A 57,487-nucleotide genomic window follows, 5' to 3' on the forward strand; every position below is an offset into this window, starting at 1 on the left:
CGCCCTCCAGCATCTTGTCCACGGGAATGCCCGTCCAGCGGGAGACCACATGGGCGATGTTATCGGCGGTCACGACCTCCTGCACCATCGGATCGACGTCGCCCGCATCGCGGCCTTCGGCCTCCTCCAGCTCCTTTTCGAGCTTCGGGATGATGCCGTAGGCAAGCTCGCCGGCGCGCTGGAACTCACCCTTGCGCTGGGCAATCGCCAGTTCGTTGCGCAGTTCGTCGAGCTGACGCTTCAGGTCCGCGGCACGGCCGAGCTTCGACTTCTCCGCCTGCCAGCGCGCGGTGAGCGCGGCGGCTTCCTCTTCCAGCGCGGCAAGGTCGAGCTCGAGCTTTTCAAGTCGATCCTGCGACGAGCGGTCGGTCTCCTTCTTCAAGGCCTCGCGCTCGATCTTCAGCTGGATGATGCGGCGGTCGAGTTCGTCCAGTTCCTCCGGCTTGGAATCCACCTGCATGCGCAGCCGCGAGGCGGCTTCGTCCATCAGGTCGATCGCCTTGTCCGGCAGGAAGCGATCCGTGATGTAGCGGTTGGAGAGCGTCGCGGCGGCAACAAGGGCCGAGTCTGAAATCCGGACCTTGTGGTGCTGCTCGTACTTCTCCTTGAGGCCGCGCAGGATCGAGATCGTGTCCTCGACGGTCGGCTCGTCCACCATGACGGGCTGGAACCGGCGGGCAAGCGCTGCGTCCTTCTCGACATGCTTGCGGTACTCGTCGAGCGTGGTCGCGCCGACGCAGTGCAACTCGCCGCGGGCGAGCGCGGGCTTCAGCAGGTTGGAGGCGTCCATCGCCCCGTCCGCCTTGCCGGCGCCGACTAGCGTGTGCATCTCGTCGATGAACAGGATGATCTCGCCGTCTTCCGCCTGCACTTCGGCAAGGACGGCCTTCAGGCGCTCCTCGAATTCACCGCGATATTTCGCACCGGCGATCAGCGCGCCCATGTCGAGCGCCATCAGCTTCTTGTCCTTCAGGCTCTCCGGCACGTCGCCGTTGACGATGCGGAGCGCAAGGCCCTCGGCGATCGCCGTCTTGCCGACGCCGGGCTCGCCGATGAGGACCGGATTGTTCTTCGTGCGGCGCGACAGGACCTGGATCGTGCGGCGGATTTCGTCGTCGCGGCCGATCACCGGGTCGAGCCGGCCTTCGCGCGCATCGGCCGTCAGGTCACGGGCGAACTTCTTCAGCGAATCGAAACCCTGCTCCGCGCTCGCCGTGTCGGCGGTGCGGCCCTTGCGGATGTCGTTGATGACCTGGTTGAGCTTGCCCGGCGTCACGCCGGCCTTCGCCAGGATCTCGGACGTCGCCGCGGATTTTTCGATCGCGAGCGCCAGAAGCAGGCGTTCGACGGTGACAAAGCTGTCGCCGGCCTTCTTTGCGGCCTCTTCGGCGGTGGAGAAAACCTTTGCAAGCGGCTGGGAGAGATAGACCTGCCCGTTGCCGCCGGAAACTTTCGGCTGCTTGGCAAGCGCGGCGTCGTTGGCGATCCGCACGTCGCGCGCATTGCCGCCGGCCCGCTCGATCAGCGACGTCGCCATGCCCTGCTCGTCGTCGAGCAGCACCTTCAGGACGTGTTCGGGCGTGAACTGCGGATTGCCGTCGGCCAGCGCCTTCGTCTGGGCGGACTGCAGGAAGCCGCGAACGCGTTCGGAGTATTTTTCAATGTTCATCATTCACCTCCAGGACTCGGCCGGCCCTTCGAGGCACCGGTCGACGTTTCAGGATAAGGCTCCCATCAGGCGAGCCTGTCATGCATGCGATCCCCCGGCCTCGCGACCGGTCAACCGCTTGAAACGAATATGGTGGAGGGTTTTCTGGAATTAAAGGGAGCGCCTGGCCGCCGCCGGAGATTTTTCGCGGGCGCCTTGCAAAACGCAAGAACCCGGCACGAGGCCGGGTTCTTCAGGGATGGTGGAGGCGATTATTCCGACGCTTCGAGGGCCGGAGCCTCATCGCCGGCGGGCTGCGCCTCGTCACCGGCGGCCTGGGCTTCGCCCCGACGCGGACGGCGCGGGCGAGGCGTGCTGCGGCGGCGCGACGGCGCGCGGCCGGCGGCCGGGGCCGCAGCCTCGTCTTCGAGCGAAACTTCAGCCGGCGTGCCTTCGATGATCGGCTGCGGGCCGGTGCCATCGATGACGGGCTGCTCGGCGACGGGGGCCGGGGCAACCGGGGCCGCAACGGCTGCGGGCTCGTCGACGGCCGTCGAATCGATCTCGTCGGCGTCCCGCTCGAAACCGTCGCGATCGTTGAAATCCGTCCGGTCGGCATTGTCCGAGCGCTCGTCCCGCGGGAAGCGGTCCTGCATCTGCGCCTGGGCGGCGGCAATGATGCGGTTGTAGTGCTCGGCATGCTGGAGATAGTTTTCCGCCATGACGCGGTCGCCGGCGCTCTGGGCGTCACGGGCAAGCGCTGCGTACTTCTCGGCGATATGCTGGGCCGTGCCCCTGATCTTCACGTCTGGACCCGAGCTGTCATAGGTCCGCGTCAGGGGATTGCCGCCCTTGCGGTGTTGGTTGTTGTTATTGTTGTTGTTATTGTTGTTGTTACGCCCGCGGCCGCGCTTGTTTTGCTGTCCTGGCCTCATATGTCACTCACCTAACGTATCGTGTCTTGATGATCATGTGTCTGCACGCCTGATCGGGACACGCCAGATCAAGCATCCTTACCCGCGGGCAAACCACGCCGGTCGGTGGTCCTGTCGCCGTAAGACGTCAAATTAACAGGTACCCGCACTAGGCAGTCTTCAACCCTAGCAACTCTTCGAGAGAGCAATCCTCGCGATCGGGTCATGCAGGAACGAATCTCTGTGCCATGACCGCTTGCCCAGTGCGTGGCCGCAACCTATCCCGCTTCTTTCCCGATTCCAAGCCTTTTCTTTGCGGTCGCAGAATTTACTGTGCTTGCGCAGCAAATCACCGGGCAACCGCTGCTATAAAGACAAGGGCGCGGTCATTGCCGCCGAGATCCTTGATCGCCTCGATCCGCGAAAAACCCTTCTCGCGCATGATGGCCGTGACCTCATCCTTCTGGTCGTAACCGATCTCATAGGCCACCAGGCCGTTTTCCCGAAGATAAGCGCCCGCGCCGGCAGCAATGGCGCGATAGGCGTCGAGCCCATCTTCCCCGCCATCCAGCGCCAGCATCGGATCGTGGAGCCGGACCTCGTCGTCCAGCGTTCCGACCACGGAGCGGACGATATAGGGCGGGTTTGACACAATGATGTCGAAGGCCCCGGTCACGGCTGCAAACCAGTCGCTCTCGACCGCTTCGAAGCGATCCGCGACACCGTTGATATCGGCATTGCGCCGCGCCGTTTCAAGGGCCCCGGCCGAAAGATCAGCCCCCACGCCCGTCGCCCCGGGCACGAGGTCCAGAAGGGCAAGACAGATCGCGCCCGTTCCGGTGCCAAGATCGAGGATGCGGCAGCCGCCCGTCGCGCCCACGATCTTCTCCGCATAGGGCGTCAGGGCGTCAACGAGGATTTCGGTATCCGGACGCGGCTCCAGCGTTTCCGGCGACAGCACCAGGTCGAGCCGCGAAAAGGCCCGGCGGCCGAGGATGCGGTGAACCGGCTCGTGCGCGATGCGGCGGTCGAGCGCCGCATCGACGGCGCGCCGCTCGGCCTCGTCCAGGCTGCGGCCGCTCTCGGTTACGAAGGATGTCGGCGTCAGGCCCAATAGGCCCATGAGCAAGGTCCGCGCGTCGCCTGCTGCATCGCGGATGCCCGCTCCGGCAAGCCGGCGCCGCGCCGCGGCCAGCACCTCGGCAAGCGTCGGGCCGTTCATCGCCCCTGTTCGCCGAGCTGCGCGAGAAGGCCGGCCTGGTAGTCGGCGACCAGCGCATCGACCACCTCGTCGATCTCGCCGACCATCATGCGGTCGAGCTTGTAGAGCGTCAGGTTGATGCGGTGGTCCGTGACGCGGCCCTGCGGGAAATTGTAGGTGCGGATGCGCTCGGAACGGTCGCCCGAGCCGACCTGGCTCTTGCGGTCGGCGGAGCGCTCGCTTTCGGCGCGCTGGCGCTCGATGTCGTAGAGCCGCGAGCGCAGCACCTGCATGGCCTTGGCGCGGTTCTGGTGCTGCGACTTTTCCGAGCTCGTCACGACGAGGCCTGTCGGCAGGTGGGTGATGCGCACGGCCGAATCCGTCGTGTTGACGTGCTGGCCGCCGGCGCCCGAGGAGCGCATCGTATCGACGCGGATATCCTCCGGCCGGATCTCGATGTCGATCTCTTCCGCTTCCGGCAGCACGGCGACGGTCGCCGCCGAGGTGTGGATACGCCCGCTCGCCTCCGTCTCCGGAACGCGCTGGACGCGGTGCACGCCCGATTCGAACTTCAACTTGGCAAAAACGCCGCGCCCGGTGATCGTCGCGATGATTTCCTTGAAGCCGCCCGCTTCCCCCTCGCTCGCGGACAGCACCTCGACCTTCCAGTTATGGGCGGAAGCGTAGCGCTCGTACATGCGGAAGAGGTCGCCGGCAAAGAGCGCGGCTTCCGAACCGCCCGTGCCGGCGCGAATTTCCAGGATCGCGCTCTTCTCGTCGGCGGCATCCTTGGGGAGAAGCAGGATCTGCATCTCCTTTTCCAGCCCCTCCAGCCGTTCCTTCAGCTCCGGCAACTCCATCTCCGCAAGGTCGCGCATCTCGCGGTCGGTCGCCTTGTCGGCAAGCAGCGCGTCGAGGTCGGCGATCTCACCGCTGACCTTCTCGTATTCGCGGATCTTCGTCACGACCGGCTGAAGCTCGGAATATTCCGAGGCGAGACGCACATAGGTCTCCGAATCCGGCCCCGCCGACATGCGTGCCTCGATCTCGCCGAAACGGCGTTCGAGTTCGCGCATCTTTTCAACGGGAAGCTTCGCCACCGTTCAAACTCCAGTCAGGTCTTTAAAGCGGAACGCCGTTCTCGGCCGCAAAGTCGGTGAGGATCTGTCGGATCGAGGCCGTCGGCCTTGTATCGTCGAGCGCCGGCGTCAGCACCGCTTCGAGCTTGCCCGCATCGAGCGACAGCAGCATCGACTTGACCGGGCCGATCGCCGCCGGCGACATCGAGACCGAGCGGAAGCCGATGCCGAGCAGCGCCATGGCCGAGATCGGCTTGCTCGCCATCTCGCCGCAAAGCGTTACCGGCGTGTCGTTGCGTATGCCGGCGCGCACGATATCGCGCAGGATGCGCAGGAACGGCCGGCCGAGCGTGTCGAACCGGTCGGAGACGCGGGCATTGCCGCGGTCGACCGCCATGGCGAACTGGAAGAGGTCGTTCGAGCCGACCGAGACGAAATCGACCTCGGCCATCAGCTCGTCGAGCTGCCAGAGCAGCGCTGGCACCTCCAGCATGGCGCCGAACTGCAGCTTCTTGGGCAGCTGCTCGCCGATCTTGGACTGCCGCTGGATTTCCTTCTGGAGAAGGTCGCGGACCTCCTTCAGCTCGGAAACCTCGGTCACCATCGGCAGCATCAGCCGGAGATCGGCGCCCGCCGCGGCGCGCAGCATGGCGCGAAGCTGGGTGCGCAGGAGGCCCGGCCGGTCGAGCGACAGGCGGATGGCCCGCCAGCCGAGCGCCGGGTTCTCCTCCTCCGCCGCGCGGAAATAGGGCACGACCTTGTCGCCGCCGATATCGAGCGTGCGGAACGTCACGGGGCGACCGCCGGCATGCTTCAGCACGTTGCGATAGAACGCCTCCTGTTCTTCCGCCTTCGGCATGGTCGAGGCGATCATGAACTGGAGCTCGGTGCGGAAGAGGCCGATGCCGGATGCGCCGGATTCGTTGAGATGCGGCAGGTCGACGAGCAGGCCCGCATTCATCTGGAGACTGATCGCCCGGCCGTCCTTCGTGACGGGCTCGACGGCGCGCAGCGCGCGGTACTGCTCCTGCCGGCGGGCGCGGAAACGCACCTTCTCCTCGTAGGAGCGCTGAAGGTCGGGCAACGGCCGCAGATGCACCCGCCCGTCGTCGCCATCGATGATGATGGAATCGCCGTTTTCGGCAAGCGCCACCGCACCCGCCGCCTGGCCGACCACCGGAATGCCCATGGCGCGCGCGACGATCACCACATGGCTGGTGACGGCACCCTCTTCGAGCACCAGGCCGCGCACGTTCTGGCGCGGATAATCGAGCAGTTCCGCCGCGCCCATGGCACGCGCGACGACGATCGCATCGTTCGGGAAGCTGCTGGCCGAAAGCTTGGCGCCATAGCCGGTCAGCTGGCGCAGGAGCCGGTTGGCGAGATCGTCGAAATCGTGCATGCGCTCGCGCAGATAGGGATCCGTCAGGCGGATCATGCGCGCCTTGGTCTCGCTCTGCACCCGCTCGACGGCCGCTTCCGCGGTCAGGCCGTTGCGGATCGCCTCTTCGAGCTTCCGCACCCAGCCGCGGTCATGCGCGAACATGCGATAGGTTTCCAGCACCTCGCGGTGCTCGCCCTCCATCGACACTTCGCGGCGAGAGAGCATGTCGTCGATCGAGATGCGCAGCGACCCGAGCGCCTCGGCGAGGCGGCCGAGCTCGTGTTCGGAATCCTCGTTCAAAAGGTTCGTCACGACGATGCGCGGCTCGTGCAGCACGACATAGCCGAGACCGATGCCTTCGCCGAAGCTCGCCCCCTCGATCGCGACGGGGCGGGACAGGTCCAGCTCGAGACCGGGCTTGGTGAGCTTCTTCAGCTCGCCGGTCGCCACCATTTCCGCAATCACCATCGCCGTCGTTTCGAGCGCCTCCACCTCGTCCTCGCGGTAGGTGCGGCTCGCCTTGTTCTGCACGACAAGCACGCCGAGCGCCCTGCCGGTGCGCAAGATAGGAACGCCGAGGAAGGAGTGGTAGATCTCCTCGCCCGTTTCCGGCAGGTAGGTGAAGGCGGGATGCGACTGGGCGTCGGAAAGGTTCAGCGGCCGCGCGGAGGCGGCGATCGTGCCGACGAGGCCCTGGCCCATCTTGAGCTGGGCGAGGTGGACGGCCCCGGGATTGAGGCCTTCGGTCGCATAGAGTTCGAGGATGCCATCGGAGCGCAGCACGTAGACGGAACACACTTCCGCGACCATGTTCTGCGCGATCTGGCGCACGATCTGGTCAAGGCGCTCCTGCGGCTCGAGCGGCTCCGCCATCAGTTCGCGCAGCCGCTTGAGAAGAACGCGCGGACCCGCGGAGAGGTCTCTCATCGCGTGGCGTCTCCCGAATATGACGTTACTCCACCGGCGCGGGCCACGCCGGCGATCCTTGAGATCGGCACCGAGTCGGCCGGTCCTTACTTCTTATCGAGACCGTAGACGGAATGCAAAGTCCGAACGGCGAGTTCGGCATAGGCGCCGTCGATCAGGATGGAAATCTTGATCTCGGAGGTGGTGATCGCCCGGATGTTGATGCCCTTCTCGGCAAGCGCGCGGAAGGCCGAGGCGGCAACGCCCGCATGGCTGCGCATGCCGATGCCGATGACGGAGACCTTGACGAGGCCCGTCTCGTGCTGGATCACGTCGAAGCCGACCTTCTCCTTGGCGCCTTCGAGCACCTTGAGCGCCTTCTCCATGTCGCCGGACGGCACGGTGAAGGTCATGTCGGTCTTCGAGCCGTCCTCGGAAATGTTCTGGACGATCATGTCGACATTGATGTGGGCTTCGGCGAGCGGGCCGAAGATCGCGGCCGAAACGCCCGGCCGGTCGGCGACGCGGCGGAGCGAAATCTGCGCTTCATCCTTGGCATAGGCGATGCCGGTTACGACTTCCTGTTCCACGATCTCATCCTCATCACAAATCAGCGTACCGGGCGGGTTCAGAAGATCGCCCATGCCCGGCGCATCGGGATCCACGAAAGACGAGCGGACGAAGGTGCGCACCTTGTGCACCATGGCAAGCTCGACCGAGCGCACCTGCAGCACCTTGGCGCCGAGCGAGGCCATTTCGAGCATTTCCTCGAAGGCGATCTTCTTCAGGCGCCGGGCCTTCGGCTCGATGCGCGGGTCGGTCGTGTAGACGCCGTCGACGTCGGTATAGATGTCGCAGCGGTCCGCCTTGACGGCAGCGGCGATGGCGACGGCCGACGTGTCGGAGCCGCCGCGGCCGAGCGTGGCGACGCGATTGTCGGGGCCGAGGCCCTGGAAGCCGGCGACGACCGCCACCTGGCCCTCGCCCATGCGGCGGACGATTTCACCGCCGTCGATCTCGAGGATGCGGGCGGCGCCGTGGGCGTTGTCGGTGCGGATCGGGATCTGCCAGCCCTGCCAGGAGCGGGCATTGATGCCCATCGACTGGAGCGCGATGGCGAGAAGGCCGGCGGTCACCAGTTCGCCGGAGGCGACGATCGCGTCATATTCGCGCGCGTCGTAGAAGGGCGAGTTGGCGCCCGTCACCTTCGGCATGCCCTGCACCCAGGCGACCAGTTCGTTGGTCTTGCCGGACATGGCGGAAACGACGACGGCGACCTCGTGGCCGGCATCGACCTCGCGTTTCACATGGCGGGCCACATTGTGGATACGGTCGAGGTCAGCGACGGACGTTCCGCCGAATTTCATCACGATGCGTGCCATTTGTGTGTACCGCTATTCCAGATGTTCGCGCGAGCGCGCGGGAGAAACCGCGGGGTCTCTTAGCGGAAGACCCCGCGCTGCGCAATGCATGGAATCCGGCAAACGGTCTTTGGACGGTTCAGCCCTTGCGGCTGATCCGGTAGACGAAGGCCGGCGGCACGTTGCGCAGCGTGCCGCCGACCCTGACGGCGGAGAGACCGAGCCGGTCGAGCACGGCGCGCGGCACCGGGCAACGCAGGCCATAGGTGAACTGGTAGAGCGCTGCCCCCTCGCCAAGCCGCGCGAAGGTGCCGGCAAGAATGGCGAAAACCTTCTCCGGCCGCATGGAAAGCAGCGGCAGGCCGCTGATCGCCGCGCCCGCAGGCACGGCGCAGAACCGGGCGATGCGCGCCGCATCGGTGCAGGCGATCTGCGCCTTGGGAAAGCGCTGCTGCAGCAGCGCTGCGAATTCCGCTCCCATTTCCACGAGGACGATGTTCTCCTCCGCGACGCCGCGCCGCAGCAGGGCCCGCGTGAAGACGCCCGTTCCGGGGCCGAGCTCGATGACCCGGCCGGTCTCCGGCCCGATCTCCCGCACGATGATGTCCGCCAGCGCCTTGCCGGAGGGCGTGACCGAAGCGACGCGCAGCGGATCGCGCATCCAGGCGCGGAAGAAATGATAGGCGTCCATCGTCAGGGCGGTCATCGCAGGTGCTCCGCAACGGAAGGGAAGGTAAGGCCGGCAAAGTCTTCCGACAGCCGCCACAGCCGCGCGGCAAGGACGGGATCGGTCGCGGCGGCCAGCGGCTGCACGATCGCGGGGGCGCCGCGCATCTCGCGAAACCCGTCGGGGCCGATGAACTCGCCCCCGACAAGGCCTTCGGCGGTTGCCGCATGGAGCTGGTTCAGCACGCCCTGCTCGGCATTCTGCGCGAGGAAGCGGTTGCCGATGCGCATGAAGAGGCGCAGCGCGCCCGATGTCGCACTGGTCTGGAGGTTGGTGGCGGAATAGCCGGGATGGGCAAGCACGCTGAGCACCGGCAGGCGGACCGCCTTGAGACGGCGGTCGAGTTCCAGCGCGAAGAGCACGTTGGCGAGCTTCGACTGGGCGTAGAAGGCAAGGCGGCCATAGGCCTTCTCGCCCCTGATGTCCTCGAAATGGATGCGGCCGCGCCGGTGCAGCTCGGAGCTGACCGTGACGACACGGGCACCGGGCGCTGCGGACAGCAGCGACAGCAGGCGCAGCGTCAGTGCGAAATGGGCGAGGTGGTTGACGCCGAACTGGGTCTCATGGCCCTGCCGCGTCAGCCCGTGCGGCGGCATCATGACACCGGCATTGTTGATGAGGAGATCGACCGGCCGGCCTTCGGCGATAAGCCTGGCGGCAAAGGCCGCGACATCGTCGAGATCGGCAAGATCGAGCCGGCGCAGCATGACCTCGGCCCCGGGAAGCTCGGCGCGAATGCGGGCCAACGCCCGCTCCCCCCGGCCCTCGTCGCGCGCGGTCATCAGGACCGCGGCACCCTTCCTCGCAAGCTCGCGCGCCGTCAGGAAGCCGAGGCCGCTATTGGCGCCGGTGACGACGGCAAGGCGGCCGGCCTGGTCCGGCATCTGCGAAAGGGTCCATGGTTCCCGCCTCGTCTCGGCGGTTGCCACACGGGCTGCACGCATTATGATACCTCGCAGAAATCTGAACAGTGTTTACATTGTGCTAGCGCACAATCTTTACACTGTAAAGATGACATGTCTGCGAGACCTGCGATGAACGAGAAAAAAACTGCCGAACGCGGCTATCACCACGGCGACCTGCGCGACGCGCTGATCCGCGCCGCCGACGAACTGCTCGCCGAGCGGGGCCTCGAAGGGTTCACGCTGCGCGAGACCGCCCGGCGCGCCGGGGTCTCGCCCGCCGCCCCCTCGCACCATTTCGGCGGCACAGCCGGCCTTCTCACGGAGGTCGCCGCCCTCGGCTGGGCGGAGCTTGCCCGCCGGCTGGCGATTGCCGGCGACACCGGCAGCACGGCCGAACGTCTCAAGGCGCAGGGCGTCGCCTATGTGCGCTTCGCCGTGGAATTTCCCGGCCGCTTCCACCTGATGTTCCGCCACGACATGCTGCTGCGCGACCAACCGTCGCTGGACCGGGCGACGGGCGCGGCCTGGAATGCGCTCGAACGAACCGTGCGCGCCCTGCGCGGCCAGAAGGAAGGCGAGGAACTCGACGCCGAGGGCGAGGCCATGCTGATCGGCATCTGGTCGACGGCGCACGGTTTCGCCCACCTGACGCTCGACAAGAAGCTTTCCCGCATGGCCGAATGCGGCAGCGACACGGACATGCTCGACACGCTCTTCCCCTCCATCATCGATACGCTCTGGGTGAAGCGGCTCGGCTGAGACGAAAAGGCCCGCGCACCTTTCGGCGCGCGGGCAAAGGGGATCGGATGATACGGCATTTCCCGCAAGACCGCGTCGCGGCCTTACCGGAAATGCCGGAAAGATGGCCGCGGGCGAAACGCCGCCCGCGGCCGGTTCGCCTTACTTCTGCCAGCTCTTGACGAGTTCGTCATAGTTGACGGTGAGCGGCTTTTCCTTTTCGTTCTCGATCTTCAGCTGCGGCGCGAGATTGCCCTTCGCAACGGCATCCTTGTTCCAGTATTCGAGATCGTGCTCTTCGGCGAGCTTCGGACCCATGTCGCCCATGACACCGGCACGCTCGAGGCGCTCCAGCACCTTCTCCTGCTCGGCGCACAGAGAATCCATGGCTTCCTGCGCGGACTTGGCGCCCGAGGAGGCATCGCCGATCGCCTGCCACCACAGCTGTGCCAGCTTCGGATAGTCCGGGATGTTCGTACCGGTCGGCGACCACTGCACGCGGGCCGGCGAACGGTAGAACTCGATCAGACCGCCCAGCTTCGGCGCCCGCTCCGTGAACGACGGATGGGCGATCGAGGATTCGCGGATGAGCGTCAGGCCGACATGGCTCTTCTTGACGTCGACCGTCTTGGAGACGACGAACTGCGCATAGAGCCAGGCGGCCTTGGCGCGGTCGTCAGGCGTCGACTTCAACAGCGTCCAGGAACCCACGTCCTGGTAGCCGAGCTTCATGCCGTCCTTCCAGTAGACGCCGTGCGGCGACGGGGCGAAGCGCCACTTCGGCGTGCCGTCCTCGTTGACGACCGGCAGGCCTTCCTTCACGAAGTCGGCGGTGAACGCCGTATAGGTGAACATCTGCTGGGCGACTTCGCCCTGCGAGGGAACCGGGCCGGATTCGGAGAAGGTCATGCCGCCGGCAGCCGCCGGTGCATAGGCCTTCAGCCAGTCGAGGTACTTCTGGATGGCATAGACCGAAGCCGGGCCGTTGGTGTCGCCGCCGCGGGCGACGCACGAGCCGACCGGACGGGAATTCTCGTCGACCTTGATGCCCCATTCGTCGACCGGCAGGCCGTTCGGGATGCCCTTGTCGCCGTTGCCGGCCATCGAGAGCCAGGCATCGGTGAAGCGCCAGCCGAGCGACGGGTCCTTCTTGCCGTAGTCCATGTGGCCATAGACCTTCTTGCCGTCGATCTCGCGGCCGGTGAAGAACTCGGCGATGTCCTCATAGGCCGACCAGTTGACCGGAACGCCGAGGTCGTAGCCGTACTTCTCCTTGAAGTCCGCCTTGTTCTTCTCGTCGTTGAACCAGTCGTAGCGGAACCAGTAGAGGTTCGCGAACTGCTGGTCGGGCAGCTGGTAGAGCTTGCCGTCCGGTGCCGTCGTGAAGGACTTGCCGATGAAGTCGTCGAGGTCCAGACCGGGATTGGTGACGTCCTTGCCTTCGTTCGCCATGAAATCGGTCAGCGAACGGGCCTGCTGGTAGCGCCAATGGGTGCCGATCAGGTCCGAGTCGTTGACATAGGCGTCGTAGATGTTCTCGCCCGACTGCATCTGCGTCTGGAGCTTCTCGATGACGTCGCCTTCGCCGATCAGGTCGTGGGTGATCTTGATGCCGGTGATGGCGGTGAAGGCCGGCGCAAGGACCTTCGATTCGTATTCATGCGTGGTGATCGTTTCCGAAACGACCTTGATCTCCATGCCGGCGAAGGGCTTGGCAGCATCGATGAACCACTGCATCTCCGCTTCCTGGCCGGCGCGGTCGAGCGCGGACAGGTCGCCGATTTCCGCATCGAGGAATTTCTTGGCGGCATCCATGTCCGCGAATGCGGAGCCGGTGAACGCCAGCAGCATGGCTGCCGTCGTCGTCAGAAGTTGCTTTCGCATATTGATCCTCCCTTGGGGTTTTGCGATTGCATGCGCGAAGGCCCCTATTCTCCCCGGGGCCTCCCTTTCCTTTGCCTAGACGAAGCGGAACACGCCGATGGCGTAGACCACGGACAAGGCAAGAGCCCACCACAGGTTGGGGCCGACGAGCCCCAGCCATGCGAGATGAATGAACGCCGAGCCGAGCAGCGACACGAAGAGCCGGTCGCCGCGGGTCGTCTCGAAGCGCAGGATGCCGACGCGCGGGGACCCGCCCGGACGGGCATATTCCCACACCGCCATCAGCGCGATCAGCGTGAAGATCGTCAGGAAGAACATGGCCGTCGGGAACGACCAGGCCATCCAGCCGCCCGGAATGAGCGAGGCGAACCAGTCGCGCGCGCCGTCCTTGACGGGGATCGCCATGACGAGGAGGCCCGTGATGACGGCATAGGCGGCGAGCACGGCGGCAAGCGCCACGGGCCAGCGGTTGTTGCGGTTTGCGACGGCGGCCATCAGACCCTCCCCAGGGCAAAGCCCTTGGCGATGTAGTTGCGGACGAAATAGATGACGAGCGCGCCGGGAATGATGGTGAGCACACCGGCGGCGGCCAGCACGCCCCAGTCCATGCCCGAGGCCGAGACCGTGCGCGTCATCGTGGCGGCGATCGGCTTGGCGTCCGTCGTCGTCAGCGTGCGGGCGATCAGGAGCTCGACCCAGGAGAACATGAAGCAGAAGAAGGCGGCGACACCGATGCCCGAGGCGATCAGCGGCACGAAGATCTTGGCGAAGAACTTCGGGAACGAATAGCCGTCGATATAGGCGGTCTCGTCGATCTCCTTCGGCACGCCGGACATGAAGCCCTCGAGGATCCAGACGGCGAGCGGCACGTTGAACAGGCAGTGCGCGATGGCGACGGCGATATGCGTGTCGATCAGGCCGAAGGCCGAATAGAGCTGGAAGAACGGCAGCGCGAAGACGGCCGGCGGCGCCATGCGGTTGGTCAAGAGCCAGAAGAACAGGTGCTTGTCGCCGAGGAAGCGGTAGCGCGAGAAGGCGTAGGCCGCCGGCAGCGCCACGGCGACCGAGATGACCGTGTTCAGGACCACATAGAGGATCGAGTTGATATAGCCCGAATACCAGGCCGAATCGGTGAAGATCACGGCGTAGTTCCGGAGCGTCGGCGACTGCGGCCAGAGCGAGAAGACGCCGGTGATCTCCTGGTTCGTCTTGAAGCTCATGTTGACGAGCCAGTAGATCGGCAGCATCAGGAAGACGATGTAGAGCGTCGGAATGAGCCAGGAGAGGCTGCGCTTCGAGCCGGCCCCGGCCTTCGCGCCGGCATTGCTCGCAACGCTCGTCTGGATGGTGTTTGCGGTGGTTGCCTGTGAGGTCATGGTTTTCCTCCCTCACGCCTGCTCGTCGCTGCTGGTCATGACCGTGTAGAAGATCCACGAGAGCAGCAGGATGATCAGGAAGTAGATGATGGACATGGCCGCGGCCGGGCCGAGGTCGAACTGGCCGATCGCCATCTTGACGAGGTCGATCGACAGGAAGGTGGTCGAATTGCCGGGGCCGCCGCCGGTGACGACGAATGGCTCGGTATAGATCATGAAACTGTCCATGAAGCGCAGCAGGAAGGCGATGAGCAGCACGCGCTTCATCTTGGGAAGCTGGATGTAGCGGAACACGGCCCAGCGCGAGGCGCCGTCGATCTTGGCGGCCTGGTAATAGGCCTCCGGGATCGAGACGAGGCCGGCATAGCAGAGCAGCACGACAAGGCTCGTCCAGTGCCAGACGTCCATGATGATCAGCGTCAGCCAGGCATCGAAGACGTTGTTGACATAGTTGTAGTTGATGCCGAGCGAATGGAGCGTGCGGCCGAGCAGGCCGATGTCGACGCGGCCGAACACCTGCCAGATCGTGCCGACGACATTCCACGGGATGAGCAGCGGCAGCGCCATCAGGACGAGGCAGACCGGCACGCCGAGGCCCTTCTTGGGCATGTTGAGCGCGATCAGGATGCCGAGCGGGATCTCGATGGTCAGGATGATGCCGGAAAAGAGCAGGTTGCGGCCGAGCGCCTGCCAGAAGCGGTCGGATTCCAGAACGTCGGAGAACCAGCCGACGCCGTTCCAGAAGAACTGGTTGTTGCCGAACGTGTCCTGCACCGAATAGTTCACCACCGTCATCAGCGGGATCACCGCCGAGAAGGCGACGAGCAGCAGGACGGGCAGGACCATGAACCAGGCCTTGTTGTTCCAGGTCTTGTTCATTGTCAGCCCTCCCTGCCGACACGCCAGGAATCGGCGTAGATGTTGATGGCCGCGGGATCGAAGGTGACGCGCGGCTCGGCGGGGATTTCGCCGTCCTCGGGAACGACGATGGCGATCGGCTTGCCGGCGAATTCGGCGCGCACGATCTTCTGCCGGCCGATATCCTCGACCTTGCTGATCGAGACTGGCATGCCCTCGCGCGACAGCGCGATGAATTCCGGGCGGATGCCGAGTTCCGTCTTCGCGCCGGCGGCGACCTGCGGCCGGTAGTCGAGCGTAAGCGTCTCTTCACCGACCCTGATGCTGTTGCCGTCGATGAATACCGGCAGCACGTTCATGCCCGGCGAGCCGATGAAGTAGCCGACGAAGGTGTGGCTCGGCTTTTCGAAAAGCTCGGCCGGCGTACCGATCTGCACGATCTGGCCGTCATACATGACCACGACCTTGTCGGCGAAGGTCAGCGCCTCGGTCTGGTCATGCGTGACATAGACCATGGTGAAGCCGAACTGCCGGTGCAGCTTCTTCAGCTGCGAGCGCAGCACCCATTTCATATGCGGGTCGATGACGGTCAGCGGCTCGTCGAACAGGATAGCGTTGACGTCGTTGCGCACCAGGCCGCGGCCGAGCGAGATCTTCTGCTTCTGGTCGGCGGTGAGCCCGCGCGCCGTCTTCTTCGCCCAGCCCGCGAGATCGATCATTTCCAGGATCTCGCGCACGCGGCGATCGACTTCAGGCTCCGCGACGCCACGGTTGCGCAAGGGGAAGGCGAGATTGTCGTAGACCGTCATCGTGTCGTAGATGACCGGAAACTGGAAGACCTGCGCGATGTTGCGCTGCTGCGTCGAAAGGTAGGTGACATCCTTGCCGTCGAACAGGATGCGCCCCTCGGACGGCTGCAGCAGGCCGGAGATGATGTTGAGCAGCGTGGTCTTGCCGCAGCCCGAGGGGCCGAGCAGCGCATAGGCGCCGCCGTCGTTCCACTCGTGGTGCACTTCCTTCAGCGCATAGTCCGCTTCCGATTTCGGTTTTTCGCCGTAGGCGTGGCGGATGTGGTCGAGATTGATGCGTGCCATGGTCTCCTCCTCAGGCCGCCGCGGCCGCGGGTTCCGCGATCGCCCTGCCGTCCGTGCCGAAGGCCATCAGATGGCGCGTATCGACATGGACGGTGATGACCGCGTCCGGCTCGATGTCGTGGATGCCCGGCGAGAGCATGACCCAGCGGCTGCCCTCGAACTCGATGTGAATGAAGCTTTCCGAGCCGGCGATCTCGGAAATCGCCGTGCGCGCCTGAAGGCTCGCGGAAGCCGGATGCTGGCTGGCGAGCGAAAGGTGATGCGGATGGAAGGCGATGGTGCTGGGGCCGTCCGGCAGCGCGACAAGATGCACCGGCACCGGCAGGACCGGCTTGCCGCCGATCTCGAAATGGCCGCCGGTCTTCAGCACCTGCATGGTGTTGAGCGGCGGGTCGGCGAAGGTACGCGCGGTCAGAAGATCGTTCGGGCGGCGATAGACGTCGATCGTGCGGCCGAACTGGGTGATGCGGCCCTCGGAGAGCGTCGCCGTGTTGCCGCCGAGCAGCAACGCCTCGGAGGGTTCCGTCGTCGCGTAGACGAAGATCGCGCCGGAGGCGGCGAAGATCTTCGGCAGTTCGAGGCGCAGCTCCTCGCGCAGCTTGTAGTCGAGGTTGGCGAGCGGCTCGTCGAGCAGCACGAGGCTGGCATTCTTGACGATGGCGCGGGCGAGCGCCGTGCGCTGCTGCTGGCCGCCCGAAAGATTGAGCGGCGTGCGGTCGAGATAGGGCGTCAGCTTCAGGAGATCGGCCGCCTTGCGCACTTCCCGGTCGATGGTCGCGTTGTCGGCGCCCTTGATGCGCATCGGCGAGGCGATGTTCTCGTAGACGGTCAGCGCCGGATAGTTGATGAACTGCTGGTAGACCATGGCGACGCCACGATCCTGCACGCGCACGCCCGTCACGTCCTTGCCGTCGAACCAGACGGAACCGGATGTCGGCGTGTCGAGGCCGGCCATCAGCCGCATCAGCGAGGTCTTGCCCGACAGCGTCGGGCCGAGCAGCACGTTGAGCGAGCCGCGCTCGAGCACGAGGTTGGTCGGATGGATGTGCGTCTCCGCCCCCGCCACCTTCGTGATGTTCTTGAGTTCCAGCATTCCTGTCTCCGTCGTTCCTCCCAGCCACCGGAAAAGGTCGCTAGTGGGGGGCCGCCTGTGCAGCCGCCATGTAGTCTTCCAGAACAGCCGCCTCCGCGGCTGTCAGATGCAATCCGCGTTTGGTCCGCCGCCACAGCACGTCCTCGGCATGCCGGGCCCATTCTTCCTTCATCAGCCAGCGCACTTCGCGCTCATAAAGGTCGCTGCCGAAATGCCGGCCGAGATCGTCGATGCCCTTCGCGCCGTCCAGCATCGCCGCCGCCCGCGTGCCGTAGAGCCGCACGAGCCGGCGGGCATGGGCCGGGGCGAGGAAGGCGAACCGCGCGGAAAGCCCCTTCACCTCGGCATCGAACCCGTCGACCTTGAAATCGCCGCCGGGCAGGCGCGAACCGGCCGTCCAGCGGTCCCCCTTCGCGCCGATCGCATCCCCGATCTTCTCCAGCGCCGATTCGGCGAGGCGCCGGTAGGTGGTGAGCTTGCCGCCGAAAATGTTGAGCAACGGCGCCTGGCCATCGCCGCCCTCGACCTTCAGCACGTAGTCGCGCGTCGCTTCCTGCGCCTTGCTGGCGCCGTCGTCGAAGAGCGGGCGCACGCCGGAATAGGTCCAGACGATGTCGTCCCGCTTCACCGGCTCGGCGAAATATTCGCTCGCCGAGGCGCAAAGATAGTCGATTTCCGCGTCGCTGATGCGAACATCCCGGGGATCGCCCTGGTAGTCCCGGTCGGTCGTGCCGATCAGCGTGAACTCTTCCTGGTAGGGAATGGCGAACATGATACGCCCGTCCGGGTTCTGGAAGAAGTAGGCGCGCGGATCAGAGAACTTCGTCTTCACGACGATGTGACTGCCCTGCACGAGGCGGACATTGTGCACGTCGTTGCGGCCGAAGGCGGTGGAGAGGACCTTGTCGACCCAGGGACCTGCCGCATTGACCAGCATGCGCGCCCGGAAATTTTCACGCGCGCCCGTCTCGACATTCTCGGTCTCGACGGCCCAGTGGCCATTTTCGCGGCGCGCGGTGACGACCCGGGTAGCCGTGCGGATATCCGCGCCGCGATCGGCGGCGTCGCGGGCATTGAGAACGACGAGGCGGGCATCGTCCACCCAGCCGTCGGAATATTCGAAGGCCTTGCGGAAGAGCTTCTTCAGCGGCCCGCCCGCCGGATCCTTTGCAAGGTCGAGCGTGCGGGTGGCCGGCAGCAGCTTGCGCCCGCCGATATAGTCGTAAAGGAAGAGGCCGAGACGGATGAGCCAGGCCGGGCGCAGGCCGCCCTTCTGGAAGGGCAGCACGAAGCGCATCGGCCAGATGACGTGCGGCGCCATGGCCCAGAGCACTTCGCGCTCCATCAGCGCCTCGCGCACCAGGCGGAATTCGTAATGTTCGAGATAGCGCAGGCCGCCGTGGATGAGCTTGGTGGAGGCCGAGGACGTGCCCGACGCAAAGTCCTTCATCTCGGCAAGCACGACCGAATAACCACGGCCCGCCGCATCGCGCGCGATGCCGCAGCCATTGATGCCGCCACCGATAACGAAAATATCGCGGATCACGTCGCCGTTCAAATTCCCCTCCCATTTCGCATCGCACAAATCTGCGCAGTTGCGAAAGCCAGTGGAGTTAAAACGAAAACATTTCGAATGTCAAACGAATGTGAGTGAAAACGTCATTTCCGCCCTCAGGGTGGAGAGGACGTTTCCACGAGACGCACGTCATGCTCCTGGCAAATGCTGCGAATGCCCTCGAAAGGACAGCTGTCGGTGATGAAAGTGTGGACCTGCGAGAGGTGGCCGATGCGAACCGGCGCGGTCCTTTCGAATTTCGTCGAATCCGAAACCAGGATGACGTGACGCGCATTCGCGATGATCGCCTGCGCCACCTTCACCTCGCGATAGTCGAAATCGAGCAGCGCGCCGTCCTCATCGATCGCGGAAACGCCGATGACGGCATAGTCCACCTTGAACTGGCGGATGAAATCGACCGCCGCCTCGCCGACGATGCCGCCGTCCGCGCCGCGCACGACGCCGCCGGCAATCACCACCTCGATCGAGGGGTAGACGCGCAAACGGTTGGCGACGTTGATATTATTGGTGATGACCATCAATTCCTTGTGATCGAGCAGCGCCTCGCCCACCGCCTCCGTCGTCGTTCCGATATTGATGAAAAGCGAGGAATTGTCCGGGATCATGGCCGCGGCGGCGCGTCCGATCGCCTGCTTTTCCGGCGCGGCGATGGAGCGGCGCGCCTCGTATTTGACATTCTCGTTGCCGCTCGGGAACAGCGCCCCGCCATGGATGCGCGTCAAGACCTTGTTATCGCAGAGATCGTTGAGATCCTTGCGGATGGTCTGCGGCGTCACGGAGAAGCGCGCCGCAAGGTCCTCCACGAGCACGCGGCCCTCGGCCTTGGCGAGATCGAGGATCTCCGCCTGGCGACCTGTCAGAAACATTGGCTCCTCCCATTGCTTTCGTTTGTTTTCATAATATGCAAAAACGAAAGCACATCAATTGATCCGCCCCGCCTTCTTGGAGTGCGCCCCACTTTTTGTGATACTGGGCCGGCAGCGGGTTGCGGCGAGCATCGGGAGGAAAGCACATGTTTCATCCGGCCTTGTTCAAGGGCGCCAACGTCGTCGTGACGGGCGCGGGGCGCGGCATCGGCCTGGAGATCGCCCGGCAGTTCCTCGATTGCGGCGCCCATGTGCTGCTGCATGGCGGGCGGGCGCCTTCCGGCCCATTGCCCGATTTCCTGGAAAACGCCGTCGCGGAGGCCCGCGCCCATATCGTCTATTCCGACTTCCTCGTCGAAGGCGGCATCGGCGCGATCCTGCAGCGGGTGGACAGCCTCTTCCCGCATGTCGACGTGCTCATCAACAATGCCGGCACGATGGTCGGCCGCTTCCCGGCCGCCGAGCTGACGGACGAGCAGTACGAGACCGTCGTGCGCCTCAACCAGACCTCCGTCGTCGAGGTGACGCGCGCGCTGCTGCCTTCATTGCTCCGGGCGCCAAGCGCCGCCATCGTCAACACGGTCTCGATCTCGGCGCTCACCGGCGGCAGCCCGGGTTCGGCGATCTATTCGGCGACCAAGGCCTTCGTTTCGACCTATTCCAAGGGGCTGGCGCGCGAGCTCGCGCCGGACGGCATCCGCGTCAACTGCGTCTCGCCGGGCACGATCACCACCGACTTCCATTCGCGCTATTCGTCGGCCGAAAAGCTGGAGGCGACGCGCAAGACCATTCCGCTACAGCGGCTCGGCACGGCGGAGGACTGCGCCCCCGCCTATCTCTTCCTCGCCTCCAAGGCCCTTTCCGGTTATATCACCGGCCAGGTGCTGGAGGTGAACGGCGGCCAGCTGATCTGCTGAGACCGGTGGCCCGGTCAAGCGTTGACGTCTATGACGACGCGGCCTTTCACCTTGCCCTCGAGGATCCTGCCGGCCAGCTCCGGCAGGTCGGACAGCCGGTGCTCCACCACCATGGCCTCCAGCTTGTCCATCGGCAGGTCGGCGGCGATGCGGTTCCAGGCATCGACGCGCTGGTCGTAGGGCCGCATGACCGAATCGATGCCGAGCAGGCTGACACCACGCAGGAGGAACGGGATGACGGTGAAGGAGGGAACCGCGGCACCGGCGGCAAGGCCGACCGCGGCGACGGCACCGTCATATTTCATCTGCTTGAGCACCCGCGCCAGCATGTCGCCGCCGACAGCATCGACGGCACCGGCCCAGCGCTCCGATTCCAGCGGCTTGCTGCTCGCCTCCGACAGTTCGCCGCGGTCGACGATCGTTTCGGCACCCAGTTCCTTCAGGTAGCCCGCCGCTTCCGGCCGCCCCGTGACGGCGGCGACCGAATAGCCGAGCCGTGCCAGCAGCGCGACCGCCACCGAGCCGACGCCGCCCGCCGCGCCCGTCACCAGCACCTCGCCTTTCAGCGGCGAAAGGCCGGCCTCTTCCAGCGCGATGACGGACATCATGGAGGTGAGCCCCGCCGTGCCGATCGCCATGGCCTGCCGGGTCGACAGCTCCTCCGGCAGCGGCACCAGCCAGTCGGCCTTGACCTTCGCCCGCGTCGCGTACCCGCCCCACCAGACTTCGCCGACCCGCCATCCGGTCAGCACCACCCGGTCGCCCGGCCGGTAGCGCGGATCGTCCGACGCTTCGACCGTGCCGGCGAAATCGACGCCCGGCACATGCGGGAAGGCACGCACCAGCCCGCCCTTGCCGTTGATGCAGAGCCCGTCCTTGTAGTTGAGCGTCGAATACTCGACGGCGACGGTGACGTCGCCGTCCGGAAGCCGCGAATCGTCCAGTTCCTGGACCGACGCGGAAACCGCGCCATCCGCCCCCTTCTCCACCAGCAATGCCTGGAACGTCATGGCTTTCTCCTCGTGCTCATCCATTCGTCCCAGATATAGGGCGCGGGGCATTGGTGCCGCCACTGTTCTTTTGTATCAAGGACGCGGAGGCACGGGATGATAGACAAGCTCGAATACTTCATTGCGCTTGCCCGCGAGAGACATTTCGCCCGGGCGGCGGAAGAGCTCGGCATCTCGCAGCCGACGCTTTCGGCGGCGATCCGCCAGCTGGAGGACCATCTGGGCGTGATGCTCGTCGTGCGCGGCTCGCGCTACCAGGGCCTGACGCCGGAAGGCCAGCGCGTGCTCGAATGGGCCCGCCGCATCGTCGGCGACACGCGCACCATGCGCGAGGAGATGCGCGCGGCGCGCAAGGGCCTGTCCGGCCATATCCGCCTTGCCGCCATCCCGACGACGCTCGCCATGGTGCCGCGCATCACCGCTCCCTTCCAGGAAAAGCACCCGGACGTCACCTTCTCCATCGTTTCCACCACGTCGATCAAGATCCTCGGCCTCCTGGAGAACCTGGAGATCGACGCCGGCCTCACCTACCTCGAAAACGAGCCGCTCGGCCGCGTCACCAGCGTGCCGCTGCTGCACGAGCACTATTGCCTCGTCACCGCCCGCGGCACGCCCTTTGCCGATCGCCAGACCGTGACCTGGCAGGAGGCCGGCGGCGTTCGACTTTGCCTATTGACCGCCGACATGCAGAACCGGCGCATCATCAACCGGCACTTTGCCGAAGCGGGCGTTTCGGTGGAGCCTTCGCTGGAAGCCAATTCGATGATCGTGCTGTTCTCCCATGTGCGCACAGGACGCTGGGCGAGCATCATGCCGCGAAACGTCGCAAAATCGTTTGGATTTCCTGACGAAATAAGTATAGTTTCCCTCGTCGATCCCGAGCCGCACCACACCGTCGGCCTCGTCGCCACCCATCGCGAGCCCTTCACCCCGCTCGTGTCCGCCCTGCTGCACGAAGCACGCGTGCTGGCGGAGAAGGGGATCGATTGATAGGTTTTTTCTATCGATCAACGGCTTTGCTTTATTGACCGGTCGCCTCCCGGCTGAGAAGCTGTTAGAATAGCGCGTGGATCGACAGGGTTCCGGTCTTCGCCGAGCAGTTTCAATGGTATCGACGCGGCAGAACCCGGAGGCCTTGCGGTTCATTCGTGTCGGTTGGGAGGCCTGACGATGAATGTGCACGTACCCGGCAGCAATGTCGGCGCAAGAACGCTGGCGATCGTCAGCGAACTGAAGGGGCTCGAAGGGCCGCTTCTTCCCATCCTGCACGAGATCCAGGCGGAGTTCGGCTTCGTGCCGCAGGAAAGCCTGCCGGTGATTGCCCGCGCGCTCAACCTGTCGCGCGCCGAGGTGCATGGCGTCGTCACCTTCTATCACGACTATCGCGACCACCCGACCGGACGGCATGTGCTCAAGCTCTGTCGCGCCGAGGCCTGTCAGTCGATGGGCGGGGACGAGCTGGCGGAGCGCGTGAAGGCGCTGCTCGGCATCGATTTCCACCAGACGACGCTGGACGGCGCCGTCACGCTCGAACCGATCTACTGTCTCGGGCTCTGTTCCTGCGCACCCGCCGCGATGCTCGACGGCGAGGTGCATGGACGGGTCGATGCGGATCTGGCGAAGGAACTCGTCGCGGAGGCACGCCGATGACCGTTCGTCTCTACGTTCCCCGCGATGCCGCAGCCCTTGCGCTCGGCGCAGACCGCGTCGCCAAGGCCTTCTCCCGCGAGGCGGAGACCCGCGGGCTCGACATCACGATCGTGCGAAACGGCTCGCGCGGCATGCACTGGCTGGAACCGCTGGTCGAGGTCGAGACGGCCGAAGGCCGCATCGCCTACGGACCCGTCAGGCCCGCCGACGTGCCCGCCCTGCTCGATGCCGGCCTGCTGGACGGCAAGGCTCATCCGCTCTGTCTTGGCGGAACGGAAGAGATTCCGTTCCTGAAGAACCAGACCCGCCTCACCTTCGCCCGCTGCGGCGTCATCGATCCCCTTTCGCTCGAGGACTACAAGGCCCATGGCGGCCTCCGAGGCCTCGAAAAGGCCATCGCGATGGCGCCCGCCGACATCGTCAAGAAAGTCACCGACAGCGGCCTGCGCGGCCGCGGCGGCGCAGGCTTTCCGACGGGCATCAAATGGAAGACGGTTCTCGATGCGCCGGGTGACCAAAAATACATCGTCTGCAACGCCGACGAGGGCGACAGCGGCACCTTCGCCGACCGCATGATCATGGAAGGCGATCCCTTCGTGCTGATCGAGGGCATGGCGATCGCGGGCCTTTCCACCGGCGCCACCAAGGGCTACGTCTACACCCGCTCCGAATATCCGCACGCCATCGCTGTGATGAACGACGCCGTCGCCATCGCGCGTGCCGCCGGCATGCTCGGCCCGTCCGTGCTCGGCTCCGGCAGGGCGTTCGACATGGAGATCCGCGTCGGCGCAGGCGCCTATGTCTGCGGCGAGGAGACGGCGCTGCTCAACAGCTTGGAAGGCAAGCGCGGCATCGTGCGCGCCAAGCCGCCGCTGCCGGCCCTGCAGGGCTTCATGGGCCGCCCCACGGTGGTCAACAACGTCATCTCGCTCGCCTCCGTGCCGGTTGTGATGGGCAAGGGCGCCGCCTATTACCGCGATTTCGGCATGGGTCGCTCGCGCGGCACGATCCCGATCCAGATCGCCGGCAACGTCAAGCATGGCGGGCTCTACGAAACCGCCTTCGGCCTGACGCTCGGCGAGATCGTCGACACGATCGGCGGGGGCACCGCCTCCGGCCGGCCGGTCCGCGCCGTGCAGGTCGGCGGCCCGCTCGGCGCCTATTTCCCGCGCGCCCTGTTCGACACGCCCTTCGACTACGAGGCCTTCGCCGCGAAGGACGGCCTCATCGGCCATGCCGGCATCACCGTCTTCGATGACACGGTCGACATGCTGAAGCAGGCGCGCTTCGCCATGGAATTCTGCGCCGTCGAAAGCTGCGGCAAGTGCACGCCCTGTCGCATCGGTTCGACGCGCGGCGTCGAGACCGCGGACAAGATCGCCCAGGGCATCGAGCCCGAAAAGAACCGCGAACTGCTCGCCGACCTCTGCAACACCATGAAGTTCGGTTCGCTCTGCGCGCTCGGCGGCTTCACGCCCTATCCTGTCATGAGCGCCATGACGCATTTCCCGGAGGATTTTTCCCCGGCCCCGATGGTGGAGGCGGCGGAATGAGCGCGGCGGAAAAGGTCAAGGGCCCGGCATCCTACTTCCCCTCGATCGAGAAGACCTACGGTCAGCCGATCGAGCACTGGAAAGAGATCATCCGCGCGCAGGACGGCAAGGCGCATATGCAGATCGTCGCGTTCCTCAAGGAAACGCACGGTCTCGGCCATGGCCATGCCAATGCGCTCGTCGCGGCGACGCTCGCCGAGACGAAGTCGTAGAAACAAGTGAAGTCGCCGCCCACCCGCGGCGCAACGGATTGACCCGGAGGTTCCCATGTCCCTCGTTCCAGAAATCGACTTCGGCACTCCCGCCTCCCGCTCGGAAAGGATGGTGACGCTCACCATCGACGGGAACGAGATCACTGTTCCCGAGGGCACCTCCATCATGCGCGCCTCGATGGAGGCCGGCATAAAGGTGCCGAAACTCTGCGCCACCGACATGGTGGATGCCTTCGGCTCCTGCCGGCTCTGCCTCGTCGAGATCGAGGGCCGCAACGGCACGCCCGCCTCCTGCACGACCCCGGTGGCGCCCGGCCTCTTCGTCCACACCCAGACGAGCCGGCTCAAAAACATCCGCAAGGGCGTGATGGAGCTCTACATCTCCGACCACCCGCTCGACTGTCTCACCTGCGCGGCGAACGGCGACTGCGAATTGCAGGACATGGCCGGGGCGGTCGGCCTGCGCGACGTGCGCTACGGCTACGAGGGCGACAACCACGTCAAGGCGCGCAGCAACGGCGAGATCAACGCCCGCTGGATGCCGAAGGACGAATCGAACCCCTATTTCACCTACGATCCGTCGAAATGCATCGTCTGCTCGCGCTGCGTGCGGGCGTGCGAGGAGGTGCAGGGCACCTTCGCGCTGACCATCGAGGGCCGCGGCTTCGACAGCCGCGTCTCGCCCGGCATGCACGAGCACTTCCTCGAATCCGAATGCGTCTCCTGCGGCGCCTGCGTGCAGGCCTGCCCGACGGCGACGCTGACCGAGAAATCCGTCATCGAGATCGGCCAGCCGGAGCATTCCGTCGTCACGACCTGCGCCTATTGCGGCGTCGGCTGCTCCTTCAAGGCGGAAATGCGCGGCGAGGAGCTGGTGCGCATGGTGCCCTGGAAGGACGGCCAGGCGAACCGTGGCCATTCCTGCGTCAAGGGCCGCTTCGCCTATGGCTACTCGACCCATAAGGAGCGCATCCTCAACCCGATGATCCGCGAGAAGATCTCGGACCCGTGGCGCGAGGTGACCTGGGAGGAAGCCAATGCCCACGTCGCCGCCGAGTTCCGCCGCATCCAGTACCAGTACGGCCGGGATTCGATCGGCGGCATCACCTCCTCGCGCTGCACCAACGAGGAGACCTTCCTCGTCCAGAAGCTGATCCGCGCCGGCTTCGGCAACAACAATGTCGATACCTGCGCCCGCGTCTGCCATTCGCCGACGGGCTACGGCCTCGGCCAGGCCTTCGGCACCTCCGCCGGTACGCAGAATTTCGACAGCGTCGAGCACACGGACGTCGTCATCGTCATCGGCGCCAACCCGACGGACGGCCATCCGGTCTTCGCCTCGCGCCTGAAGAAGCGCCTGCGCCGGGGCGCCAAGCTGATCGTCATCGATCCGCGCCGCATCGAGCTCGTCTCCTCGCCGCACATCAAGGCGTCCTACCACCTGCCGCTGAAGCCCGGCACGAATGTCGCCGTCGTCACGGCGCTCGCCCATGTCATCGTGACGGAAGGCCTCTTCGACGAAAAATTCATCCGCGAGCGCTGCGACTGGTCGGAGTTCGAGGACTGGGCCGCTTTCGTCGCCGAGCCGCGCCACAGCCCCGAGGAAACCGAGGCCTTCACCGGCGTGCCGGCGGAGACGCTGCGCGGTGCCGCCCGCCTGTTCGCCACCGGCGGCAACGGCTCGATCTATTACGGCCTCGGCGTCACCGAGCACAGCCAGGGCTCGACGACCGTCATGGCGATCGCCAACCTTGCCATGGCGACCGGCAATATCGGCCGCGAGGGCGTCGGCGTGAACCCGCTGCGCGGCCAGAACAATGTGCAGGGCTCGTGCGACATGGGCTCCTTCCCGCACGAACTGCCGGGCTACCGCCACATCTCCGACGACGCGACGCGCGAGATCTTCGAGAAGCTGTGGGGCGTGACGCTCAACAACGAGCCGGGCCTGCGCATCCCCAACATGCTGGACGCCGCAGTCGAAGGCTCGTTCAAGGGCCTCTACATCCAGGGCGAGGACATCCTCCAGTCCGACCCGGACACCAGGCACGTCTCCGCAGGCCTCGCCGCCATGGAATGCGTCGTGGTGCAGGACCTCTTCCTCAACGAGACGGCGAACTATGCCCATGTCTTCCTGCCGGGCTCGACCTTCCTCGAAAAGGACGGCACCTTCACCAATGCCGAGCGCCGCATCAACCGCGTGCGCCGCGTGATGACGCCGAAGAACGGCTATGCGGACTGGGAGGTCACCCAGAACCTCGCCAGGGCCATGGGCCTTGCCTGGAACTACAGCCATCCTTCCGAGATCATGGACGAGATCGCCGCGACGACGCCGAGCTTCGCCCTCGTTTCCTACGACTATCTGGAAAAGAACGGCTCGGTGCAGTGGCCCTGCAACGAGAAGAACCCGCAGGGCTCGCCGATCATGCACGTCAACGGCTTCGTGCGCGGCAAGGGCAAGTTCATCCGCACGGAATATGTCGCGACGGACGAGAAGACCGGCCCGCGCTTCCCGCTGCTGCTCACCACCGGCCGTATCCTCAGCCAGTACAATGTCGGCGCCCAGACGCGGCGCACGGAAAACGTCGTCTGGCACGAGGAGGACCGGCTGGAGATCCACCCGCACGACGCGGAAAACCGCGGCATCCGCGACGGCGACTGGGTGCGCCTCGCCAGCCGCGCGGGCGAGACGACGCTGCGCGCCCTCGTCACCGATCGCGTCGCGCCGGGCGTCGTCTACACGACCTTCCACCACCCGACGACGCAGGCGAACGTCATCACCACCGATTTCTCCGACTGGGCGACGAACTGTCCGGAGTATAAGGTGACCGCCGTGCAGATCTCGCCGTCGAACGGCCCGTCCGACTGGCAGATCGAATATGACGACCTGGCCCGCCGCTCACGCCGGATCAGGGGCAAGCTGGAGGCAGCGGAGTAGGATAGCGGCGTGCCGGATTTTTCCACCACGACCAAGGTCGCCGAGATCGCCCGCCGCAACGGGCGGCTTGCGGAGGGCGAACGCTTCGTGCCGGAGGAGACCCCGGTCGCCTTCTCCTATGCCGGCTCGACCCATGCCGTGATGATGGCGACGCCCGCCGACCTCGAGGATTTCGCCGTCGGCTTCAGCCTGACGGAAGGCATCATCACCGACCCCGGCGAGATCGAGACCATCGAGGTGCTGGCCGAGGACAAGGGCATCGACGTGCAGATCCGGCTGGCGGACGCGCAGAACGACGCGCTGACCGCCCGCCGCCGCCACATGGCCGGCCCCGTCGGCTGCGGTCTGTGCGGCATCGAATCGATCGAGCAGGCGGTGCGCGTGACGCCCTCGGTGCGTGCCTCCTCCCTTACGCTCAGCGAAGATGCGGTCGTCGAGGCGGTACGCCTCCTGAACGGCCAGCAGCCGCTGCACATGGTGACGCGCGCCGTGCATGGCGCCGGGTTCTATGTCCCGGGCGACGGCCTCATCGCCGTGCGGGAGGATGTCGGCCGGCACAATGCGCTCGACAAGCTCGTCGGCGCCGCGCGGCGGGCGGGGCATGCGGGCAGCGCCGGCGCCGTCGTGGTGACGAGCCGCGTTTCCGTCGAGATGGTGCAGAAGACCGCGATCATCGGCAGCCCCTTCATCATCGCCATTTCCGCGCCGACGGCGCTTGCCATCCGCACCGCCGAAGAGGCCGGCATGACGCTGATCGCGCTGGTGCGCGGCGAGGAGTTCGAGATTTTCACCGGCGCGGAGCGCATCGTCTCCGGCACGCAACGCCGGATCGGCAACGGTTAGGAGACAGGGATGTCGGAAGGCAACAAGCTCGTCAGGATGGCAAACCAGATCGCCACCTTCTTCCATTCGCAGCCGGCGAGCGAGGCGGCGAGCGGCGTGGCGACCCATATCAACAAGTTCTGGGAGCCGCGCATGCGCCGGCAGTTCTTCGACATCGTCGACAACCATGGCGGCGAAGGGCTCGACAGTCTCGTCCTTCAGGCCGCGCCGCTAATCCACCGCCCGCCGCCGGCCGAAGTGCCGCCGGCAGCACGCGCCGGCAACGCCGCCGCCCCCTGATCCCATCCCGAGAACGCGAACGGCCGGCATTGCTGCCGGCCGTTTTCATGCCGCGGCGCGCTCAGAACTCTTCCCAGTTCTCCGCTGCCGGCGCCGTGGAGCCGCGCGGCGCACGCAGGGCGCGCGCCATGGCATGAAGCTGCGATACGGGGGTGGGTGACGGCGTGCGCTGCACCGGCTGGGCGGGGGTGCCCGCAAGCCGGAACCGGCGGATGAGCGCGTGCAGCGCCTCCGCCTCGCGCGCCATGGCGTGGCTCGCCGCGGTGCTCTCCTCGACCATCGCCGCGTTCTGCTGCGTCGCCTGGTCCATCGCATTGACCGACTGGTTGATCTCGCGAAGCCCGGTCGATTGCTCCCGCGAAGCCTCGACGATCGCCACCACATTGGCGTGCACGTCCTGCACCTGCACCAGGATTTCCTGAAGCGCCCGCCCCGTCTCGTCGACCAGCGCCACGCCGCTCCTGACCTGCTCGCCGGAGGTGGTGATCAGCGCCTTGATGTCCTTGGCGGCGCTGGCGGACCGCTGGGCGAGCTCGCGCACCTCCTGCGCCACGACGGCAAAACCCTTGCCCGCCTCGCCCGCCCGTGCCGCCTCGACACCGGCATTGAGCGCCAGGAGGTTGGTCTGGAAGGCGATGTCGTCGATGACGCCGATGATGTTGGAGATCTCCCGCGAGGACTGCTCGATCTGGCCCATCGCGTCGATCGCCTTCTTGACGACCGCGCCGGATTGTTCCGCGCCCGCCCGGGTCTTGCCGACCAGCATGCCGGCCTCGTCCGCCCGCCGGCTCGAATCGCCGACCGTGGTGGTGATCTCGTCGAGGGCGGCGGCGGTTTCCTCGACGGAAGCCGCCTGCTGCTCGGTGCGCCGCGCCAGGTCGTCGGCGGCCGAGCGGATCTGCTGCGCACCGGAGGCGATCGCATTGGCGTTGCTCTCGACCGTGCGCATCGCCTCGTGCAGGCCGGCCACCGCATCGTTGAAGTCGCTGCGCACCGTCTCCATCGACGGCACGAAGGCCGTGGCGAGGGTTTGCGTCAGATCCCCCTCGGCCAGCGCCTTCAGCCCGGCGCCGAGCGCATTGATCGCCGACATGCGCTCGGTCACATCCGTCGCGAACTTGACCACCTTGTAGACCCGGCCGGAAAGGTCGCGGATCGGGTTGTAGGCCGCCTGGATCCAGATCTCGCGCCCGCCCTTGCCGTAGCGCACGAATTCGTTGGAGATGAAGCGGCCCTCGGCCAAGCTTCTCCAGAAATCCGCATAGGCCGCGGTCTGCACATAGGCGGGGTCGCAGAACATGCGATGATGCTTGCCGCGGATTTCGGATAGGTCATAGCCGAGGGCCGCACAGAAATTCTCGTTGGCGGTCAGGATCTCGCCGGTCGGCGTGAACTCGATCACCGCCTGCGAACGGGTGATCGCGTCGAGCTTGCTGGCATCCTCCGCCGCCCGCTTCCTCGCCTCGGTGATGTCGGAAGCGAACTTGACGACCTTGTAGGGTTTTCCGCCGCGGAAGACCGGATTGTAGGTCGCCTGGATCCAGATCTCGCCGCCGTCCTTGCGCAGGCGCTTGTAGCTGTTCGAATCGTATTCGCCCCGCGCCAGCCGCGCCCAGAACTGGCGGTACTCGTCGCTCGCCGTATAGGCCGCCTCGCAGAACATGCGATGGTGCTTGCCGACGATCTCCTTCAGCTCGTAGCCGAGCGTCCGGCAGAAGTTCTCGTTGGCGGTCAGGATCGTACCGGTGAGATCGAACTGGATCACGGCCTGCGAGCGCGACAGCGCGTCGAAGATATGGCCCGCATCCATGGATTTTGCGAATGAAAGCATGCCCTGTCCCCCTGTGCGATGACCACGGTCGGGATTGCGCGCGTGGCGATCGTCCTGGTGTTGACTCTCAGGCACGGACGCCTCGGCGGCCGCGCACTGGCAGCGGTGAAAACAATCTTCGCGGGAGGCTTCATGCCGGAGCGATGAAATGCGCATCTACAATCAAAGATGGCATTGCAGGCTTAAGAATCCATGAAAATCGAGTGACAGGATTCGGGAAATCCTATATAACAATGCCTTACGCCTGATCCTGGAGCGAAGGACTCAGGTTACGCTAGGTGAGCGTCATCCTGAGCGCAGGCAAACTATCGGTAAAGTTGCATAAACAGGCCGGCAACAAAAAACCGCCGTACAATCGTACGACGGTCCGGATAGCGGTGATATGTCGGAAAGGTCAGGCTGCCATTTCTTCCACGTCGCGCTCCTTGAACATGCGCGCCAGGTTGAGGAAGCAGATCATGCCGTTCTCATGGGCGATGATGCCTTCCGCATAGACCTTGTCGAACGAGGTCGTCACTTCCGGCACCGGCTGGATCTGCTCGCTGCGGATGGTGAGGATGTCGGAGACGCGATCGACGACGAGGCCGACGACCATGCTGTGCACTTCGGCAACCACGATGGCGCTGCGCTCGTTCGCTTCGGTGCTCTTCATGCCGAGCTTGTGGGCAAGGTCGATGATCGGGATCACCGTGCCGCGCAGGTTCATCACGCCGATGACGTCCGGCGGGGAATGCGGGATCGGCGTGGACGGTGCCCAGCCGCGGATTTCGCGGATCGTCGTCGTCTTCACGCAGAATTCCTGATCGTGCAGGCGGAATGCGATGATTTCGAGCGTGTCGCCGGCAAAGCCGGCCGTCTTGATGGAGGTCATCGGGGTCTTTCCAGTTTCATCTGCTTCGTGATCCGATCCTATGCACGCCCTGGTTAAAATCTTTCAAACGCACCGCGGTTTGTCGTGCCGGAAATGCAAAAGGCCCCGCACCATAGCGGGGCCGCGTATTTTCAGCCTTACCGGCAGAATATTCACAGCGGAACAACCGGCCGCATCGCCGGCACCCGTCAATATTCCTTCTCGTAAAAGATGCCCGCGCCGGCGCTGCCGGCGCTGCCGGCCTCGCCGCGCAGCTTCAGGCCGCGGCCGACATCGAGGTTGATGACCGCCTTGGCGCCGTTCGTCTCCGGGTCCTGCTTCAGTTCGATATAGGTCCGCTCGTTGAGATATTTGCCGGCGGAGACCGCCGCCCGGCCTTCCGCATCCGTCGTGATGTCGAGATCGTCGACGCCGAGCTTGCTGCGCAGGCTGTCGAGCAGGCCGGTCGAGCTGCCGCCGGCAAGCTGGCTGGCAGCGGAGGCGAGCTGGGCGATCTGCACCGCGGAAAGGTTCGACATCGAGCGGTTGAAGATCAGCTGCGCCAGGATCTCATCCTGCGGCAGCGAGGGCGAGGAGGCGAAGGTGACCGTCGGGTTGTTGGCAAGGCCGGCCACCGTCACCGTGATTTCCGTCGAGCCGGCCGTGCTGGCGGCCACCAGATTGACCGTCGGCACGAGGCCGCCGGCAAAGCCGATATGGGCGCTGGTGAAGTCGAGACGACGCGTCAGGATCTCCATGCGCCCGCGCTCCAGCTCGAAGCCGCCGGACACGACCGGCGAGGCGGACGTGCCGGTGATCTTCAGGCTGCCGCCGAGTTCCGCATTGATGCCGCGGCCGCGCACGAAGAGCTGGCCCGGCGCCTCGATGGTGAGGTCGAGGGCTATGCCGCGCGAGGCGCCGCTACTGCCCTGGTCACGCTGCACGTCCGCCGTCATGCGCTTGACGTCGGCCGGCGCGTTGCGGTGCTTGATGTCGATCTCGGAGAGCGAGGCCGGCAGTTTCTGCGGAATGGTGATGTTCGCCTTGTTGATGCGCAGCTTGCCGCCGAGAGAAAGCCCTGCCACCGGCCCCTTCAGCGTCAGGTCGCCCGCGACATTCGCCGTCACCAGCGTGCCGTCGACATAGGTGATGTCGCCGAGCTTGATGGCGACGTCCACCGGAAAACCGCTGGCCGGATCGATGCCGACGCGCCCGCTGGCCGAAAGCTGGCCGCCGCTGGCGAGCCTGCCGGAGACCGTCTCGATCACCGCCTGCCGCCCGTCCATGGTGACGCGGATCGTCAGGTTCTCCACCGCGAGGTTGCGGCGCACATCGACGAGCCGCGCGCCACCGGCGGTGATGCTGCCGGTGATCGAGGGTGCGGCCGCCGTGCCGCCGATGGAGACATCGACATCGGCATTGCCGGTCAGGACGAAGCCCTGGGCGGAAAGCTGGCCCTGCAAGAGGCCGAACGGCACCGTGCCGTTGAACTTGAGCCCGAGCGGCGTCGCCCCGCCGATGCCGACCGTGCCGCCGCCGCGGAAGGAGAGGCCGCCACCGCCCGAAAGCACCGTATCGAGCCGCACCTGGTTGTTGGCGAATTCCCCCTTGGCATTGATGGTGAGCGCGCCGATGCCCGCGCCGCGGGTCTGGCTCGTCACGGCCCCGTCCCAATCCAGCGCATAAGTGACGACCGGCGCCGCCGCGCGGCCCTTCACGGTGACCGTGCCGCCGATCGTGCCCTCCGCACCGAGGCCGGCGGCGAAATTGTTGACGAGCGCCGCCGGCAGCGCCGTAAGGCGGACGGACAGATCCAGCGTCTCGCCCGCCCGGCCGGAGACCGTGGCGGAGCCGCGGCCGGCCTGGATCGTCAGCCCGTCGAGCGCGGCGACGCCATTGGTGACGCCGATCGTCGTCGGCTTGGCCAGTTTCAAGGCAATGCGCCGCGGAGCGGCCTCGAAGGCCTCGAGGGCGACGTCCAGCCCGCCGTCACGCTGGATGACCTTGCCCTTTGTCAGAAGCGGCGCGTCGTCGAGGCGGCCGGTCAGGTCGAAATTGGTCGCCTGCCCTTCGCGCGAAAAGTCGAGCTTGAGCGCTTCGAGCCGGTTCTCGCCCGAGGCGACCCGCTCGGCGCGCACCGTGCCGGTGATCGCCGCGGTGGAAAGATCGGCAATGGTGAGGTCGACCGCCGGCCTGGTGATGCTGAGCGTATCACGCCGGATGGCGGAACCCGACGCCTGGACGGTCGCGGACGTCCTGCCATTGCCGGTTGCGATTTCCACCTGGCCGGAGAGATCGCCGGCCGCCTGCTGGCCCGCCATTGCGGCGAGCAGGCCGAGATCGGGGAAATCAAAGCGGATCGTGCCGTCCGGCATGAAGTTCTGCGCCAGCGCGAGCGAGCCCTTCAGCGTGTTCGGACCGATTTCCGCCTCCAGCACCGGCACGGAGATGCGCCCGCCCTGAGAGGTGATGCTGGAGCGCACATTGATCGGCTGGCCGTCGAGCGCACCGGTCACCGTCAGCTCGCCGGACGGGCTGTCGGCGACGGCCTTGCCGGTCAGCGTCACCACGAGATCGCTGAGCGTGCGGCCGGAGAGGGTCGCCCCGCTCGACGTGACCTTGGCGGACACGTCGAGCCCCGCGACAGGGCCGGTGGCGGAAAGTTCGAAGGCCGCCTCGCCCGCCGCATCGGCGAGCAGCTTGCCGAGGTCCAGCACCTTGCCGGTCAGCGCGGCGTCGAGCGTGCCGTTGCCGAGCGACACCGTGCCCGCCGTCTCCAGCGTGCCGGACTTGACCTGGAGCCCGGAGACCTGAACGGCGCCGTCACCCGCCAGCTGGACCCGCCCCTCCATCGCGATCGTCGTGTCGAACTTGCCGGCCAGCGCCGGCGGCAGCACGGCCGGCAGCGCGAAGAGGCGGAAATTGACGTCGGCCTCGCGGCTCGTGAGCCCGTAACGGCCCGACAGCGTACCGCCGATGCTGGCGCTTTCGAGCGTCGCGGGATCGAAGACGATCTCGTCGGGCGAGACGGCAAGTGTCGCCACCAGCTTTGCCGGTCCCTTCACCATGCGGTCGACATCGGCGCTGGCAAAGGCCGTCACGCCGGTTTCGAGCACCGCGTCGATGCGGCCGGACTGACTGGCGACGTTGAAGGCGTCACTTTTTGCCGTGAGGCGGATATTTTCCACCCGGCCGGCCGGCAGCGCGGCCGAAACGACGGTGGCATTGGCCTCAAGCGCCGCCGCGGTCGCCTCGCCGGTGAGCGACAGGTCGGCGCCCTCGATGAGCACGCGCGCATCGCCCTCGGCGAGCGGCCAGCGGAAATCGATCGGTCCATCCTTGCCGGAAAGCTTGACGTCGAGGTCGTTGACGCCCTTGGCGCTGACGGTGCCCGAGGCGGCCAGCGTCATGGCGCCCGTCGAGATCGAGCCCTTCTCGATGCGCAGCATGTCCGAGCCGTCGAAGGCAGCGACGACATCGATGCCCGTCTCGCCGGCAAAGAGCGGGCGAAGCTGCGGCGGCATCAGCGCATCGAACGTGCCGCCGCCATTGAGGGCGATCGTGTGCAGGCCGTTCGCCGAAAGGTCGTGGCGCCCGTCGACCCGCAGCATTTCCGTGCCGTCCAGCGCGGCGGAAAGCCGACCCGTCCATTCGGAGAGCGGACCGTCGCCCGTCAGGCGGATCGCGACGGCAGGGTCGTTCGGCAGCTTGAGCAGCGCCGCGAGCAGCCCGCCCTTCGGCTCGGCGACGTCGGCCTCGAGGCGAAGCTCGTTGTCGGCGGGATTGAAGACGATATCGGCGGCGACGCGCGCATCCGGCCGCGCCTTTTCCGAGGCGGAGAGCTTGATCGCGACGCTCTCTGCGGTCGCATCGCCGCTGCCGGAGACGACGATGCGCTGGTCGCGGCCGGCGACCGTGCCGGAGACGAAAAGCTCCGGGATCGCCAGCGCGCCGACATGCACCTCCACCGGCAGGGTGAACGGTTCGTCCGATGGTTCCGACTCGGCCTTCGGCTCCGGCAGGCGCAGCAGGGAAACGGAAGAGGCGGAGACGCGCTCGGCCTCGAAGCTGAAGAACAGAAGCTCCCAGGGCGACCAGTCGACGGCAAGGTCGCGGATTTCTGCATAGGTGCCCTTCGCATCCCCGACCGTGATCGTGCCGGCCCGGAGCTTGCCCGTGAGCAGGCCCGAGGGCTCGCTGATCGAGATCACCTGCCCGCTCGCCGCGGCGATCTTTTCCACCTGCGAAACGGCAAAACGCGCGCCCGCATCCGTAAAGCCGACAAAACCGATCAGCCCGGCAAGAAGGACCACGAGAACGGCAAGGCCATAGCCGATAAAACGGAGCGTGGCGCGGAGAATTCGGGACAGCCTGTTCATGCCTTATCCATTTCGCGTGCGAAGAGCGCAAGGAATCGCTCCGGTCCGTCTTGAATCTGAATCGCGCGGCCGATCAAGAGCCTAGACGAAAATTGAGGCGACAGTCAGAAGGATTGGCCGATGCCGGCATAGACGCCGAAGGAGGTGCCGCCGGGATATTTCTTCAGCGGCACCGCGACATCGAGGCGCAGCGGCCCGAACGGCGTTGCATAGCGCAGGCCGATGCCCGCGCCGGCCCGGATATCCTTGAAATCGGGCACTTCGTCGGTCGAGACCGTGCCGACGTCGATGAAAGGCACGACGCCGATCGTCTCGGTGACGCCGATGCGCGCCTCGGCCGTGGCCGCGACATAGGAACGGCCGCCGAGCAGCTTGTTGCGGCCGTCGCGCGGCGAGATCTCCTGGTAACCGTAGCCGCGCACCGTGCCGCCGCCGCCGAGGAAGAAGCGCCGCGTCGCCGGAATGTCCGAGAGGTCGTCGCCGCCGATGATTGTGCCGGCGGCAAGCTTTCCGGCCAGCACGAAACGTTTCTCCTCGCCGAACGCCTGGTAGCCCGTGATCGCGCCTTCGAAGCTGGAGAAGAAGGTGCCGCGCTCGATCTCGTAGCTCGGCTTCGCATTGATCATCGCGCGATAGCCCTCGGTCGGGTTCAGCTTGTCATCGCGGGTGTCGCGCACATATTCGATCGGGATGGCGAGCGTGAGGTACTTGTTCTTGCCGAACGCGTCCTCGACATCGCTCCACATGACCTCGCCGCCCGCGCTGACCGTGTCCGTGTCGGAAAGCTCGATGCTGACGCCGGCGGCAGCCGTGGTGGTGAAGGCCTTGTAGGCATCGGGATCGACGATCGAGGCCTTGAGGCTGGCATTGAAGGTCGAGGCCGGCCCGAACGCGCCGGGCTTGGAGAAGAGGATGCCCGCCGAATAGTCGAGATTGCCGATATCCGACTCGCCGATCCGGCTGACCGAGCCTTCCAGGCGCAGGGACTCCGCCTGGCCGAAAAGGTTGCGATGCCCCCAGTAGCCCTGCAGGCCCAGGCCATCCGTGTTCGAATATTGCGCGCCGACGCCGAAATAGCGGTGCTTGCCTTCGGAGACCTCGATGGTCATCGGCAGCGAGCCGTCCGGCGCCAGCTTGTCGGCCTCACGGATCGTCACGCTGGAGAAGACGCCGAGCGTGCGCAGCCGCTCGGCCGCCTTGGTGAGCGCTTCCGGCGAATAGGGTTGGCCGGCATTGATGCGCGAATAGCGCTGCACGAAGGCCGGATCGACCGTCTTGGTGCCGGAAACGCCGACCTCGCCGACGGGCGCGACCGGCCCGCCCTCGGCCGCGATCACCACGTCGACGGTCTGCGTCTTGTGGTCGGCCGTCGCATTGCGCTCGGTGAGCCTCGCCAGCGGCCGGCCCTCGGCCTTCAGGTCGACGACGACCTTTTCGCCGGCTTTCAGGATGAGGGTGGAATCGGCCCGGGCGCCGGGCACCAGCCCGTAATCGGCGGGATTGCGCCCCTCCGCATCGCCGGAAAAGGCGATCTCGCCGAAGGTGAAGGCCGGGCCGGGCTCGACGCTGATCGTCACCGGAACGGCGCCACGCTGGTTGAATTCGGGGTTGGGCGGCAGCGAATCGAGGTCCTGCCCGCCGACCGTCACGGTCACCACGCCGCCGTAGCGGGCCTTTTCATAAAGCGCCGCCAGAATGCGGTCCCGGTCGTCGCGCGCCTTGATGACGAGGCCGAGATCGCCGGACACCGGCTTGCCCTCGTCCTGCTTGAGACGGGCGGTGTTCTCGATCGCTTCCTTGAGATCGGCGTCGTCCGTGCCGGGATCGAGCGTCAGCGTGTAGTTGACGGGATCGATGACGGCGGCGGCCGCTTCCTCGTCGTCGTTCTCGAAGAACTTCATGCCGAAGATCTCGAAGGCCGACGCGGGCGCGGCGGACAAGGGGCCGCATACGAGGGCGGCCGCGACCGCGAGCGCGGTTCCAGCTCTCAAAAACGCAAAACTCTTTTCCGGCCGGTTCACTTTATCCCGCATCCGCAGCTATCCGTCGCCTTTCTCCTTCAGGTGCGGTGCACGCGGCAAACCGACAGCTTCCGTCACGAACTTCAGGCGCCCCCGCCTCATACGGGGCTTTCAGGCAGGAAAAGACCCTAACGCGTTAGGTTTTCCGTAATGTTAACGGCGGTTTTACACGGATGGAGACAAGATTTGAAGCACCGGAGCGGTGATTTTCCGTCACCCGCGGAAAAGCAAAAGCCCCGGAGACACTCCGGGGCTTCGCATAGGTTGCATGAACCGACGGTCAGTAACCTGACGGGCACCGGTCGATGTAACGGCGGCCGTAGCGGTCACGGTAGTAGCACTGGCCCGGCTGTTCGGAGACGCTGCCGATGACAGCACCCGAGACGCCGCCGATGGCCGCGCCGACGGCGGCACCGCGCACGTTACCCGTGACAGCGCCACCGATGATCGCGCCGGAGACGGCGCCGATACCCGCACCCTTTTCCGTCTGCGTGCAGCTGGCCACGGCCAGGCCGACCAGAACGAGCGCAATGACTTTCTTCATGAAGATATTCTCCAAAGTTGAGCGGCGGCCGCGTTTGCCGGGTCCGCCCTATCCCCTTCTACTCAGGAAACATACCGCGGCCGTCTTCAACGGTGAGGTTTGTCCAAGACCGAAAATATACCCGGAAATCGGGAAGTCCATGGCATTCAACTATTTTTTTGACATGCGAATAAATATCGTTTCCATTTCGTTTGATTGCTCCCGGCCTGTCGACCGGTCACGAGAAATTTCGCGATTGCCTGAAAGTACCGGTTGATCGCCGCCGCAAAAAGTCAAATGATATGACTGTTGATGCCGCGCCGGCGGTCGGAGGAACGGCCGGCGGCATCCCGCTACGAATGCAATGCACGCGAACAGACAATGCTGGTGTCGTTTGATCCCAGGCCCGCGTCGTGAGGACGCCCGCTGCATGTGACGTCGGATCGATCGCCCCAGCGGACAGTGAACCGCCAGGGAGGAACGCATGGCGAAAGTGGCAATGACCGTCAATGGCCGGAAGGTAAGCCGCGAGTGCGAGGACCGCACGCTGCTTGTCCATTTCATCCGCGACCAGCTCAGTCTCACCGGAACCCATGTCGGCTGCGATACGTCCCAGTGCGGGGCCTGCGTCGTGCATATGGACGGCAAGGCGGTGAAGAGCTGTTCGATCCTGGCGGCCCAGGCCGCCGGCGCCGAGATCCTCACCATCGAAGGCCTTGCGGCCAATGGCGAGCTGCATCCCGTCCAGGCCGCCTTCAAGGCCAATCACGGCCTGCAATGCGGCTTCTGCACGCCCGGCATGGTGATGAGCGCGGTCGACATGATCAACCGCTACGGCGCAAGGCTCGACGAGAAGACGGTGCGGGAAAACCTCGAAGGCAACATCTGTCGATGCACCGGCTACCACAACATCGTGAAAGCCATCCTGGCCGCCGCCGAGGAAATGGGCGCGGCAGGCCGGCAGGCAGCGGAATAACGGGGAGGCGAATAGGGAATAGCGAGTAGCGAATAGGGCGAAAGACGCCCCCGCACCCGCCCCCCTATTCGCTACTCCCTACTCGCTATTCGCTCATTCTCTGGAGGAGATGAAGATGGGTGTCGAAGGCATCGGCGCGCGCGTCGCGCGAAAGGAAGACAAGCGGTTTCTCATGGGCCAGGGCCGCTACACGGACGACATGTCCGTGCCGGGCATGCGCTATGCGGCCTTCGTGCGCTCGCCGCATGCGCATGCGAGGATCAGGAGCATCGATACGTCGGCGGCAGAGGACATGCCCGGCGTCATCGCCGTGCTCACCGGCAAAGAGATGCTCGACGACGGCATCGGCAACCTGATCTGCGGCTGGATGATCCATTCCAAGGACGGTTCGCCGATGAAAATGGGCGCCTGGCGGCCGATCGCGCACGAGACGGTGCGCTATGTCGGCGACGCCGTCGCCGTGGTTGTCGCCGACAGCATGGGCGAGGCGCGCGATGCGGCCGAGGCTGTCCTCGTCGACTACGAGGTGCTGCCGGCCGTCACCGACGCCGTCAGGGCACTCGAAGCCGGCCAGCCGCAGCTCCACCCCGAGGCGCCCGGCAACCTCATCTTCGACTGGCAGCTCGGCGATTCCGACGCCACCGATGCGGCCATCGCCGCGGCCGCCCATGTCACGGAGATGCGGATCGTCAACAATCGGCTCGCGCCGAACCCGATGGAACCGCGCGCCGCGCTCGGCATCTATGATTCCGCCGAGGACCACTACACCTGCTACACGACCAGCCAGAACCCGCATGTCGCCCGCCTCGTCATGAGCGCCTTCTACAATGTCGCGCCGGAAAACAAGCTGCGGGTCATCGCTCCGGATGTCGGCGGCGGCTTCGGCTCGAAGATCTTCATCTATCCGGAGGAGATCGTCTGTCTGTGGGCCTCCAAGCGCGCGGGCGTGCCGGTGAAATGGACGAGCGACCGCACCGAGGCCTTCCTCACCGATGCGCACGGCCGCGACCATGTCTCGACCGTCAAGATGGCCTTTGATGCCGACAACCGCATCACGGCCCTGAAGGTCGACACGATCGCCAATTTCGGCGCCTACATGTCGCTCTTCTCCTCCTCGGTGCCGACTTACCTCTATGCCACCCTGCTCTCCGGCCAGTACGCCATCCCGGCCATCCATGCCAATGTGCGCGCGGTCTACACCAACACCGCCGCCGTCGATGCCTATCGCGGCGCCGGCCGGCCTGAGGCAACCTACCTGCTCGAACGCACCATGGAGACGGCAGCGCGCGAACTCGGCGTTTCGCCGGCAGAGCTTCGCCGCATCAACTTCATCCGCACCTTCCCCCACCAGACGCCCGTCATCATGAACTATGACGCCGGCGACTACGAGGCCTCGCTGGAAGCCGCCATGGCGGCCGCCGACTGGAACGGCTTTCCCGCCCGCAAGGCGGAAGCCGCAAGCCGCGGCATGAAGCGGGGCATCGGCATGAGCTGCTATATCGAGGCCTGCGGCATCGCGCCGTCGGCGGCGGTCGGCTCGCTCGGTGCCGGCGTCGGCCTCTGGGAATCGGCCGAGGTGCGCGTCAACGCCGTCGGCACGATCGAGGTTCTGACCGGCTCGCACAGCCACGGCCAGGGCCATGAGACGACCTTCGCCCAGCTCGTCGCCGAACGCTTCGGCGTGCCGATCGACAGTGTCTCCATCGTGCACGGCGACACCGACAAGGTGCAGATGGGCATGGGCACCTACGGCTCGCGCTCCGGCGCCGTCGGCATGTCTGCCATCGTCAAGGCGCTCGACAAGGTGGAGGCCAAGGCCAAGAAGATCGCCGCCCACCTGATGGAGGCCGACGAGAGCGACATCGTCATCGAGAACGGCGCGCTGAAAGTCGCCGGCACGGACAAGTCGGTGCCATGGTTCCAGATGGCGCTGGCCGCCTATACCGCGCACAACCTGCCCTCCGGCATGGAGCCGGGCCTGAAGGAAGGCGCCTTCTACGACCCGTCCAACTTCACCTTCCCGGCCGGCTGCTACATCGCGGAAGTCGAGGTCGATCCGGAAACCGGCAAGACGGCGATCGTCCAGTTCGTCGCCGCCGACGATTTCGGCAACATCATCAACCCGATGATCGTCGAGGGCCAGGTGCATGGCGGCATCGCCCAGGGCATCGGCCAGGCGCTGCTCGAAGGCGTGCACTACGATCCGGAAACGGGCCAGCTTCTGACGGCGAGCTACATGGACTACACCATGCCGCGTGCCGACGACCTGCCCTCCTTCAAGGTCTCGCACCAGGTGACGCCCTGCCCGGGCAATCCGCTCGGCATCAAGGGCTGCGGCGAGGCGGGCGCCATCGGCTCGCCGCCGGCGCTGATCAACGCCATCACCGACGCCATCGGCAACAATGACCTCACCATGCCGGCAACGCCCCAGAAGGTCTGGGCGGCGGCGCTGGCCGCCGGCAACTGACGGAGGACGCCATGTACGCCACGAATTACCATCGGCCCTCCTCGATCGCCGAGGCCGTCGCCCTGCAGTCCTCTTCCGATGAGGCGAAATACGTCTCCGGCGGCATGACGCTGATTCCCACCATGAAACAGCGCCTCGCCGCCCCGTCCGATCTCGTCGACCTCCGCCACATCGCGGAGTTGAAGGGCATCTCCGTCAACGGCAGCCGGGTGCGCATCGGGGCCGGCACGACGCATGCCGAGGTCTCGGCCTCGCCCGAGCTCGCGGCCGCCTGCCCCGCGATCTGCCACCTCGCCACCCATATCGGCGACCCGCATGTGCGGCATATGGGCACGATAGGCGGCTCCGTCGCCAACAACGACCCGGCCGCCGACTACCCTTCCGCCATGCTGGCGCTGGGTGCGACGATCGTCACCAATGCCAGGGAGATCCCCGCCGACGACTTCTTCACCGGCCTCTTCGAGACGGCGCTGGAAGACGGCGAGATCGTCGTCGCGGTGACCTTCGACACGCCGGTGAAAGCCGGCTATTCCAAGTTCCCGAACCCGGCCTCGCGTTATGCCATGACCGGCGTCTTCGTGGCGAAGGCGGAGGGCGGCGGCGTGCGGGTGGCGGTGACGGGCGCCGGCGCGAACGGCGTCTTCCGCCATGCCGGGCTGGAAGCCGCGCTTTCCGCCGACTGGTCGGCCGATGCCGCGGCAAGCGTGACCGTCGATGCCGGCGACCTGCTCTCGGACATCCACGGCAGCGCGGAATATCGCGCCAATCTCGTGAAGGTCATGGCCAAGCGCGCCGTCGCCGCCGCCTGACCCTTCGAAAAACTTGAAACTGTTCGATTAAAAGGACGGTTGAGGCCGTCCTTTTTTCATGCAGACTTGACATGCATCAACAGGAAATGGCCTTTGGGGGCTTAGGATACATTGGAATGGTTCAAAGGTGGCGCCGATTTGCCGCAGCGGATACCGTTGCGGGAAAAGGGCGACTGATATAGCCGATTGAACGACCGCCAACGACGATGATGTCCGGGTTTCCGCCGGACAGGAGACTCTGGATGGACTTCGAGACCTACTTCAAGAACGAGCTGGACGGCCTGCATCAGGAAGGCCGCTACCGCGTTTTCGCCGACCTGGAGCGCCAGAAGGGCAATTTCCCGAGGGCGACCCGCCACACGGCGAACGGCCCGCAGGACGTCACGGTCTGGTGCTCGAACGACTATCTCGGCATGGGCCAGCATCCCAAGGTGACCGAGGCGATGAAGCTCGCCATCGACCAGTGTGGCGCCGGTGCCGGCGGCACCCGCAACATCTCCGGCACCAACCATTACCATGTCCTTCTGGAGCGCGAGCTCGCCGACCTGCACGGCAAGGAATCGGCCCTGCTCTTCACCTCGGGCTACGTGTCCAACTGGGCCGCGCTCGGCACGCTCTGTTCCAGGATCCCCGGCATCATCTGTTTCTCCGATGCCGGCAACCACGCCTCGATGATCGAGGGCATCCGCCATTCGAAATGCGAGCGGGTGATCTGGAAGCACAACGACCTGAAGGATCTTGAAGCCAAGCTTTCCGCCGCCGATCCGAAGGCGCCGAAGCTGATCGCCTTCGAATCGGTCTATTCCATGGACGGCGACATCGCCCCCATCAAGGAGATCTGCAACCTTGCCGACAAATACGGCGCGATGACCTATCTCGACGAAGTGCATGCCGTCGGCATGTATGGCCCGCGCGGCGGCGGCATTGCCGAACGCGAAGGCCTGATGCACCGCCTCACCCTCATCGAGGGCACGCTCGGCAAGGCCTTCGGCGTGATGGGCGGCTACATTGCCGGCTCCGCGGCGCTCTGCGACTTCGTGCGCTCCTTCGCCTCCGGCTTCATCTTCACAACGTCGCTGCCGCCGGCGATCGCTGCCGGCGCGGCCGCGGCCATCCGCCATCTCAAGGAAAGCCAGGTCGAACGCTTCGCCCACCAGGAGCGCGTGCGCAAGCTGCGCGGCCTGCTCGACCGCAGCGGAATTCCGCACATGCCCAATCCGAGCCATATCGTGCCGGTCATGGTGGGCGATGCGGCCAAGTGCAAGTGGATCTCGGACCTGTTGCTCGACAATTTCGGCATCTACGTCCAGCCGATCAACTATCCGACCGTGCCGAAGAAGACCGAGCGCCTGCGCATCACGCCGACGCCGCTGCATTCGGATGCGGATATCGAGCATCTCGTCGGCGCCCTGCATTCGCTCTGGTCGCGCTGTGCGCTCGCCCGCGCCGTCGCCTGACGGCGCGGCGTAAGCCGGTACTATCCGATGAGCCCGGCGGCCACCCGCCGGGCTTCTTCGTCCGCGGCAAATACGTCGTCCATCGCGGCGGCCGGCGGCAGGTGGGCGAGCCTGTCCATCACCGCCTCGGCAATATCGGCCATTGCGAGGAAGCCGATGCGCCCGCCGACAAAGGCGTGGAACGCCACCTCCTCGGCCGCATTCATCACCGCGCCCTGCAGGCCGCCGCGCGTGAGCGCCGTGCGGGCCAGGCGCAGCGCCGGGAAGCGCTCCTCGTCCGGCGCCTCGAAATCGAGCCGCGACAGTTTTGCGAAATCCAGCCGGTCGACATTGAGCGGCGAACGCCCGGGATAGGTCAGCGCATAGCCGATCGCCGTGCGCATGTCCGGCGCGCCGAGCTGCGCCAGCACCGAGCCGTCGACATAACCGACCATCGAATGGATGATCGACTGCGGATGCACCACCACCTCGATCTGGTCCGGCCGAACGTCGAAGAGGTGCTTCGCCTCGATCATCTCCAGCGCCTTGTTGAACATGGAGGCGCTGCCGATCGAGATCTTGAGGCCCATCGACCAGTTGGGATGAGCCCGGGCGATATCGGCGGTGACATCGGCCATCTGCGCGCGGCTCCAGGTGCGGAACGGCCCGCCGGAAGCCGTCAGCACGATGCGCTCGACCGCATGGCGCTGGTCGTCCTCCAGCGCCTGGAAGATCGCGCTGTGCTCGCTGTCGACCGGGATGAGCCGCCCGCCGCCCGCGGCGACGGCCCGGACGAAGAGGTCGCCGGCCGAGACGAGGCATTCCTTGTTGGCGAGCGCGATGTCCGCGCCCTTCCTCGCTGCGGCCAGCGTCGGCGCAAGGCCGGCCGTGCCGACGATCGCCGCCATCACCCAGTCCGCCTCTCCGGAGGCCGCTTCCAGCAGCGCCGCGCGTCCGGCAGCCGCTTCGATGCCGCTGCCGGCAAGGGCCTCCTTCAGGGCGCCGTAGCGGCTCTCGTCCGCCGTCACCGCCATCCTCGCTCCGCAGTCCTTCGCCTGCGCGGCGAGGAGATCGACATTGCCGTTGCCGGTCAGCGCCAGGACCTCGTAGCGATCCTGCCCGCCGAGCTGGCGCACCACGTCGAGCGTGCTGGTGCCGATGGAACCTGTCGAGCCGAGAATGGTGATGCGGCGCTTTTGCCGCGCGTCGGGAGCCATGGTGAAGTCCGCGATTTTCTTGTTATCGACAAAAGGCTCTACAGGCGAAAGACGCCTGCAACAAGTCATGGAAATGCTGTAAAGCGAAGGCTGCGCCCGTCTTCGCAAACCCGCGGCTTGACCTTTTCGCCCGGACGGCCATAACGTCCCGGCAAAGCGGTCTTCCGCCCTGACGCGATTGGAGAAATCTGTGCACCGACGCCTGAGAGTATGGACCCTCGCCTGCCTCGCCTTCATGGCGGCAGTTCCGGCCTATGCCGACGAGCCGGTCCCGGGCGGTCTCGGCGGCACCTGGCTTGCCGAGGATATCGGCGGCAACGGCGTCATCGACGACCTGCAGACGACGCTGGAGATCAAGCCGGACGGTTCCTATGGCGGCAATGGCGGCTGCAACACCTATCGCGGCAAATTGAAGGTGCAGAACGGCAACATCGCCTTCGCCCCCGCCGCCGCCACGCGCAAGATGTGCGCGCCGGCCATCATGGACCAGGAGCAGAAGTTCTTCGACGCGCTCGGCACCGTGACCTCGTGGAAGCTCGAAAACGGCATCCTGCACCTGACGGGCAAGGAGGGCGCCCCCGCGATCCGCCTCGCCGGCCTCAAGAACAACACCGACATCGTCATCCGCTTGCCAGGCCCCGAACAGAGCGTGGCGCGCGAGACGATCAACTACCAGTGCGATGCCGAGCAGCGCGTCGTCGTCGAATACATCAATGCCGGCACCAATTCGCTCGCCGTCCTGAGGATCGCCGAGGAGACGGTCATCGCCGCCAACGTGCTCTCGGCCTCCGGCGCCAAATATGCCGGCGGCCAGTATGAATGGTGGACGAAGGGCGACGAGGCGACGCTCTACGACCTGACCAGGGGCGAGAACGCGCCGGGCGTCAACTGCCGAAAGACCGGCTGAGCCGGCCGGTCATTGGAGGAGGGACATCGCATGCCCACATTCCGCGTCGGACAGAAGGTCGTCTGCATCAACGACCGCTTCAAGAACGTCTCGATCGACCAGGGCATCCGCAAGGGGCAGGTCTACACGGTCCGCTGGACCGGCCACTACCGCCACTATGTCGACGGCGATTTCTACGGCATCAAGCTGATGGAGCTCTACCGCGGCAAGGACGACGGCCCGGAAGGCTACGGCGCCGACGACATGCCCTTCCGCGCCACCCGCTTCCGCCCGCTCGTGTCCGACCGCATCCGCAGCATGCTCGGCATCAAGGCCCCGCAGCCGAAGGTCGTCACCAAACCCTCCGCCATCCCCTCCATCCGCCCGAAACCCCGCGTCGTCACGCCGGAGCGCGAGACGGAAGACGTCTGACGCGGCTCCTCGCGGGAACAGCGACCTGAAGCGATTCGCGCCAACGGCTTCGGCGCGCGAGGCGAACAGGAACACGAAGGTGAAGGGCCGGATGCGCCACATCATTCTCATCGCCGCCATCGCCCTGCTCGGCGCCTGCACGGCCGGCCGGCCGCCCGCAAACTGCGTCGTCACGCCTATGGACCTCGTCGAGTGCCATGAGAAGTGAAGGCCCTGCGGAAGCGAAGCGGGCGTCATTCCTGAATGACGAAACAAACCGTCGGAGATCCGCACCGTCCTGAACGGCGCCGCGCGGCACCACGCAAACCTCGAAAATGAGTGGTGATCCCGCCGCGATTCGAACGCGGGACCCCCAGATTAGGAATCTGGTGCTCTATCCTGCTGAGCTACGGGACCACTGATTGCACCCATACAAAAGCCGGGGCTTTTAGCCAAGTGGTTTTCAGGCGGGAAGGCGGCTTTCGGCGAGCTTGACCCAATAGCTCACCCCATGGGGGATGGCGTCGTCGTTGAAATCGTAGGCCGGGTGGTGCAGGCCGGCGCTGTCGCCGTTGCCGAGGAAGACGAAGGCGCCCGGCCGGGCGAGCAGCATGTAGGAGAAGTCCTCGCCGCCCATCATCGGGTCGAGCGCCGGATCGACGGCGGCCTCGCCGGCGATCTCGCGCGCGACGGCGACGGCGTGGCCGGTCTCCTCGGGATGGTTGGCCGTGACGGGGTAGTTGCGGTGGTAGCCGACCGTGATCTCGGCGCCGTGGGCCGCCGCAAGGCCGTCGCAGACCTGGCGGATGCGGGTTTCCGCCTCCTGGCGCATCTCGGCGCTGAGCGTGCGCACGGTGCCGGCAAGCTGCGCCGTCTCCGGGATGACGTTGTGGGCGAAGCCGGCGTTGAACTTGGTGACGGAGACGACGAGGGACGCGATCGGGTCGGCGACGCGCGAGACGATGGTCTGGAGCGCGGAAACCACCTGCGCGCCGATGACGATCGGATCGACCGTCTTGTGCGGCAGCGCGGCATGGCCGCCGCGGCCTCTCACCGTGATGCTGAACTCGTCGGTCGCCGCCATGATCGGGCCGGGGCGCGTGCCGAAGGAGCCGACCGGCATGCCGGGCAGGTTGTGCATGCCGTAGACCTCGGCAATGCCGAAGCGCTCCATCATGCCGTCCTTGACCATCTCGTTGCCGCCGCCGCCGCCCTCTTCGGCCGGCTGGAAGATGACCGCGACATTGCCGGAGAAATTGCGCGTCTCGGCAAGGTATTTCGCCGCGCCGAGCAGCATGGCCGTGTGGCCGTCATGGCCGCAGGCATGCATCTTGCCCCTGGCGGTCGAGGCCCAGGGCTTGCCACTCGTCTCCTCGATCGGCAGCGCGTCCATGTCGGCGCGAAGGCCGATCGTGCGCCCCTCGCCCCTGCCGCGGATGAGGCCGACGACGCCGGTGCGGCCGATGCCGGTCACGATTTCGTCGACACCGAATTCACGCAGCTTCCCGGCCACGAAGGCGGCGGTCTTCTCCACGGCGAAGAGGATTTCCGGCTCCCGGTGGATCTGCCTGCGCCATTCAGCGATTTCGTCCTGCATCTCTGCGGCGCGGTTGAGGATGGGCATGCAACACTTCCTGTCATTTCGGCCGCAAAACCGGCCATCTGCTTTCGATGGCTTTGCCATCACGGTGCCATATAGGTTAAATAGGGCGACGGTTCGAGACAACTCCCGATTTCGAGGACACAGCCTTGCAGACGAACGGACGAACGACGCGCCGGAGCACACGGTTTTTGGGCTCCAGCCTGCTGCTCGCAGCCTCCCTTCTGGCAACCGCGGCAACCGCCGCCCCGCGTATCCTGGTGGACGTCAACACGCTGAAGGTCATAGAGCACGAGGATGCCTTCCAGCGCTGGTATCCGGCCTCGCTGACCAAGCTGATGACCGCCTATACCGTGTTCCGCGCCATCAAGGCCGGCGAGCTGACGCTGGAAAGCCCGGTCGTCATGAGCAAGCACGCCGCCGCCGAACCGCCGAGCAAGATGTACTTCAAGCCCGGCCAGAAGATGACGCTCGACAGCGCGCTGAAGATCATCCTCGTTAAGTCGGCCAACGACGTCTCCGTCGCCATCGCCGAAGCGGTCTCCGGCTCCGAGCAGGCCTTCGTCGACCGCATGAACGCGGAGGCCGCCCGCATCGGCATGAGCTCCTCGCGCTTCATCAACCCCAACGGCCTGCCCGGCAAGGGACAGTACACGACGGCGCGCGACCTGGCCGTGCTCGCCGTGACGCTGAAGCGCGAATTCCCGCAATATGCCTCCTATTTCGCGCTGGAAGGTTTCACCACCGGCAAGAAGCAATATCCGAACTTCAACATGCTGATCGGCCGCTTCGACGGCGCGGACGGCATGAAGACCGGCTTCATCTGCGCCTCCGGCTTCAACCAGGTGTCCTCTGCCACCCGCAACGGCCGCAGCGTCGTCTCCGTCGTGCTCGGCTCCGACAGCCTCGGCGCGCGCGCGGATATTTCCGCCGGCATGCTGGAAAAGGGCCTGACGAAGCAGGCGGGCAATGTGCCGACACTCGGCCAGTTGCGCCCCTATGGCGAGACGCGCGACATCGTCGCCGACGTTTCGCAGGAGATCTGCTCGAAGCACGCCGCCAAGGTGCGCAGCGAAAGCCGCGACGAAGCCGGGCGCCAGAAGCTCGTCTCGCCCTATATCCATGAGCTGAACCGGCCGTTGAGGCTGGTCTTCGCCGGCCTCATGGGCGGCGACACGGCCAAGCCCGCCGGCAACGAGCAGGTCGCCGTCGGCGATACCGGCGGCCTTGCCAACGTGCCGATCCCGATCCCGCGTCCCACGACCTTCTGATTGGCCCCGTTTGATTGGCCCTGTTTGATTGGAAAGACCATGACCCTTGCTGAGCGGCGCGTGCCGGTTTCCGTGCTGACCGGATTTCTGGGCGCGGGCAAGACGACCCTGCTCAATCGCCTGCTGAAGGACCCGGCGCTCACCGACACGGCCGTCATCATCAACGAATTCGGCGAGGTCGGCATCGATCACCTGCTCGTCGAACAGTCGAGCGACGGCGTCATCGAGCTTTCCGACGGGTGCCTGTGCTGCACGATCCGCGGCGAGCTGGTCGACACGCTCGCCGACCTGATGGACCGCATGCAGACGGGCAGGATCCAGCCGCTGAAGCGCGTGGTGATCGAGACGACCGGCCTTGCCGATCCCGCGCCGGTGCTGCAATCCGTCATGGGCAATCCGGTGCTCAGCCAGTCCTTCAGCCTCGACGGCGTGATCACCGTGGTCGATGCCGTCCATGGCCTATCGACGCTCGCCAACCATCCCGAAGCGGTCAAGCAGGTCGCCGTCGCCGATCGCGTGCTGATCAGCAAGATCTCGCTTGCCGATGCCGCGGCGGTGGAAGCGGTGAAGCGGGAGATCGCCGCGCTCAATCCGCGGGCGAGCGTCTCGGACGTCGATACGCCCGGCCTCGTCGGCCCGGCCCTCCTCGCCAACGGCCTCTACGATCCCGGCAGCAAGATCCCCGACGTCCGCCGCTGGCTGCACGAAGAGGCACACGACCACCATGACCATAGGCACGATCACGTGCATCACCACGATCATGACCACCACCATCACGGCCATGACCACGAACATCATCACCCTCATGCCCACCAGCACGCCCATGACGTGACCCGCCATGACGCGACGATCCGCTCCTTCAGCATCGTGCACGACCGGCCGGTCGATCCGATGGCGCTGGAGATGTTCATCGACCTCCTGCGCTCCGCGCACGGGGAAAAGCTCCTGCGCATGAAGGGCATTGTGCTGATGTCCAACAATCCGGAGCGGCCGCTGGTGCTGCAGGGCGTGCAGAGCGTCTTCCATCCGCCGGAGCGCCTTTCCGCCTGGCCCGACCCGGCCGACCGCCGCACGCGGCTGGTGCTGATCACCAGGGACCTGCCGGAAGCCTTCGTGCGCGATCTCTTCGATGCCTTCACCGGCACGCCGAAGATCGACCGGCCGGACCGTGCCGCGCTGTCCGACAATCCCCTCGCCATTCCGGGCCTGCGCCTCTGATACCGGGCGGGGCAGGCGCTTACGGCACCCGTTGGAAGCGCCTTGCCATGCGCACCGTCGGCGCAGTGGCGCTGCGCAGGCATTCCGCACCGCGGCCGTCGTCGATCGTCAGCATCCTGCCTTCGATGCGATAGGGGCAGGATTTGTAGACGGAGCCGTCGTGCTCGAGCATGTCGACGCTGCCCTTCCTCTCCAGCTGCCAGCTGACCCGAAGGATGGTACGCGTCGGCGCGGCCGCATACACGAAATCGAACTCGCCGTTCTCCCGGAACTCGATCGTCAGGCCCCAGCCATCCTCCGGCGCCCACAGGCCGATCAGCGCCGCGCGGTCCTCCGGCGTCGCGGATGACGAACAGCCGATGAGCGACAGGGCAAGAAGGAGCGCGATGAAGGCGGGTTTCATGGAGAAGATCCCTGAAGATGGCCTCTTGCGCATGACGCTGAACGACGGGCGTTTATTCAACGCCAGAAACGGCAGAGACCCGGATGCAGGGGACATCCGGGCCTTCGGGGAGGTCAGTGGGAAAAGCGCTTACTTGCAGACCTTGATCTTCTTGATGACGACATTGCCGTAGTAGTCGTAGGCCTTGACCTTCTTGATGAAGCAGTGCGGCTTGTAGCCGTAGTAGCCGGCCTGCGAGGGGGCGGCGAAGGAGACGGCGGCAACGAGGGCGATGGTGGCGGAAACGATGATCTTGCGCATGGGTCTCTCCTGATCTCTTTGAAGGATGAGCCTCTCTCATCCGGTGATCAGAAGGTCTCACATTCCCCTGTCCGCCGCTGTTCCGCAGGAAACAGGCAGGTTTGCGCCTCCCCGATGCTCAGAAACGCGCGCCGGCGAAATGGGCGACCTGCGCGCCGAGCTCATAGTAGCCCTCGCGCATCGAGCGGAAGGATTGCGCCTCGGGCGTGCTCACCGGCAAAGGCAGGTCCATCTCGGCGATTTCGCCGGAAATGAGTGCGGCCAGCGTGCGGCCGAAGACCGTGCCCGGCGCGATGCCACGGCCATTGTAGCCGGAAAAGCCGATGACGTTCTCGGCAAGGCGGTGAAAGCGCGGCAGGTTGTCCGTCGTCATGCCGATCTTGCCGTACCATTCCGCCTCGAAGGCGACGTCGCCGATCGCGGGAAAGAGCTTTTTCAGCGCGCGGCGCGCCCAGGCTTTGTGGATGCCGGTGCCCGTGCCGCGCAGCGCGCCGACGCTGCCGAACACCAGCCGGCCGCGCTTGTCGAAGCGGAAGGAGGAGAGCACGTCCTTCGTGTCCCAGGCCCCCTGTCGCTCCGGCAGGATCTTCGCCTGCATCTCGGGCGAAAGCGGCACGGTGGCGAAGTTGAAATAGGGCAGGTGCACCAGCTCGGCGCGCACCTCGTTCCAGGGTGCCACCGTATAGGCATTGGTGGCGACGACCACCCAGTCCGCCGTGACGGAGCCGCGCGCGGTCTGCACCGTCCAGCGTTTTCCCGTCCGCTCCGCGCCCGTCACCGGGCTTGCCGTGAAGACGGCAGCACCGGCCGCAATCGCCGCGCGGGCAAGGCCGCGCGCATAGGCGAGCGGCTGGATCGTGCCGGCACGCAGGTCGAGAAGCGAGCCCGCATAGGCCTCCGTGCCCACCTTCGCCGCCGTCTCGGCCGCGCCCAGCAGGCGCACCGGCGCGCCGCGGCGGGCCCATTGCTCGGCGCGCTGCTTCAGTTCGTCGAGACCGGATTGGCCGACGGCGCAATGCAGCGTGCCGGCCGGGTTGATCTCGCAGTCGATCGCATGCTTCTCGACGAGGTCGAACACGGCACGTGGCGCATTGCCGAGAAGCTCCAGCAGCCGGCTGCCGTACAGGTCGCCGAGCACGCCGGGCAGTTCGTCGGGCATCACCCACATGCCGGCATTGACGAGGCCGACATTGCGGCCCGAGCCGCCATAGCCGATCTCCGCCCCTTCGAGCAGGACGACCCGCGTGCCGCGCTCGGCCAGATGCAGCGCCGTCGAAAAGCCGGTATACCCGCCGCCGACGATGACGACATCCGCCTCCGCCCTGCCGGAAAAGGCGACGGTTTCGGGGGCGGGCGGAGCGGTCATCTCCCAAAGGCCATGGGAGCGCGGATCGTTGAGCATGGCGTCAATCTTTTCCGAGGAAGAGGGTTTCTCGCCGCACAATCGGCCATGCGGCAGGACGACTAAAGCAAAAAATGAGAACGGGGTCATGCCCCCGCCGCATGATCGGCCGCCGAAATGCTATGCCGGGACCTGCTTGGAAATCCAGCTGCGAAATGCCTGGCTCAGCGGGTTTTCGAGCTTTCCTTCCGGCACGACGAGATAATAGCTGTTCTCCGTCTCCATCGGCCGGTCGAAGACGACGGCAAGCCGGCCGCTCGCCAGCTCCTGCTCGATCAGGTAATGCGGCAGCAGCGCGAAGCCGAGCCCCGCGACGGCCGTCTCGATGACCATGGAGAACTGGTCGAAGCGATGGCCGCGATAGGCCGTATCCGCCGAGCCGCCGTTCAGCTCGAACCATTGCGCCCAGAGCTTCGGGCGCGTCGCAAGATGCAGGAGCGGCGCCCGTTCCAGGTCCTTCGGTTCGGCAAGGTTCCAGGATTTCACCAGCTCCGGGCTTGCCGCGGGCAGGATGACCTCACTGCACAGATAGGTGCAGGCAGCCCGCGCCCAGACCGGCTGGCCGTAGTGGATCGCGAGGTCGAAATTCTCCTCGTCGAAATCGAACGGCGCCGAGCGCGAGGCGATGTTGATGATCGTGCCGGGATTTTCCGCGAGAAAGCCGGGAATGCGCGGCGTCAGCCAGCGGCTGCCGAAGGTCGGCAGCGTCGCGATGGAAAGGCTGTGCTCGGAGGAGGCCGACGCCATGGCGCGCAGCATGGTCTCCTCCGTCTGGTGCAGCAGCTTGCGCACTTCCGGCAGGAAACGGCGGCCATCGTCGGAGAGCACCACGCGCTGGCGCACGCGCTCGAACAAGAGCACGCCGAGCTGTTCCTCGAGGTCCTTGATCTGGCGGCTGACGGCGCTCTGGGTGAGGTTCAGCTCATGGGCCGCCTGCGTGAAGCTGCCGTGGCGCGCGGCGCATTCGAACGCCTGCAGCGTGGTGACGTCGGGGATCAGCCTACGACTGAGCTTCATTCTTTCCTCGCATCAACATAGTCAGAACGGTCGCAATCGCGGGAAGAAACGATCCGGTATGATCCGTTTTGAGAATGATCAGGGCCTCCACCCCTTCTAAAGCAATTCCCGGAAAAGTGTGAAGCGGTTTTCCATCCGGAATTGCGCAACACCAGGATGAGACCGCTCCCATGAACGCAAATTCGCACGTTTCCGCTGATAAGATCCGCGCGGATTTCTCCGCCGCGATGTCCGCCATGTACCGCAACGAGGTTCCGGCCTATGGCACGCTGATGTCGCTGGTGGCCGAGGTGAACGCGGAAACGCTCGCCGCCGATCCCATTCTCAAGGGGCGCCTGGAGGCAACCGACACGCTGGAGCGCATCTCCGAGGAACGCCACGGCGCCATCCGCCTCGGCACGCCGGGCGAGCTTTCCATGATGCGCCGCGTCTTCGCCGTCATGGGCATGTTCCCGGTCGGTTACTATGACCTCTCCACCGCCGGCGTTCCCGTGCACTCCACCGCCTTCCGCCCGGTCGGCGCCGAAAGCCTCAGCCGCAACCCCTTCCGCGTCTTCACCTCGCTGCTGCGCCTCGATCTCATCGCCGACGAAAAGCTGCGTGAAGAAGCGGCCGACGTGCTCGCCGCACGAAAGATCTTCACCGACGAGGCCGTCAGGCTCGTCGAGAAGGCCGAGCGTGACGGCGGCCTCGATGAAGCCGATGCCGCCCGTTTCGTCAGCGAAGTGCTGGAAGCCTTCCGCTGGCACGACCAGGCCATCGTCAGCGCCGACATGTACAGGCGCCTGCACGACGCGCATCGCCTGATCGCCGACGTCGTCTCCTTCAAGGGTCCGCACATCAACCACCTGACGCCGCGCACGCTCGACATCGACAAGGTACAGGCCCGCATGCCGGAAGAGGGCATCGCCCCGAAGGCCGTCGTCGAGGGTCCGCCGACCCGCACCTGCCCGATCCTCCTGCGCCAGACCTCGTTCAAGGCGCTGGAGGAGGCCGTCTCCTTCATCGGCGCCGACGGCGCCTGGCAGCAAGGCTCCCACACGGCCCGCTTCGGCGAGATCGAGCAGCGCGGCGTGGCGCTGACGCCGAAGGGCCGTGCGCTCTACGACCGGCTGCTCACCGAGACGCGCGCCCGCGTGCGCCCGGCCGCCGATGGCTCCAACGCCGCCGAATACGAGGCCGCGCTTGCCGACGTCTTCAAGGCCTTTCCGGATGACTGGGACGGCATCCGCAAGGCGGGCCTCGGCTATTTCACCTATTGCCTGACGGAGAAGGGCAAGTCCGTCACCGGCCGCAACGCCGATCTCGAAACGGCGATCGAAGCCGGCCTCATCCGCTTCGACCCGATCGTCTACGAGGATTTCCTGCCGGTCAGCGCCGCGGGCATCTTCCAGTCGAATCTCGGCGACGACGCGACCCAGGACTTCGTCGCCAGCCCGAACCAGGTGATGTTCGAGCGCGATCTCGGCAGTGCCGTCCTCGACGAATTCGCCCACTATGCCGCCATCCAGCGCGCATCGCTTGAAATGTGCCTCGGCATCGTCAACATGGCTGCCGCTGCGGAGTGACGGAAGAGCGCATGATCGAGGCACGCCATATCGAAGCGCTGAAGGGCCTTGCCGGCGAGAAGGGTCTTCTCACCGAAGAAGCCGACATGGCCGCCTACGAGACCGGCGCACGCTACGACAGGGGCCGCGCCGCCTTCGTCGCCCGCCCGGCCACGACGGCAGAGGCCTCCGCCATCGTCTCCTATTGCGTGCGGAACGCCATCGCGCTCGTGCCGCAGTCCGGCAATACCGGCCTCGTTTCCGGCTCGACGCCCGACGGGAGCGGCCGTCAGGGCGTGCTCAGCCTCAACCGCCTGACCGCCCCCTTCGACCTCGACCGGGTGAACCGCTCGGTCAGGGCCGGGGCGGGCCTGCGCCTTTCCGACCTCAACGGCCGGCTGGAAGAGAGCGGCCTGTTCTTCCCCATCGACCTCGGCGCAGACCCGCGCCTCGGCGGCATGATCGCGACGAACACCGGCGGCTCGCGGTTCCTGCGCTACGGCGACGTGCGCCGCAATGTTCTCGGCCTCACCGTGGTGCTCGCCGACGAGGCCGGCACCGTGCTCGACCTTTCCTCGGACCTGCGCAAGAACAATACCGGTGTCGACTGGAAGCAGATCTTCATCGGCACGTCGGGTGCCTTCGGCGTCGTCACCGAATGCGTGCTGAACCTCGAACCCGCCCCGAAACAGTCCGCCACCGCCCTGCTCGTGCCCGCCTCGGCAGACCAGGTCGCGACGCTGCTCGTCGCCATGGAAGACACGCTCGGCAGCTATCTCTCGGCCTTCGAGGGCATGTCCGGCAACGCGGTCGCCGCCGCGCTCGACCATGTGCCGTCGCTGCGCAATCCCTTCCAGGGCGGCGTGGTGCCCGGCTTCGTCATCCTCGCGGAAATCTCCCGCGCCACCCCGCCGCGCGCGGGCGAGCAGCCGCTCGACGCGGTGCTGGAAGAGGTGCTGGCCGCGATCTGGGAGCGCGAGGACGCACCGCTCGCCGACGCCTTCGTCGGCCCGCCGCACGAGATCTGGGCGCTGCGCCATGCGCTCTCGGAGGGCGTGAAGCATCGCGGGCGATTGATCGCCTTCGATCTGTCCTTCCGCCGGGGTGACATCATGCCCTTCCTCGCCCATATGAAGGCGGAAATGCCGGACCATTTCGAGGACGTCACGATCTGCGACTTCGGCCATATCGGCGATGGCGGCGTGCACTTCAACCTGGTCGTCGCGAAGGACGACCCACGGCTTGCCGATCCCGATTTCGAGGCGGACCTGCGCGAATGGGTCTTCACCGTCGCGGTCGAGCAATTCGGCGGCAGCTTCAGCGCGGAACACGCCATTGGCCGCAAGAACCAGGCCTTCTACGACAGATACACCCCGGAAAAGCTCCGCGCGCTTGCGGCCGGGCTGAAAACCATCACCTCGCCGGGCCCGCTCGGCACCATCACATTCTAAAAACAGACAGGGAGACACCCCATGACGAAAGTCGACGTGAAACAGGAAACCGAAACCCTTCTCGACAAGCTCGGCGTCGCACGCGGCGCCTGGCAGGGCGGCGACATGGCCTCCTACAGCCCGGTCACCGGCGAGGAGATCGGCAAGCTGAAGACCGTTTCGGCCACTGATACCGACAAGGCGATAGACGCCGCCCACGAAGCCTTCAAGGCCTGGCGCCTGGTACCCGCGCCGAAGCGCGGCGAACTCGTTCGCCTTCTCGGCGAGGAACTGCGCGCCGCCAAGGCCGATCTCGGCCGCCTCGTCTCCATCGAGGCCGGCAAGATCACCTCCGAGGGTCTTGGCGAAGTGCAGGAAATGATCGACATCTGCGATTTCGCCGTCGGCCTCTCCCGCCAGCTCTACGGCCTGACGATCGCCACCGAGCGCCCCGGCCACCGCATGATGGAGACCTGGCACCCGC

48 protein-coding genes and 1 tRNA gene (2 of these 49 only partly in view) are annotated in these 57,487 nt (G+C 65.9%); 20 read left to right on the forward strand and 29 right to left on the reverse strand.

Going from position 1 to position 57,487, the window contains the following annotated elements:
• The 8 genes from clpB to WMC41_RS19585 all read right to left on the reverse strand — a co-directional run.
• Positions 1–1,669: the 5' portion of an ATP-dependent chaperone ClpB gene (gene clpB / locus WMC41_RS19550; protein ID WP_432345821.1), read on the reverse strand. 938 nt of this gene lie to the left of the window's left edge; 1,669 of the gene's 2,607 nt are visible here — the first part of the coding sequence; it begins with the start codon at positions 1,667–1,669; the stop codon falls past the left edge of the window.
• Positions 1,670–1,920: 251 nt separating this feature from the next.
• Complete coding sequence (locus WMC41_RS19555; protein ID WP_432345823.1) at positions 1,921–2,583, reverse strand: DUF4167 domain-containing protein; 663 nt, start codon at positions 2,581–2,583, stop codon at positions 1,921–1,923.
• A gap of 328 nt (positions 2,584–2,911) precedes the next feature.
• Positions 2,912–3,784 carry a peptide chain release factor N(5)-glutamine methyltransferase gene (gene prmC, locus WMC41_RS19560; protein WP_432345825.1) on the reverse strand — a complete coding sequence of 291 codons (873 nt, stop codon included), beginning with the start codon at positions 3,782–3,784 and terminating at the stop codon, positions 2,912–2,914.
• A complete protein-coding gene (gene prfA / locus WMC41_RS19565) occupies positions 3,781–4,863 on the reverse strand; it encodes a peptide chain release factor 1 (RefSeq protein ID WP_244769248.1) in 1,083 nt (360 codons plus the stop codon). The genes prmC and prfA overlap by 4 nt, the downstream gene beginning before the upstream one ends.
• A gap of 22 nt (positions 4,864–4,885) precedes the next feature.
• Positions 4,886–7,153 carry a phosphoenolpyruvate--protein phosphotransferase gene (ptsP, locus tag WMC41_RS19570; protein ID WP_244769247.1) on the reverse strand — a complete coding sequence of 756 codons (2,268 nt, stop codon included), beginning with the start codon at positions 7,151–7,153 and terminating at the stop codon, positions 4,886–4,888.
• 86 nt (positions 7,154–7,239) lie between these two features.
• Positions 7,240–8,514: an aspartate kinase gene (locus WMC41_RS19575; protein ID WP_244769246.1), complete on the reverse strand. Its 1,275-nt coding sequence runs from the start codon at positions 8,512–8,514 to the stop codon at positions 7,240–7,242.
• A 118-nt stretch (positions 8,515–8,632) separates the two neighbouring features.
• Positions 8,633–9,199 carry a class I SAM-dependent methyltransferase gene (locus tag WMC41_RS19580; RefSeq protein ID WP_432345828.1) on the reverse strand — a complete coding sequence of 189 codons (567 nt, stop codon included), beginning with the start codon at positions 9,197–9,199 and terminating at the stop codon, positions 8,633–8,635.
• Positions 9,196–10,104: an oxidoreductase gene (locus WMC41_RS19585; RefSeq protein ID WP_432345830.1), complete on the reverse strand. Its 909-nt coding sequence runs from the start codon at positions 10,102–10,104 to the stop codon at positions 9,196–9,198. The genes WMC41_RS19580 and WMC41_RS19585 overlap by 4 nt, the downstream gene beginning before the upstream one ends.
• 150 nt (positions 10,105–10,254) lie before the next feature.
• Between WMC41_RS19585 and WMC41_RS19590 the strand changes: the two genes are divergently transcribed.
• Complete coding sequence (locus WMC41_RS19590; protein WP_432345832.1) at positions 10,255–10,884, forward strand: TetR/AcrR family transcriptional regulator; 630 nt, start codon at positions 10,255–10,257, stop codon at positions 10,882–10,884.
• A gap of 141 nt (positions 10,885–11,025) precedes the next feature.
• On the opposite strand, the gene WMC41_RS19595 is transcribed toward WMC41_RS19590, so the two are convergent.
• The 8 genes from WMC41_RS19595 to WMC41_RS19630 all read right to left on the reverse strand — a co-directional run bounded on the left by WMC41_RS19595 (position 11,026) and on the right by WMC41_RS19630 (position 19,610).
• A complete protein-coding gene (locus WMC41_RS19595) occupies positions 11,026–12,747 on the reverse strand; it encodes an ABC transporter substrate-binding protein (RefSeq protein WP_288081110.1) in 1,722 nt (573 codons plus the stop codon).
• Between the two features lie 75 nt (positions 12,748–12,822).
• Positions 12,823–13,242, reverse strand: a complete 420-nt coding sequence (locus WMC41_RS19600) for a DUF2160 domain-containing protein (RefSeq protein ID WP_084438163.1) — start codon at positions 13,240–13,242, stop codon at positions 12,823–12,825.
• Positions 13,242–14,123, reverse strand: coding sequence for a carbohydrate ABC transporter permease (locus WMC41_RS19605; RefSeq protein WP_432345835.1), 882 nt, complete (start codon positions 14,121–14,123; stop codon positions 13,242–13,244). The genes WMC41_RS19600 and WMC41_RS19605 overlap by 1 nt, the downstream gene beginning before the upstream one ends.
• 12 nt (positions 14,124–14,135) lie before the next feature.
• A complete protein-coding gene (locus WMC41_RS19610) occupies positions 14,136–15,002 on the reverse strand; it encodes a carbohydrate ABC transporter permease (RefSeq protein WP_244769240.1) in 867 nt (288 codons plus the stop codon).
• A gap of 2 nt (positions 15,003–15,004) precedes the next feature.
• On the reverse strand, positions 15,005–16,075 hold the full coding sequence (locus tag WMC41_RS19615) for an ABC transporter ATP-binding protein (protein ID WP_432345837.1): 1,071 nt from the start codon (positions 16,073–16,075) through the stop codon (positions 15,005–15,007).
• Between the two features lie 10 nt (positions 16,076–16,085).
• Positions 16,086–17,168 (reverse strand): ABC transporter ATP-binding protein, encoded by a 1,083-nt coding sequence (locus WMC41_RS19620; protein WP_432345839.1) that lies wholly within the window; start codon positions 17,166–17,168, stop codon positions 16,086–16,088.
• Between the two features lie 40 nt (positions 17,169–17,208).
• Positions 17,209–18,726 (reverse strand): glycerol-3-phosphate dehydrogenase, encoded by a 1,518-nt coding sequence (glpD, locus tag WMC41_RS19625; RefSeq protein WP_244769237.1) that lies wholly within the window; start codon positions 18,724–18,726, stop codon positions 17,209–17,211.
• A gap of 113 nt (positions 18,727–18,839) precedes the next feature.
• On the reverse strand, positions 18,840–19,610 hold the full coding sequence (locus WMC41_RS19630) for a DeoR/GlpR family DNA-binding transcription regulator (protein WP_244769236.1): 771 nt from the start codon (positions 19,608–19,610) through the stop codon (positions 18,840–18,842).
• A 146-nt stretch (positions 19,611–19,756) separates the two neighbouring features.
• Between WMC41_RS19630 and WMC41_RS19635 the strand changes: the two genes are divergently transcribed.
• Entirely contained in the window at positions 19,757–20,527 is a 771-nt protein-coding gene (locus tag WMC41_RS19635; protein ID WP_272807017.1) for an SDR family NAD(P)-dependent oxidoreductase, read from the forward strand.
• 14 nt (positions 20,528–20,541) lie between these two features.
• Here the strand turns inward: WMC41_RS19635 and WMC41_RS19640 are convergent, their stop codons facing one another.
• Entirely contained in the window at positions 20,542–21,537 is a 996-nt protein-coding gene (locus WMC41_RS19640; protein ID WP_244769234.1) for an MDR family oxidoreductase, read from the reverse strand.
• A 96-nt stretch (positions 21,538–21,633) separates the two neighbouring features.
• Here WMC41_RS19640 and WMC41_RS19645 point away from each other — a divergent pair, with 96 nt between their 5' ends.
• From WMC41_RS19645 to WMC41_RS19675, 7 genes are all read left to right on the forward strand, one after another.
• Positions 21,634–22,527 (forward strand): LysR family transcriptional regulator, encoded by an 894-nt coding sequence (locus WMC41_RS19645; protein WP_244769233.1) that lies wholly within the window; start codon positions 21,634–21,636, stop codon positions 22,525–22,527.
• Between the two features lie 180 nt (positions 22,528–22,707).
• Positions 22,708–23,187: a formate dehydrogenase subunit gamma gene (locus WMC41_RS19650; protein ID WP_432345843.1), complete on the forward strand. Its 480-nt coding sequence runs from the start codon at positions 22,708–22,710 to the stop codon at positions 23,185–23,187.
• The gene (locus WMC41_RS19655; RefSeq protein ID WP_432345845.1) at positions 23,184–24,740 is read left to right on the forward strand and encodes a formate dehydrogenase beta subunit; all 1,557 of its coding nucleotides are present in this window, start codon (positions 23,184–23,186) and stop codon (positions 24,738–24,740) included. The genes WMC41_RS19650 and WMC41_RS19655 overlap by 4 nt, the downstream gene beginning before the upstream one ends.
• Complete coding sequence (locus WMC41_RS19660; RefSeq protein WP_288081123.1) at positions 24,737–24,952, forward strand: DUF4287 domain-containing protein; 216 nt, start codon at positions 24,737–24,739, stop codon at positions 24,950–24,952. The genes WMC41_RS19655 and WMC41_RS19660 overlap by 4 nt, the downstream gene beginning before the upstream one ends.
• A gap of 55 nt (positions 24,953–25,007) precedes the next feature.
• Complete coding sequence (fdhF, locus tag WMC41_RS19665; RefSeq protein WP_432345848.1) at positions 25,008–27,887, forward strand: formate dehydrogenase subunit alpha; 2,880 nt, start codon at positions 25,008–25,010, stop codon at positions 27,885–27,887.
• Positions 27,888–27,896: 9 nt separating this feature from the next.
• Complete coding sequence (fdhD, locus tag WMC41_RS19670) at positions 27,897–28,730, forward strand: formate dehydrogenase accessory sulfurtransferase FdhD (protein WP_244769228.1); 834 nt, start codon at positions 27,897–27,899, stop codon at positions 28,728–28,730.
• A gap of 9 nt (positions 28,731–28,739) precedes the next feature.
• A complete protein-coding gene (locus WMC41_RS19675; RefSeq protein ID WP_432345850.1) occupies positions 28,740–29,009 on the forward strand; it encodes a formate dehydrogenase subunit delta in 270 nt (89 codons plus the stop codon).
• Positions 29,010–29,070: 61 nt separating this feature from the next.
• Here the strand turns inward: WMC41_RS19675 and WMC41_RS19680 are convergent, their stop codons facing one another.
• The 5 genes from WMC41_RS19680 to WMC41_RS19700 all read right to left on the reverse strand — a co-directional run bounded on the left by WMC41_RS19680 (position 29,071) and on the right by WMC41_RS19700 (position 38,634).
• Positions 29,071–30,840, reverse strand: coding sequence for a methyl-accepting chemotaxis protein (locus tag WMC41_RS19680; RefSeq protein ID WP_432345852.1), 1,770 nt, complete (start codon positions 30,838–30,840; stop codon positions 29,071–29,073).
• 394 nt (positions 30,841–31,234) lie between these two features.
• The gene (locus WMC41_RS19685) at positions 31,235–31,711 is read right to left on the reverse strand and encodes a chemotaxis protein CheW (protein ID WP_244769225.1); all 477 of its coding nucleotides are present in this window, start codon (positions 31,709–31,711) and stop codon (positions 31,235–31,237) included.
• A gap of 188 nt (positions 31,712–31,899) precedes the next feature.
• A complete protein-coding gene (locus WMC41_RS19690; protein ID WP_432345855.1) occupies positions 31,900–36,069 on the reverse strand; it encodes a translocation/assembly module TamB domain-containing protein in 4,170 nt (1,389 codons plus the stop codon).
• A gap of 104 nt (positions 36,070–36,173) precedes the next feature.
• On the reverse strand, positions 36,174–38,102 hold the full coding sequence (locus WMC41_RS19695) for an autotransporter assembly complex protein TamA (protein WP_244769223.1): 1,929 nt from the start codon (positions 38,100–38,102) through the stop codon (positions 36,174–36,176).
• Positions 38,103–38,370: 268 nt separating this feature from the next.
• Positions 38,371–38,634, reverse strand: coding sequence for a YMGG-like glycine zipper-containing protein (locus WMC41_RS19700; RefSeq protein ID WP_064331830.1), 264 nt, complete (start codon positions 38,632–38,634; stop codon positions 38,371–38,373).
• A gap of 463 nt (positions 38,635–39,097) precedes the next feature.
• Here WMC41_RS19700 and WMC41_RS19705 point away from each other — a divergent pair, with 463 nt between their 5' ends.
• The 4 genes from WMC41_RS19705 to hemA all read left to right on the forward strand — a co-directional run bounded on the left by WMC41_RS19705 (position 39,098) and on the right by hemA (position 44,322).
• Complete coding sequence (locus WMC41_RS19705; protein WP_244769222.1) at positions 39,098–39,589, forward strand: (2Fe-2S)-binding protein; 492 nt, start codon at positions 39,098–39,100, stop codon at positions 39,587–39,589.
• 115 nt (positions 39,590–39,704) lie between these two features.
• Entirely contained in the window at positions 39,705–42,056 is a 2,352-nt protein-coding gene (locus tag WMC41_RS19710; protein WP_432345858.1) for a xanthine dehydrogenase family protein molybdopterin-binding subunit, read from the forward strand.
• A gap of 11 nt (positions 42,057–42,067) precedes the next feature.
• The gene (locus tag WMC41_RS19715) at positions 42,068–42,865 is read left to right on the forward strand and encodes an FAD binding domain-containing protein (protein WP_432345860.1); all 798 of its coding nucleotides are present in this window, start codon (positions 42,068–42,070) and stop codon (positions 42,863–42,865) included.
• A gap of 242 nt (positions 42,866–43,107) precedes the next feature.
• Complete coding sequence (gene hemA / locus WMC41_RS19720) at positions 43,108–44,322, forward strand: 5-aminolevulinate synthase (protein WP_432345862.1); 1,215 nt, start codon at positions 43,108–43,110, stop codon at positions 44,320–44,322.
• Between the two features lie 20 nt (positions 44,323–44,342).
• Here hemA and dxr read toward each other — a convergent pair whose 3' ends face one another.
• On the reverse strand, positions 44,343–45,518 hold the full coding sequence (dxr, locus tag WMC41_RS19725) for a 1-deoxy-D-xylulose-5-phosphate reductoisomerase (RefSeq protein WP_288081135.1): 1,176 nt from the start codon (positions 45,516–45,518) through the stop codon (positions 44,343–44,345).
• A gap of 190 nt (positions 45,519–45,708) precedes the next feature.
• Here dxr and WMC41_RS19730 point away from each other — a divergent pair, with 190 nt between their 5' ends.
• Together WMC41_RS19730 and WMC41_RS19735 are read left to right on the forward strand one after the other, a co-directional pair.
• Positions 45,709–46,425, forward strand: a complete 717-nt coding sequence (locus WMC41_RS19730; protein WP_244769217.1) for an META domain-containing protein — start codon at positions 45,709–45,711, stop codon at positions 46,423–46,425.
• Between the two features lie 30 nt (positions 46,426–46,455).
• Positions 46,456–46,836, forward strand: a complete 381-nt coding sequence (locus WMC41_RS19735; RefSeq protein WP_272807029.1) for a CAP-Gly domain protein — start codon at positions 46,456–46,458, stop codon at positions 46,834–46,836.
• A gap of 319 nt (positions 46,837–47,155) precedes the next feature.
• Here the strand turns inward: WMC41_RS19735 and WMC41_RS19740 are convergent.
• Together WMC41_RS19740 and WMC41_RS19745 are read right to left on the reverse strand one after the other, a co-directional pair.
• Positions 47,156–47,232, reverse strand: a tRNA-Arg gene (locus WMC41_RS19740).
• A gap of 46 nt (positions 47,233–47,278) precedes the next feature.
• Positions 47,279–48,439 carry a M20 aminoacylase family protein gene (locus WMC41_RS19745; protein ID WP_432345865.1) on the reverse strand — a complete coding sequence of 387 codons (1,161 nt, stop codon included), beginning with the start codon at positions 48,437–48,439 and terminating at the stop codon, positions 47,279–47,281.
• 167 nt (positions 48,440–48,606) lie between these two features.
• Between WMC41_RS19745 and WMC41_RS19750 the strand changes: the two genes are divergently transcribed.
• Both WMC41_RS19750 and WMC41_RS19755 read left to right on the forward strand, forming a co-directional pair.
• Entirely contained in the window at positions 48,607–49,686 is a 1,080-nt protein-coding gene (locus tag WMC41_RS19750) for a D-alanyl-D-alanine carboxypeptidase family protein (protein ID WP_432345867.1), read from the forward strand.
• A gap of 39 nt (positions 49,687–49,725) precedes the next feature.
• A complete protein-coding gene (locus WMC41_RS19755) occupies positions 49,726–50,904 on the forward strand; it encodes a CobW family GTP-binding protein (RefSeq protein WP_432345869.1) in 1,179 nt (392 codons plus the stop codon).
• Positions 50,905–50,923: 19 nt separating this feature from the next.
• Here the strand turns inward: WMC41_RS19755 and WMC41_RS19760 are convergent, their stop codons facing one another.
• The 4 genes from WMC41_RS19760 to WMC41_RS19775 all read right to left on the reverse strand — a co-directional run bounded on the left by WMC41_RS19760 (position 50,924) and on the right by WMC41_RS19775 (position 54,026).
• A complete protein-coding gene (locus tag WMC41_RS19760) occupies positions 50,924–51,307 on the reverse strand; it encodes a hypothetical protein (RefSeq protein ID WP_432345871.1) in 384 nt (127 codons plus the stop codon).
• Between the two features lie 129 nt (positions 51,308–51,436).
• Positions 51,437–51,607 carry a hypothetical protein gene (locus WMC41_RS19765; RefSeq protein ID WP_244769211.1) on the reverse strand — a complete coding sequence of 57 codons (171 nt, stop codon included), beginning with the start codon at positions 51,605–51,607 and terminating at the stop codon, positions 51,437–51,439.
• A 118-nt stretch (positions 51,608–51,725) separates the two neighbouring features.
• Positions 51,726–53,009 (reverse strand): NAD(P)/FAD-dependent oxidoreductase, encoded by a 1,284-nt coding sequence (locus WMC41_RS19770; protein WP_432345873.1) that lies wholly within the window; start codon positions 53,007–53,009, stop codon positions 51,726–51,728.
• Between the two features lie 120 nt (positions 53,010–53,129).
• Positions 53,130–54,026 carry a LysR family transcriptional regulator gene (locus WMC41_RS19775; RefSeq protein ID WP_244769209.1) on the reverse strand — a complete coding sequence of 299 codons (897 nt, stop codon included), beginning with the start codon at positions 54,024–54,026 and terminating at the stop codon, positions 53,130–53,132.
• 170 nt (positions 54,027–54,196) lie between these two features.
• On the opposite strand from WMC41_RS19775, the gene hglS reads away from it, so the two are divergent.
• The 3 genes in view from hglS to amaB are tightly spaced (at most 21 nt apart) and all read left to right on the forward strand, a layout consistent with a single transcriptional unit that may run on beyond the window.
• Positions 54,197–55,594, forward strand: a complete 1,398-nt coding sequence (hglS, locus tag WMC41_RS19780) for a 2-oxoadipate dioxygenase/decarboxylase HglS (protein ID WP_432345875.1) — start codon at positions 54,197–54,199, stop codon at positions 55,592–55,594.
• Positions 55,595–55,605: 11 nt separating this feature from the next.
• Complete coding sequence (locus tag WMC41_RS19785) at positions 55,606–57,024, forward strand: FAD-binding oxidoreductase (RefSeq protein ID WP_432345877.1); 1,419 nt, start codon at positions 55,606–55,608, stop codon at positions 57,022–57,024.
• 21 nt (positions 57,025–57,045) lie between these two features.
• Positions 57,046–57,487, forward strand: the 5' end (the start) of a protein-coding gene (gene amaB, locus WMC41_RS19790; protein WP_432345879.1) for an L-piperidine-6-carboxylate dehydrogenase. The gene runs 1,082 nt beyond the window's last position; the window shows 442 of its 1,524 coding nt (coding positions 1–442); it begins with the start codon at positions 57,046–57,048; its stop codon lies beyond the right edge, outside the window.

Source organism: Shinella yambaruensis (assembly GCF_050859155.1).
GTDB classification, from domain to species: Bacteria; Pseudomonadota; Alphaproteobacteria; order Rhizobiales; family Rhizobiaceae; genus Shinella; species Shinella yambaruensis.

Excerpts from the sequence above, each read along its gene's own strand:
- WMC41_RS19585 (WP_432345830.1), bottom strand. The coding sequence starts at position 10,104 with ATGCCGGACCAGGCCGGCCGCCTTGCCGTCGTCACCGGCGCCAATAGC.
- WMC41_RS19695 (WP_244769223.1), bottom strand. The coding sequence starts at position 38,102 with ATGCGGGATAAAGTGAACCGGCCGGAAAAGAGTTTTGCGTTTTTGAGA.
- WMC41_RS19630 (WP_244769236.1), bottom strand. The coding sequence starts at position 19,610 with ATGTTTCTGACAGGTCGCCAGGCGGAGATCCTCGATCTCGCCAAGGCC.
- prmC (WP_432345825.1), bottom strand. The coding sequence starts at position 3,784 with ATGAACGGCCCGACGCTTGCCGAGGTGCTGGCCGCGGCGCGGCGCCGG.
- hglS (WP_432345875.1), top strand. The coding sequence starts at position 54,197 with ATGAACGCAAATTCGCACGTTTCCGCTGATAAGATCCGCGCGGATTTC.
- WMC41_RS19620 (WP_432345839.1), bottom strand. The coding sequence starts at position 17,168 with ATGCTGGAACTCAAGAACATCACGAAGGTGGCGGGGGCGGAGACGCAC.
- dxr (WP_288081135.1), bottom strand. The coding sequence starts at position 45,518 with ATGGCTCCCGACGCGCGGCAAAAGCGCCGCATCACCATTCTCGGCTCG.
- WMC41_RS19690 (WP_432345855.1), bottom strand. The coding sequence starts at position 36,069 with ATGAACAGGCTGTCCCGAATTCTCCGCGCCACGCTCCGTTTTATCGGC.
- WMC41_RS19675 (WP_432345850.1), top strand. The coding sequence starts at position 28,740 with ATGTCGGAAGGCAACAAGCTCGTCAGGATGGCAAACCAGATCGCCACC.
- WMC41_RS19575 (WP_244769246.1), bottom strand. The coding sequence starts at position 8,514 with ATGGCACGCATCGTGATGAAATTCGGCGGAACGTCCGTCGCTGACCTC.
- WMC41_RS19680 (WP_432345852.1), bottom strand. The coding sequence starts at position 30,840 with ATGCTTTCATTCGCAAAATCCATGGATGCGGGCCATATCTTCGACGCG.
- WMC41_RS19640 (WP_244769234.1), bottom strand. The coding sequence starts at position 21,537 with ATGACGTTCCAGGCATTGCTGGTGGAGAAGGGGGCGGATGGCGCGGTT.
- WMC41_RS19645 (WP_244769233.1), top strand. The coding sequence starts at position 21,634 with ATGATAGACAAGCTCGAATACTTCATTGCGCTTGCCCGCGAGAGACAT.
- WMC41_RS19615 (WP_432345837.1), bottom strand. The coding sequence starts at position 16,075 with ATGGCACGCATCAATCTCGACCACATCCGCCACGCCTACGGCGAAAAA.
- ptsP (WP_244769247.1), bottom strand. The coding sequence starts at position 7,153 with ATGAGAGACCTCTCCGCGGGTCCGCGCGTTCTTCTCAAGCGGCTGCGC.
- WMC41_RS19590 (WP_432345832.1), top strand. The coding sequence starts at position 10,255 with ATGAACGAGAAAAAAACTGCCGAACGCGGCTATCACCACGGCGACCTG.
- WMC41_RS19655 (WP_432345845.1), top strand. The coding sequence starts at position 23,184 with ATGACCGTTCGTCTCTACGTTCCCCGCGATGCCGCAGCCCTTGCGCTC.
- WMC41_RS19605 (WP_432345835.1), bottom strand. The coding sequence starts at position 14,123 with ATGACCTCACAGGCAACCACCGCAAACACCATCCAGACGAGCGTTGCG.
- WMC41_RS19770 (WP_432345873.1), bottom strand. The coding sequence starts at position 53,009 with ATGCTCAACGATCCGCGCTCCCATGGCCTTTGGGAGATGACCGCTCCG.
- WMC41_RS19610 (WP_244769240.1), bottom strand. The coding sequence starts at position 15,002 with ATGAACAAGACCTGGAACAACAAGGCCTGGTTCATGGTCCTGCCCGTC.
- WMC41_RS19685 (WP_244769225.1), bottom strand. The coding sequence starts at position 31,711 with ATGACCTCCATCAAGACGGCCGGCTTTGCCGGCGACACGCTCGAAATC.
- hemA (WP_432345862.1), top strand. The coding sequence starts at position 43,108 with ATGGACTTCGAGACCTACTTCAAGAACGAGCTGGACGGCCTGCATCAG.
- WMC41_RS19760 (WP_432345871.1), bottom strand. The coding sequence starts at position 51,307 with ATGAAACCCGCCTTCATCGCGCTCCTTCTTGCCCTGTCGCTCATCGGC.
- WMC41_RS19765 (WP_244769211.1), bottom strand. The coding sequence starts at position 51,607 with ATGCGCAAGATCATCGTTTCCGCCACCATCGCCCTCGTTGCCGCCGTC.
- WMC41_RS19735 (WP_272807029.1), top strand. The coding sequence starts at position 46,456 with ATGCCCACATTCCGCGTCGGACAGAAGGTCGTCTGCATCAACGACCGC.
- WMC41_RS19785 (WP_432345877.1), top strand. The coding sequence starts at position 55,606 with ATGATCGAGGCACGCCATATCGAAGCGCTGAAGGGCCTTGCCGGCGAG.
- WMC41_RS19755 (WP_432345869.1), top strand. The coding sequence starts at position 49,726 with ATGACCCTTGCTGAGCGGCGCGTGCCGGTTTCCGTGCTGACCGGATTT.
- WMC41_RS19600 (WP_084438163.1), bottom strand. The coding sequence starts at position 13,242 with ATGGCCGCCGTCGCAAACCGCAACAACCGCTGGCCCGTGGCGCTTGCC.
- WMC41_RS19715 (WP_432345860.1), top strand. The coding sequence starts at position 42,068 with ATGTACGCCACGAATTACCATCGGCCCTCCTCGATCGCCGAGGCCGTC.
- WMC41_RS19555 (WP_432345823.1), bottom strand. The coding sequence starts at position 2,583 with ATGAGGCCAGGACAGCAAAACAAGCGCGGCCGCGGGCGTAACAACAAC.
- WMC41_RS19650 (WP_432345843.1), top strand. The coding sequence starts at position 22,708 with ATGAATGTGCACGTACCCGGCAGCAATGTCGGCGCAAGAACGCTGGCG.
- WMC41_RS19705 (WP_244769222.1), top strand. The coding sequence starts at position 39,098 with ATGGCGAAAGTGGCAATGACCGTCAATGGCCGGAAGGTAAGCCGCGAG.
- WMC41_RS19775 (WP_244769209.1), bottom strand. The coding sequence starts at position 54,026 with ATGAAGCTCAGTCGTAGGCTGATCCCCGACGTCACCACGCTGCAGGCG.
- WMC41_RS19580 (WP_432345828.1), bottom strand. The coding sequence starts at position 9,199 with ATGACCGCCCTGACGATGGACGCCTATCATTTCTTCCGCGCCTGGATG.
- WMC41_RS19635 (WP_272807017.1), top strand. The coding sequence starts at position 19,757 with ATGTTTCATCCGGCCTTGTTCAAGGGCGCCAACGTCGTCGTGACGGGC.
- fdhF (WP_432345848.1), top strand. The coding sequence starts at position 25,008 with ATGTCCCTCGTTCCAGAAATCGACTTCGGCACTCCCGCCTCCCGCTCG.
- WMC41_RS19595 (WP_288081110.1), bottom strand. The coding sequence starts at position 12,747 with ATGCGAAAGCAACTTCTGACGACGACGGCAGCCATGCTGCTGGCGTTC.
- WMC41_RS19700 (WP_064331830.1), bottom strand. The coding sequence starts at position 38,634 with ATGAAGAAAGTCATTGCGCTCGTTCTGGTCGGCCTGGCCGTGGCCAGC.
- WMC41_RS19660 (WP_288081123.1), top strand. The coding sequence starts at position 24,737 with ATGAGCGCGGCGGAAAAGGTCAAGGGCCCGGCATCCTACTTCCCCTCG.
- WMC41_RS19745 (WP_432345865.1), bottom strand. The coding sequence starts at position 48,439 with ATGCCCATCCTCAACCGCGCCGCAGAGATGCAGGACGAAATCGCTGAA.
- WMC41_RS19710 (WP_432345858.1), top strand. The coding sequence starts at position 39,705 with ATGGGTGTCGAAGGCATCGGCGCGCGCGTCGCGCGAAAGGAAGACAAG.